This window comes from Pustulibacterium marinum (assembly GCF_900116665.1).
Lineage (GTDB): Bacteria > Bacteroidota > Bacteroidia > Flavobacteriales > Flavobacteriaceae > Pustulibacterium > Pustulibacterium marinum.
Genome location: NZ_FPBK01000011.1, coordinates 57,672 through 115,342 on the forward strand (window position 1 = coordinate 57,672; position 57,671 = coordinate 115,342).

Genomic DNA, 57,671 nt, shown 5'->3' on the forward strand with positions numbered 1-57,671 from the left:
ATAAGCTATCATCAGCGATTATCTTGTAAATTCTTGACCCAAGTTTTTTCAACACAATTAGGTCTAAGAGCTTTCAATACTTCTTTACAAAAAGTAAATAGTTCTTCTGTGATAAGAAATTTACTCATCAAGCAGATGAGTGAAAACTGGAATATAACTGAAGGATTAACAGCATTTGACACCACAATGCTCAATTTAACCGAAGCAAGCGGCGCCGCTGTTTTCATTGATGGAAAACTTACCTCAATAGGAAAAACACCAGATTCTGAAGAAATTCTCAAATTGAATAATTGGTTAACTGAACATAAAAAGGAAGACGATATTTATTTTACGAATAGTATATCTTCTATTTATGATCAAGGATATGCTTTTAAAGAAGTTGCTTCTGGAGTGTTACAAGTAGCTGTTTCCAAAGGGAATAACAAACTATTTTGGTTTAAACCAGAGATCAAAGAAACTGTTTCTTGGGGCGGTAATCCTAATAAACCCGCACAAATAAGTTCAGATGCTAGATTGTCTCCAAGAAAATCATTTGACAAATGGTCTGAAGAAGTTAGTGGTAAATCTGCACCTTGGCTAGATTATGAAGTAGCTGCAGCTAAAGCGTTGAAAGAGAGTATTTCAGAAATTATAATTCAGAAATACGACGAAGTTATGGAGCTTAATCAAAAATTGGAAAAGGCTTATAATGAGCTGGAATCTTTCAGTTATAGTGTATCCCATGACTTGCGTGCACCACTACGCGGAATTGATGGTTTTGCACAGATTATCAAGGAAGATTATTTTGAATCCTTAGATGATTTTGGTAGAAATGCTTTAGAAACGATTATAAAGTCTACCGAAAAAATGAACCTGCTTATAGATGATATTTTACATTTTTCAGGTCTTCATCAAAAGGAAATGCGTGTAGGAAATGTAGATATGAATTCTTTGGTGAATCAGGTCATAGATTTAAATCAAACTGCTATATTATTTCCGAATACAAAAATTGAAATTGATGAATTACCACATGCTACTGGTGATCAATCAATGATAATTCAACTTCTTAGTAATTTGATTAATAATGCTTTAAAGTATTCTCAAGAGAGTCCCAACGCAAAAATACAGATAGGATCATACGTTGAAAATGGTAAAAATGTATACTATATTTCAGACAATGGGATTGGAATAGACATGCAATATAAAGATGCTATTTTTGGAGTATTCAACAGACTTGTAGATGATTCACAATACAGTGGATCTGGTATTGGGTTAGCTATTGTAAAACGCGTGATAGAAAAGCATTTTGGTAATGTTTGGGTAGAAAGCAAACTGGGAGAAAGTACCACATTTAAATTCTACTTTAATTTACCTGAATAGTTTTTTATGAGTAATTATATTTTATGCGTAGAGGATAATGTGAATGATATTCAGTTAATCAAAAGAGTTTTTGATAGAGAATTGGCACATATACCTATACGATATTTAAAAAACGGGGAAGAGGCTCTGAAATTATTTGAAAATGAAGATTTTTTAGTACATTTACCAACACTCATCCTTTTAGATATTAAAATGCGAGGCATTAGTGGCTTGCAAGTATTAGAGAAAATCAAACAAAACGAAAAGCTATCCAAAATACCGGTAGTAATTTTAAGTTCATCTGTGCAACAAAGTGATTTAGATAAAGCATATGGTTTGCATGTGAATAGTTATGTAGAAAAGCCGAAAGATTATCAGCAATTAAAATCTACATTAAAATTATTGTCTGATTATTGGTTTAATGTCAATAAGAATTAGGTTGAAATTATGAAAAACGCCAAAATTAAAATTCTGTTAGTTGAGGACAACCACACAGATGTACAATTGACCAAGAGGCAAATTTTTAAGGTTGATGAAAATGTTATCGTAGAGGTATCTAAAGATTTGATTAGAACAGAAGAGCTATTATTGAGTTTTGAGCCCAATATTGTAATATCTGATTATAGACTTCCGACCTGCAGTGGTATGGATGTTTTAGATTTAGTAGAAAGAAAGGCCAAAGGAACTACATTTATATTTTTAACAGGTGCAATTCATGACGAAGAATTGGCAGCAAATACTATTTTAAGTGGAGCTTCCGGATATTTTTTGAAGAAGAATTTAGCCAAGTTTCATGTGAAGCTAACACCTTATATAAATGCTGTAAGAAACAACAGCCCAATTACACAAGATTCAAAAGAGAGAATAACAGAAAGTAGAAAAACAATTCAAAGTATAGAAGATTTCCTTAAAAATGTTGACAGCATTAATATGTCTCACATAGAAGGAATTCAAAAAATAAGAGAAGATATAGCCAAACTTAGAAAAGATTATGATAATATTTGACCAACTAAAGGATAAAACCACCGCATTACACCAAGAAGCAGAAAAATATAATGATGCTTCCAAAGTTTTAGATCATTCTATTTCGAAAGAAGATTACAAGCAATTACTTATTACCAATTATAGTTCTTATAAAGGCTTGGAAGAATATTTGGTGAAACACAAATTGCTACTTTCAGAAGAGCTACAACAATTTGCCAGTTATAAAAATTCTGATAGGCTTGAAGAAGATCTCAAGTATTTTGATGTAAATGTAGAAACAATTGAAAGACCAATTTTTGATTTTCAGAACCCTTCAAAATCTTCATTAATAGGTGTTTTGTACGTGATGGAAGGATCAATGATGGGCGGAATGATGATTAGTAAAAATTTATTAAAATGCGATTCGTTAACGGAACTTCCAACGCAATGTTTTTTTAATAGAGATGTACAAGATATTTTGAAGTATTGGAACGATTTTAAAAATGCAGTTGCAATCAATACCTATACAAGTGATGAAATAGATGAGGCTATTGCTGGAGCAAATAAAGCTTTTGCGTACTTCAAAGAGGTTCACTTATTTTATCACGTATCTGAAAAAAAATAGAAACTATGACATTTGTCATGTTTTACTAAAAACCATTGCCCTACATTTGAAGTATAATTAGAGAAGGAAACAAACTTCGATAGTTATTTTAGTTCAGGATTGGGTTTAAGTTGTAATATACTTACTAATTATTTGGTTTTGGTAAGAACAGCCGATACTTTTGAGTGTCGGCTGTTTTTTGTTTTTATAGACTTTTAGTTACAAATCTCTTTTCTTTAATAGTGCTAAAGAACCATATACAAAAATTAATGTCCAAACAATTACAATGAAATATTCGTACCAATGTGTTCCATAATCCTTTGTAAATGTTTCACCTACTTGATTGGCTACTGCTTTTACCGCACCAAATTTTGATACTGGTTCTTTCAATAAATTACTCATCGAGTTTAAAGGAAATAAGTCCATAATGTAATCTGTAGTATTACCTTCGGTAAAGACATATTTTTTCAATACTCCATAGGTGATTCCTTCTATGATTTGCCATAATATAAGAAAGCCTAACGCAAACGCAGATCGTTTGATTAAAACACCTAAAAACAAGCAAAATGAAAAGAATCCAACTAGTTTGATAAAGTAGGCGAACAAGTAATCTATATCTGTGGTGATAATAGAAAAGGTTTTAAAATCAGAATAAATTAAACCTAAAATTAAGGTTACCACAGCAATAAAAATGGTTGAGATTACCGAAAATACTACGACGGTTAAAAATTTAGAAAGCACAAATTCCTTCTTACTTAATCCATCTATTAAATTTTGTTTAATGGTTTTATTGCTATATTCATTGGACATCATGGAAACTATGACAACCGCTAAAAATATTTTGAGAAAAGCAGCAATAAAGGTGTTTAAATGCCAAATGTATGGAAAGTTAAAAATTCCCTGTTCTGCCAGATTAAAATGAATACTACCAATGTCAAATTTAATGGCGGCTATAAGCGTTATTAAACACAGTAGAACAAAATAGGCTCCAATAAGTATCTTGCTGGAACGACTGTTCCAAAGTTTTATAAATTCTATTTGTAAAAGACGTTTCATACGGTTTATTGTTGGTTGGCGGTTAGTTGTAAAAATTGCTCTTCAAGACTCTCTTTTCGTTTTACTAAGTGACTTAGAATGATACCTTTTTCAAACAAAAATTTATTCATTTCTGTTGCTGTAACATCTTCATTGAGTATAACTTTGATGTAGTCGTTTTGGTGTGAAACATTACCAAAAGCAGGATTTTCTTTTAACGTGGTTAAGAGTAATTCTTGATTTTCAGATTTTAATTCAAAAAAGCCAAAACTAGCAATCATTTCATCCACTCGACCTGAATACAGCTTTACACCTTTTCTCATAATTACTACGTGCGAACATACTTTTTCTACTTCATCTAATAGGTGAGAGGCTAATAAAATTGTAGTTCCAGTTTGTGCTATTTGTTTAATTAATTCTCTTATTTGATGAATTCCTTGCGGATCTAAACCATTTGTTGGTTCGTCTAAAATGAGAATTTCCGGATCATTCAGTAGGGCAGAGGCAATGGCTAATCGTTGCTTCATACCAAGAGAAAATGTTTTAAATTTATCATCTCTACGATCCCAAAGTTCTACCAAACGAAGTTTTTCTTCAACCTTGTTAGCCGGAACTCCCTTAATTTTACAAACTAAATTTAAGTTAGCAGCAGCTGTCATGTACGGATAAAAATTGGGTCTTTCTATAATAGCACCAACTTTTTTCAAAGCATTGTTTGTAGATTCTTCACCGTTGAACCACTGGAAATCGCCAGAAGTTTTATTGACTACGTTTAAGACAATACCAAGGGTTGTAGACTTTCCACTTCCGTTAGGGCCCAAAATACCGTAAACGTTTCCTTTTTCAATGGTAAATGATAAATTGTTTACCGCGGTAAGTCTTCCGAATTTTTTGGTAAGATTATTTATTGTTAGAATAGTATTCAAAATGTAGATATTTTTTTTGATTGGCTATATAAACTTGACGAGGAAAAGTACATTTTGTTACAGGATAATTTTAAATTTGAAGAAAACGTATTTTCATGGGAGATGATTTGATGTCTAAAAAGAAACCGAGCTTTCCAATTTCTAAAGAGCTCGATTTGTATTTGAGTGAATATAGTAGAAACATAAAAATTCCTATTTTTTATGAAGATTTGCTGCGGTTCTCAGGATCAATTGTGGTGTATGATGAAGATGATAACGATACGCTTTGGCTTCGGGTTTTTTATAATGAATTTGAACGCGAGGAAATTGACTATGCTTTGAAAAAAGTATATTCTATTCTTATTTCTGATGGTAATGATGATATTCTTCAGTATTTAAATGTAGACACTATAGATTTCTGTACTTTCGGAAATTCACAACCTTTTCGCGTGAAAGTTAGAAATATTTTGAATGATAATTTCACCTATTTCTATATCAAAAAAGCTGATGCATCTCGGATTTACGGGTTGGAATTAGAGCATATGCTTTCGCCTTATAATTTGAATTATTTGGTCTATAAAGACACTTTGATAGAAGAGCATATTGCAGGAATTCCAGGAGATATTTTTATCAAAGAGCATTTACCGTCACTCACAGAGTTTCAAAAATCTCAAATAGCAAAGGAGTTTGTAAAGTTCAATGAACGCTGTATGATTCGTCTTTTGGGTGATATGCGCAGTTATAATTATGTAATTGTGGCGACACCAGATTTTGATCATGTGGTTTATAAAATTAGACCTATTGACTTTGATCAACAATCTTATGAAGGCAGGTTGAAAATATACAGACCACAGTTTTTCAAAGAAAATAATGTAATGGTAGACCTTGTGAGGTCAAAACTTCAAAAAACATCTATTGGTCAATATAAAATAGAAGAACGCTCCATAGTTGCTAAGCGAATTTTGAATAAGTTGGAACAATTAAGAGCGCTACTAAATTGTATGGAATCAGATCACATCTCTAAACCGGAATATGTAGAAAGTTTGCGTGGGGAAATATTTAATTTCACCAATGATATAAAGTTTAAAAAAGCTGAGAACATGGGGGAAATAGTGAGATCGGCGCTAGATTTTATTCGTAGAAATTATGAAGATGTAAATATGAAAAGTCTATTTTAAATTTTGGGAAAGAAAATATCCAATCTTTTCAGGCTCTACATTTACGCCAACTACTTTTCTGTTAGCATCGATTAAAATACTGTAGGGAATACTGTAAAATTCATAGTAGGACACAATAGGACTATCAAATTCATTTCCAGATCGTAAATGATTCCAAGTTAAATTGTCTTTTGCTATGGCTTTTTTCCACGGTTCCATTTCGTCTTCCAAAGAAATACTTAACACATCAAATCCTTTACTGTGATATTTGTTATATACGCTTACAATATATGGATTTTGTTTGCGGCAGGGAACACACCAACTAGCCCAAAAATCTACCAATAAATAAGGAGCGGAAATTGTAGAAGAATTTATGGTTTCTTCTTGTAAATTGTACAAATCAAAATCTTTGAAGGTACTACCAATGCCAAATTTTTCAAGTTTTTCTAAAGATTGGTTGATAACGAATAAATCAGTTGAAGTTTGTTTGCTTGTATCTAATTGTTGTTTGAAGTCGGTAACTTCTTCGGCACTTAAAATCCAACTTTCAGAAGCAATTTTAGCCAATAATTTTCCACTCAAACTATGTGACGGATTTTCTGTAATGAATTTTGATAAAGAATCTTTCAGTCTGAAATTAAAATCAGCATCATTATAGTGATCTTCTAAAAATGATTCAAAATGATGTTGTTTTTGTTGACTTTCAGAACCTGTAACGCTAGTTAATTTTAGATGTTCCGGAGAATTGAAAGTGATGTGTATTTCAGAATTTTCTACATATAACCACGCTAATTTTGACTTGTCATCTAACGTGATCCAACTCTGAATAGGAAAAGGAACTTTCCCATTGAAGGTAAATTGATTGTTACTAACTAAAACACTGTCTTTGGAGTTTGGCGTGTTTAAAAACACATAACCGTTGTAGTTTCCGTTTTCAAATTCTCCCTGAATTTGGAAACCATCTGTTGACTTTTGCGAACAACTTGCGAGCAAAACCAAACTCCAAAAAAGTGTAAAATATTTCATGTTAGTTTTTCTCTTCCTTGTTGAAATATACTAAGTAATAGTACATTTGGCGTTCTTCGTCCCAACCTTTTTCAACAAATTTATCGGCACTTTCAGGATTAATGAAATCCATCTTAATCTGTACGTTGGTGTCTAGATTAATCACGTTTTTCATTTTCTTACGTGCGTCAGAAACAGCCTTGTTAGCAATAGGAAAGTTAGAAACGTCTTCAATGCTGTATTTTGGACCTTTTTCAACTTTGTAATGTTTGAATTCCGGAATTAAATCTGGATTTTCCATTACTTCATTCAAGAAATTGGTTTCTTCAAACTCGTCATTTTTAGCAAAGTGATTCACCGCACGGTTCATGAACATTACTTCTTCTTTCTTGTCTTCTGCAGGTAAAACCACGTCTTTTGCGAAGTCTTTACAGAATTTCAAATACTTTTTAGTGAAGAAGTTTTCATCGGTTAATGCATCAACATTCAAAAAGTTTTCCAGCCAATATTTAGTGTCGTAACGGTTACTGTCTACTGATAGAATTTTGTAACCGTCACTTTGATTCTTGTTCATAATCAAACATCCTTTGTCTAGTTTGTTGATGTTGATTCCTTGCTGAATAAGAATGTTGATATCGTTTCCTGCGTCTTCAAACTGAAGAAAATCGTGCTTTAACTCACTCTTAAAAATACCAATGGCATCTACTTTTTCATTGTCTAAAACCACATCTTGAAGGTACGCAACATACACTTCTCCTGGTTTTATATGTGGGTGGTTCGATTGCTCAAACAAGTGTGTAGCAATCTTTTTTGAGTTTTCGTGAATTGAATTTGGGTTTGTAAAAACCTCTGCAGCAATTTTGTACAATTCATTAAATTCTAAATCTACATCATCATCAAAGCGCAGGTAATTTTCTTCTTTATCGCGGAACGGTTTAAAGAAATATTCTTTTAACAAACCTAAAATTTCATCGTTTAGTTTGTATGGGTTTTCAGAAAAGAAAACGCCTTCACTTTTACTTTTGTTTCCCACTCTGTGAATGGATAAACTTTCAATGTGCGTTGGATATAAGTTGATCATTTTTTTTAGTTACAAAGTTACTGAGTTACTAAGATTCTTTGATTTTATTGATAAAACTAACAAGCATTCGCTCTAACTCTCTGGTTTTTTCATAGATTTCTATGAAAATTTCTTTTGGTATAAAATTTAAATTAAAAGCAATTTCAATTTGGGTTTGAAGTTCAAAGATAGAGCTTAATGCAATATTTAAATACTTTAAAAAGTCTCTTCTTCCATCACGTCCATAGCCTTCTGCAATGTTACTAGGAATTGATATAGCACTTCTTCTAATTTGTGATGTGAGATTGTATTGTTCTTCTTTTGGAAATGCTTCTGTTACTTTATAGATACTCGTAACCAAATTCATTCCTTTTTGCCAAATTAATAAATCTCGAAAAGTAGCCATATCTTAGAAACTTTGCTGCTTTGGTACTTAGAAACTAATTAGAAATTAATTCCAGTTTTCATCAAAATCCATGTCTCCGTAACCGGATAGGTCGTCATCATCATCGGTTCCAAAATCATCAAAACCTTCGTTGAAATCTACTTTTTCTGCTTCAAAATCTTTTTCAGGAGCATTTGCTGGCAATTCGCCATGCGAAAATAAAAGTATCGGATAGGTAATGCCTGGTTCTGGTTCGCTCATTTCTCCCAATTCTACAAAGAATGTCCACATGCTAAAAAAATCGTACACGTAGATCAATCGGTTATCATCTTCGGAAATCACATCTTCCAGGGTTGTTTCGTTCATCAATCTAACGTCAGTAGAACCGTCGCTCATATCAAATAACGAAATTTCATCACCTTGATTCCAATCTTCATCACTCACGTAAAAAGAAGCCATTTCGCTACCGTCAAACCCAAAAGCTTGTGTAAGTGCATTATGGAAATCTTCCATAGTTACATCTCCGTCTATAGCAACGTCTCTGATAACGTCTTCTTCGGCGTCTAAAATAATTCTGAATTTATATATCATGTACTAAAATTGGTTTTGAAAATATTAGTGTGCTACTGCTTTCTTGTTTTCTAAAAGTAAGTAAAATTGTATTCCAAAAATAATAGAAGCAACTACTAAATGGATGGTTTGTGAAGTAAAAGGGAAGTGGAAATAGAACATTACAATTCCGCTAACAACTTCTACCAAAAGCAGCGCAATTACCCAATTGATTTTTGAATACCCCAAAAGTAATTGTTTGTTTTTCCAAAACAAAAAGGCATTTATCAACAATACAATAATGGAGAACGATCTGTGAATGTAAAATTGCCAGCTAGGATCGCTTAACCAAAGTTGTTTTGCGTGTTCGCCATAAATATCTGCCTGAATATCTACAAACTGACGTACTTGTGTACCCAATACAATTTGTATTAATGTAAATACAATCGCCAATATATTTACCAGCGTAAAGGGTTTGAATTTCTTTTGATTTTTTGCTGTATCCGAATTTAAATACAATACATATAAAATCATTGCTACAATGACCAAAGCCATTACCATGTGAACGGTGATTTTTTGAGGTAGCAAGACTGAATAAACTACGGTGGCACCCAACCATGCCTGAAAGCCCATGGCAAAAACTACCAACCAGGATAGTATGGTAATCGCTTTTTTCTTTTTCCATAAGCTGAAAGAAGCAATAGCCATGATTAATGTAGCCAAACCTGCTAAAGCACCCACTAAACGATTGATAAACTCTGTCCAGGTATGGTACGGATTAAAAATAGCATAATCGTGTTTGGTATATTTTTCCCAATTTGTTGCTTCAAAATTGTTAGCAGAAGTAAAATCTTTAGCAGCTACTTTCAAAGTTTCTTCTAAAATAATTACTTGTCCTTTTTTGTATGCATGATCAGGTTTCCAGACTAATTGTTCTGCATTAGTAGGCGGAATATAATATCCGAAACATTTTGGCCAATCAGGGCAACCCATTCCACTACCGGTCATACGTACCACAGCACCGGCAACAATTACTAAATACACTAAAACCAGCGTAGTTTTAGCAATTGAATTGAAGTATTTTTTCATTTTAAGTGTTTATTTAACCGGATTTAATCCTAATTTTTCTCCTTTTTTGAGCATAAATTGATACGCAGCTTCGTATTCATTCGGAATTTCACCTTCCAGAATTGCTTCTTTTATGGCGTCTTTGATCATTCCAATTTCACGAGACGGCTGTAAGTTGAAGATTTCCATAATTTCTTCCCCACTAATTGGTGGTTGAAAATTACGAACATGATCTCTTTCTTCTACTTCAACAATTTTTTGTCTAACAATCTTAAAATTATGGTGGTATTTGGTAAATTTTCTTGGGTTTTTGGTTGTAATATCGGCTTCGCAAAGCGTCATTAAATCTTCTACAAAATCTCCGGCATCAAAAATGAGTCGGCGCACAGCAGAATCGGTGACCATTTCTTGCGCCAAAACAATTGGGCGAGAACTCATGGAAACCATTTTCTGAACATATTTCATTTTATCGTTCAGTGGCATGTGTAAACGTTTGAAAAGTTTATAGACCATTTTTCCACCAACAAATTCATGTCCGTGGAATGTCCATCCTACCTTTTTATCAAAACGTTTTGTGGGTGCTTTTCCTATATCGTGTAACAAAGCAGCCCAGCGCAACCAAAGGTTATCGGTATTTGGGGCAATGTTATCAACCACTTCTAAAGTATGCCAAAAGTTGTCTTTATGGCGTTGTCCTTCTTTTTCTTCAATGCCTTGCAGATTGGTTAATTCGGGCATAATTAGTTTTAGAAGTCCGGTTTTGTGCAATAATTTAAAACCAATAGAAGGTTTAGGAGATAGAATAATTTTATGCAATTCGTCTACAATTCGCTCTCCCGAAATAATTTTGATGCGTTCTTTATTGCGCGTAATGGCATTTAAAGATTCCTCTTCAATTTGAAAATTAAGTTGAGTAGCAAATCGAATGGCACGCATCATACGCAATGGATCATCAGAATACGTAATATCGGGATCCAAAGGAGTTCTGATAATTTTATTTTCAAGGTCTTGTATACCATTAAACGGATCTAATAAGGCGCCAAAATTCTCTTTATTTAAAGAAATAGCCAATGCGTTGATGGTGAAATCTCTTCGGTTTTGATCGTCTTGTAAAGTGCCATCTTCCACTAAAGGATTTCTAGAATCTTCTCGGTAACTTTCTTTACGGGCGCCTACAAATTCTAGCTCAATATCATCGGTTTTTACCATGGCGGTGCCATAGTTTTTAAACACTTGTACTTTAGCCTTGTTGGGTAAAAGTGATGCTACTTCTTGAGCCAGTTCAATACCACGCCCAACAGCCACCACATCAATATCTTTTGCAGTACCTCTTTCTAACAAAAAATCTCTTACAAAGCCACCAATTACATAACTGTCTACTTGCAAATTGTTAGCAGCAGTTGCTATGGTTTCAAAAATGGGATCTTGTATGGCTTGTTTTGTATCTTTTGTATTCACTTTTATGAGTGTTGTATTTGGGTTAGGGATTGAGGCATTTGTTCAAGCTCTTTTGTTTTATGAAATAAAATAAAAAGCGACTGCCGAAAGCCCGCCGCACGCTGAGTGCGGAACCTTCATTAAACTAAAACTATTTGCGAATTATTTTAAAAAGTCCGCTTCCACTTAATTTGATAATAGTAGAAGGTTGTTCGCAAATTTTTTCGCGGTGCAAATTTACTACATAGTCCACACCTGATAAAATTTCGTTACTGATTTCTTTGAACGATTTTGGAGTAGGAGCACCACTAATATTGGCCGATGTTGAAACAATTGGCCTGTTCAGCTTTCTAATAAGTTGCTGACAAAATTCGTCTTTGACAACCCGAACCGCCAAAGTGTTATCGGGAGCAATGAGGTTTTTAGCCACGCCATTTGGGTTGTCATAGATAATCGTAGTTGGTTTATCAGAATGATCTATAAGGTCGTATGCCGCATCTGGAATTTCACGGAAAATACGTTCTAGCATTATCACGTCTGATACTAAGCATATCAATGCTTTGCTTTCCTCTCGTTGTTTTAAGGCGTATATTTTTTGTACTGCTTCTTCGTTTCGTGCATCACAACCCAATCCCCAAACCGTATCGGTAGGGTAGAGTAGTGTACCACCTTCTTTGATTATTTGAATGCTTTTATGGAGTTCTTCTTTCATAATTTTATCAAATTCACAAAATTAGTACAATTTATTCTAATGCTATATTTTGATGACTTGGAATAATAAAAACAAACATTGTTTTTATTTGTTTCTTATATTGCCACGCAAATTTAAATTTTGTTTATGGCATTGAAGCAAGATCAAATCGTGTATGTACTTCATAAAAAGGGAATTCCTTCTCATTATAAAGGATTGCAACGTTGCTGTGAATTGAATGGTACGATTTTAAAATTCAGGGAGTTTTCTGTTTTTAACAGGATGTATAAAGGATTGATTCAGGGAAATATAAAAGAATTTGGTAAGCAGTTTATTAATTTATTTTTCATGTTGTCATTACTGTTTACAAAAAACAAGAAAGTTGTTTTAGGGATAGCTCCTTATGACTATAAACTTAATTTTTTATTATATTTTCTAAAAAACCATCAATTATATTATCATACATCATGGACTTTTTGGGATGGAAAATATTATCCAAAGAAAAAAAGAGTTACTCCAGACCTTTTAAATAAATGGAAGTTTTTTTTAGAAGAAAAATCAAAGCACATATTTGCTGTTTCAGCAAAATCTAAAGCACAGCTTATTAAATATTATGAAATTCCTTCAGATAAAGTTTCTTTGGTTTACCATACTGTTGATCCTATTTTTTATAAACAGTTAGATGTTGAAAGAGATGATCATGGTTTTATTTTTTTGGGTAGATTTGAAGAAGATAAAGGGTTAATGGAGGCCATTCATTTTTTTAAAGATCATCCTCTTTTTCGTTTTACCTTGGTGGGTAAAGGAAGTCTGGAAGAGGAAGTAAAACAAATTGCAGCGACATCGGATAACATATTTTATCAAGACTTTTTAGACTCAAAAGAAGAAATAGCTAAATTTTTACAATCGAATACTTTTTTAGTTTTGAATTCAAAAAGATCTAAAGAGTGGGAAGAACTTTTTGGTGTTGCCATTATAGAGGCAATGGCGAGTAAAACTATTCCCATTGCAACAAGTCACTCGGGTCCAAAAGAAGTAATTTCAAATGGTGTTGATGGTTTTTTATTGGATGAGGATGAGATTATCAGGTTTTTTGATAAACTGGAAGCACATACTTTAGATATCGAGAAATTACAGAAATCTTGCTATAAAAGGGCTCAGGATTTTACTATTGAATCTATTGCCACTAAATGGAATCCTATTTTTAAAGATTAATTTTTTGTTTTAGCTTAATAGAGTCTGTTAAGGGAAGTCCTTTGAAAAAAGCTACTACTAAGTAAAAACTCTTTTTAGGTTTTACAATAGCGGTAAGTAAATACCTCAAAAATAGAAAATAGCGTACAAATTGATAGATGAAAAATCCTTGATGTTTTTGAATCACATACATCATAGACGTTTTTAGCTCTAACTTTTTCTTTTTCTGGCTTTTTTGACTTTTGCCTTCGTAGTGAATATACGATGTTGTAGGGATGTAATAAGTTTTCTTTCCTAGCTTTTTTAAGCGATAACACAAATCACTTTCTTCATAAAACAAGAAAATATTTGTGTCAAATCCTCCAACTTCATGAAAATCCTCAGCTTTACAAAACATAAAACTTCCATTTACATAATTTACTTGGATAGGTTGATTATAAGAAGCTTTTCTCTTCGGATATTTTTTAGGAAACAAAGTTTCTAATCCAGTGTTTCCAAGAAGTATTTTCGAGGCAGATATAAAATGATCAAAACTATGAGATTGCCCTTTTTTCTGCATTACTATAGATGGGCCACACACAGCAGTATCTCTATGTTCTTGCATAAAATTGTAGCAATCAGTAATGCAATCGTTCTGCATTAAAGTGTCGTTATTTATAAAAGCATAGTAGTGAGCATTAGCAAATTGCACACCTAGCATATTACCACCTCCAAAACCTGTATTGATTTTACTTCTAAAGAGAAAAACATGCTTGCTATTCAAATCTTTAATATCTTTTGCTAACAATTCATAATCTTCCCTTTCAGAATTATTGTCGATCACAACAATCTGTAATGAAATTTTGCTACTGGTTTTTTCAAAAATACTTTGAATACATGCAGTGGTATAAGAAGATGTGTTGTAGTTAATAATAACTACTGCAACGTCGTAAATCATAAATTACAGATGCTTTTGTAGAAAGTTGGAAAGATGTTCTTGAAATAGTTCGGGCGTAAATACTTCATAAAATGATGCATACTGTTGAATAATTTCTTTTCTTTTTTTATGTTGAAACAACTCAGGTTTGAACTCATCTAAATGAATAGCCTTGTGTTGTTCTTCTTTTTGTAAATTCCACCCTTCTTTCTTCGTGAAAGGTGCAAATATAGCAAAAGTAGGCACTTCCAAAGCTTTTGCCATGTTTACAGCACCGCCTTCGTTTCCAATTAATGCTGAACAGTGAGAAACAATACCCAGAAAACCACGAAGTGAATCAGAGAAAACATTGAATTTAATCTTTGATTGGGAATGTGCGTTACATAAGTTGTAAATGGCCTTTGCTTGCTCTTCTTGTGGTGGAATGTAATTGAATAAAATGGTATAATTACCAGCGTTACAAATTTGATCGATTACTTTGGCCATGTAAGTCGCTGGATAGGTTTTAGGCTCGCTACTACCTAAAACACTAATCATAATAATTTTTTCAGTTTCAGAAATAGCGTTTTCTAGCAAAAATTTCCTTGCAGCAATCTTTTCTTCTTTGGAGAGGTATATTTTGGGTTTAGTAATCAGTTTTGTTGGGTTTAACTGAAAATCATCCAGTAATGTAATCCTATTTTTTATAGCTAAGGTCATATCAGGATCTGTAACTGTATGTGTATTATACGTTTTGGTATAGATCCAGGAGGTATAGGTCTTGTGATATGATATTTTTCTGGACGCTTTGGAGGCTAAAGTAATTAGATTACTTTCCAATTTTCCGTAAGCATCAATCACAACATCGTAATGCTCTTTTCTAATTGCTTTCAAAAATTGAAGAAACTGACTCCTGTTGTTTCTAAATTCTTTTTTAAAAACAATTACCTTATCAATATTTGGATGATGATCTGTAACAGCCAATGTATTGTCATTTGCTACAAAATGTATGGTAGCAGAAGGATATTTCTGTTTTAGATTATCACAAATGATGGTACTTGTAAGTACATCGCCAATCATTTTTTGCTGAATTACTAGAAATTTCATGCTATCATATATGATTACGAAAGTATAGGTTTTTTTAAGAAAATAAAACACTCTATTTTTGTTGAAATTTTTTAAGGAGATGAATACCGATCCAATTTCAGTAATTATTAGTACTTACAATGCAGAGGCATGGTTAGAGAAAGTTCTTTGGGGATATGAAGCTCAGACTTTTAAGAACTTTGAAATTGTAATTGCAGATGATGGGTCTGGTCCTGCAACCAAAGAGTTACTTTCTTCTATTAAAAAGCAAGTTTCTTATAAAATAGTGCATGTTTGGCAGGAAGATGAAGGTTTTCAGAAATCTAGAATTTTAAACAAAGCTATCGTAGCGTCTTCTTATAATTATATTTTAATGAGCGATGGTGACTGTATTCCTAGAAAAGATTTTCTTCAAGTTCATGCAGATTATAGAGAGAAAGGTTATTTTCTTTCGGGCGGATATTTTAAATTGCCAATGGATATTTCTCAAAAAATAACGAAAAAAGATATTTTAGAAGGGAAATGTTTTGATATTGATTGGTTAAAGAAGAACGGGTTAAAATCATCATTCAAAAACTCAAAATTAACCGCAGCAGGCTCAAAAGCATCTTTTTTAAATAAAGTGACGCCTACCAATGCAAGTTGGAACGGACACAATGCTTCGGGCTGGAAAGAAGATCTTTTGGCAGTGAACGGGCTTAACGAGAGAATGCAGTATGGAGGTCAGGATCGTGAATTGGGAGAGCGTTTGTTTAATTATGGAATTAAATCTAAACAAATACGTTACAGTGCCATTTGTGTTCACCTAGACCATGCAAGAGGCTATAAAACACCAGAATCAATCGCTTTCAACGTCGCAATAAGAAAAGAGGTGAAGGAAAACAAAATTTACTGGACTCCAGTAGGAATACAAAAAGATTAGTTTTTGTATTCTTTTCGTTGCCTATCAACTTCTAAATAGCGCTCTTTAATACCTTGAGCATTGATTTTAGAAATTAGATAACCATTATACCCATCTAAAATTCCTAGCCTGATAATGTATTTCTTTAAAAACCTAAACAATGGTTTTAGATAATAATGAAAAAAAGTTGGTTTTATTCCTTTTTTGAAAAGTTCTTGCCCTCTTAATTTACCGTAATATAAAATTCGTCTGGTGTAATCTTCTTCAGATTTAAAAAAATGATGCTCCAATTTATTTTTCAAGACAGTAGAAGAACCTTCATAAATAAGACCTTCATGAACAATTCTGTTTTTGTCATAATGAACATTAGTTTTTAAAAATAATCGTTGTTGTTTATCTGTTTGAAAACCAGAGTATTTTAATGGTTTTCCATTCATGATAAATTGTCTATAAAAATAATAAACCTCATGACCAGGTTTTTCAAGAACATTAAGAATTTCATTCTGAAGAGGAGCTGTAATAACTTCATCTGCATCTATAAATAGTACCCAATCAAAATTTGTTTTAGACAATGCATAAGATCTTTGCGTCATGTAGTTTTCAAAAGCATGTTGGTAAGCAGTAATGTTAGGTGCTTTTTGAAGAAATTCCCAAGTACCATCTGTACTGTAGGAGTCTATAACTACAATTTCATCTGCAAACGATAAACTATCAATACAATTTTTTATATTGTTAATTTCGTTAAGAGTTATGACTAGTGCAGATATTTTTTGTCTCATAAATATTTTGCTAAACTACAAAGATACAAAGTCCTTTTTTCAAAAAAATGAATTCTCAAGGCCTTTTTTATGTAACAATAATTATTTTTGCATTTGATAAATGATTTAAGTTTTGAAAATATTAATTACCGGGATTGCTGGTTTTATCGGTTCGCATGTGGCAGAAGCTTTTGCAGAACAAGGTCATGAAGTTTTTGGAGTTGATAATTTTAACGATTATTATGATGTTGGTCTAAAGCGAATGAATGCTGCAGATGTTGTAAGTAAAGGAGTTAAGATTATAGAAGCTAATTTGCATGAAGATCTTTCCGGGATTTTACCGGAATCTGTAGACTATATTTTTCATTTTGCGGCACAGCCAGGTATCTCTGCGAGTACATCATTTTCTGATTATCAAAAAAATAATGTTTGGGCAACACACCAATTATTAGAGTGGACAAAAAAGTGTAGCCCAAATGTGAAGTTATTTGTGAATATTTCAACTTCATCTGTTTATGGGAGAGTAGCCAATTTGAAAGAAACAGAACTCACGTTGCCAGTTTCTAACTATGGCGTTACAAAATTAGCTGGCGAACAATTAGCTTTAGCTGAGCAACGTAGCGGAACCATGAAAGCTTGCTCTCTTCGTTTATATTCTGTTTATGGGCCACGAGAAAGACCTGAAAAGCTTTACACAAAACTTATCAAATCAATTTATGAAGATCTTCCTTTTCCTTTATTTGAAGGAAGTGAAAAGCATTCTCGTAGTTTCACATTTGTAGGCGATATTGTTGCAGCAATGTTGGCTGTTATAGGTAAAGAAGAAATACTAGCTGGTGAAATTATAAACATTGGTTCTTCTGCAGAACATACCACAAAAGAGGGGATTGAGCTTATAGAAAAAATAATAGGCAAAAAAGCTATTTTAGAAACCAAACCTCCTCGACCTGGAGACCAATTAAGAACTACAGCAATCATAGACAAAGCTGAAGAGTTATTAGGTTACAGTCCTAATACTTCTTTTGAAGAAGGATTAAGAAAGCAAGTTGCGTGGTACACAGAAAAATTTATAGTGAACGCTTAAAAAGGCAGAGTTTAAGATTGTTGTTTTCTTAACCTTTTCACTTCTTTGTACCGCTCAGCTACACCTTTAGCATTTATTTTAGAGATGGTATAACCATTTTTACCATCTAATATGCCAAAGCGAATAATATATTTTTGAAAGAATTTAAAAGCCGGTTTTATCTTTTGAACAAAGAATCCCGGTTTTTTATTTTTTAGAAATAGCTCTTTACCTTTTAATTGTCCATAAAAAAGAATTCTTCGGGTGTAATCTTCTTTTGATTTGTAAAAATGATGATCTAATTTTTCTTTTAAAATTCCGGTAGTTCCGCTTGTAATTAATCGTTCGTGAACAAGTCTTTCAGGTTCAAAAAAGGTATTTTCTTTATTGAAAAGGCGTAATTGTTTATCGGTTTGAAAACCGCAGTACTTTAAAGGAACTCCATTCATAATGAACTTTCTAAAAATATAATACGCATCTTTTTGAGGCGACTTTAAAATTTCTAGAATTTCATTTTTAAGATTTGGAGGAATCACTTCATCAGCATCAATAAACAAAACCCAATTATGAGATGCCTTTTGTAATGCATAGTTTTTTTGACTTGTATAATTTTCAAAAGGATGTTGAGAGGATTGTACATGAGGTAAACTTTGCAGATATTCCCAAGTTCCATCTGTACTAAAAGAATCAATAATTACTATTTCATCTGCAAAAGAAATACTCTTGACGCAATCTTTTATGTAATTGATCTCGTTAAGCGTAATAACAACTGCAGATAGTTTTTGCATTGATTGGAATGGTTATTTTTCAACGGCAAATATAAAATAAATGTAATACCTTCTTGTTTTGTTTTTATAAAGAATGGTGAAATGCTACTCTAGAGATTTAGATATTTTAGAATCAAAAAAAGCCTTTTACTCATCTTAGAGAAAAAGGCTTTTTAATAAAATTATGTGTATAAATTTTAAACTGCTACGTCATATTCTCTTAACGCATTGTTCAAAGAAGTTTTAAGGTCTGTAGACGCTTTACGTTTTCCAATGATCAATGCACAAGGAACCTGAAATTCACCAGCAGCAAATTTCTTAGTATAACTTCCAGGAATTACTACAGATCGTTCAGGAACTCTTCCTTTCATTTCAATAGGTTCGTCGCCCGTAACATCAATAATTTTTGTAGAAGCAGTTAATACTACATTTGCTCCAAGAACGGCTTCTTTTTCTACTTTTACACCTTCAACTACAATACATCTAGATCCAATAAAAGCACCGTCTTCAATGATAACCGGTGCAGCTTGTAATGGTTCTAAAACGCCACCAATACCAACACCACCGCTCAAGTGAACATTTTTACCAATCTGTGCACAACTACCAACGGTAGCCCAGGTATCAACCATAGTACCTTCATCAACATATGCACCAATATTCACATAACTTGGCATCATGATAACTCCAGAAGAAATATAAGCTCCATGGCGTGCAACGGCGTTAGGAACTACTCGAATTCCTTTTTCTTTATAACCACTTTTTAATGGAATTTTGTCATGGTATTCAAAAATTCCAGCTTCCAATGTTTCCATTTTCTGAATAGGGAAATAAAGCACAACACCTTTCTTTACCCACTCATTTACTTGCCAACCATCTTCCGTAGGTTCGGCAACTCTTAAAGCTCCTGTATCTAGCAAATAGACAACTTCTCTAATAGCTTCAATTGTTTTTTCTTCAGTAAGCAAGGATCTGTCATCCCATGCTTTTTCTATAATTTGTTGTAAATCTTTCATTAAACTACTTTTATTTATTCTGGTATTTTAATTTCTGTGGTAAAGATAGAATCTTAAAAATGAATAGCCCTCCTAATTTTACAGGTATCACAATTTTAACCTATTTTTACAAAAAAAATAAATGGCTAGAATTTTAGCAATCGATTACGGAACCAAAAGAACAGGAATAGCAATAACAGATGAATTACAAATCATAGCTTCTGGTTTAACCACAGTGAATACGCCAGAGCTCATTTCTTTTCTGAAGGATTATTGTGCTACGGAAAATGTAGAAACCATAGTTATAGGAGAACCTAAACGAATGAATAATGAAGCTTCCCAAAGCGAAGTACATATTCAGAAATTCTTAGAAAAATTACAAATAGAACTTCCTCATATTCCTACCGAGCGTGTAGATGAAAGGTTTACATCAAAAATGGCATTTCAATCTATGATCGATGGAGGTTTAAAGAAAAAGCAGCGTGCCAACAAAGCTTTGATCGATGAAATTTCGGCAACAATTATTCTTCAAACGTATTTAGATGGCAAAAGATAACGTAGGTTTCAGTTTCTTTGTACTTTTGCAATTCTAAGATTAAATCAAATAAAGTAGTATGATTTTACCAATTGTAGCATACGGAGATCCGGTATTACGCAAAAAAGCGAAAGATATAACAGCAGAATATCCTAACCTTCAAGACTTAATTGCCAACATGTTTGAAACCATGTATGGCGCGTATGGAGTAGGTTTGGCGGCGCCACAAATTGGGTTGCCAATTCGTTTATTTGTTATAGATGCTTCTCCATTTGCTGAAGACGATGATTTAACTGAAGCCGAAAAGGAAACTTTAAAAGATTTTAAAAAGGTTTTTATCAATGCAAAAATTGTTGAAGAAACAGGAGACGAGTGGGGGTTTACAGAAGGTTGTTTGAGTATTCCAGATATTCGTGAGGATGTTTTCAGAAATGAAAAAATCAAAATTGAATATTACGATGAAAATTTTGAAAAGCATATGGAAGAGTACGATGGCTTGGCAGCACGTGTAATTCAACATGAATTTGATCATATTGAAGGAGTTTTGTTTACAGACAAACTTTCTTCTCTTAAAAAGCGTTTATTAAAAGGTAAACTAGGCAATATCAGCAAAGGAAAAGTAAAAGCAGAATATAGAATGCGTTTTCCAGATGCCAAAAAAGCACGTTAATTTTTTTTGATTACTTATTAAAAAGTAGATATTTGCGCCTCTAAAAAATAACATATGAGTTTAGATAAAATTGTAGCTATATCAGGTAAACCGGGATTATACGAATTACAAACACAAACCAGAACAGGTTTTGTTGCCAAATCTTTATTAGATGGCAAAAAAATTACTGTAGGAATGCGTAGTAATGTTAGTGTACTTTCAGAAATTGCTATCTATACATTGCAAGAAGAAATGCCTCTTCGTGAAGTTTTTGCTAAGATTCAAGAAAAAGAGAACGGTGGTGAAACTGCTGTGAAACATAAAGATTCTAAAGATAAGCTAGAAGAATATTTCTTTGAAGTTTTACCAGATTATGATGAAGATCGCGTTTATCCTAGCGATATTAAAAAAGTGGTTCAGTGGTATAATTTATTGGTAAAAAATGGTTTTAATGACTTTACTGATACTACTGAAACTAGTGAAGAAAATACCGAAGTAACAGCAGAAGAGACTAAAGAAGACTAATTTTTTAGTTTTACATATCATAAATAAAAAACCGACCAGAAATGGTCGGTTTTTTTGTGAAACCTAAAAATTAAATCTATGAATTATGTCAGAATTCTGACGAACCACATGCATTAAATCAACGTCATATCATTCTCTTCTTTTGGAGATCTACTATCCCAAATAATTTCGGCTAGTTGAATCAACACTTTTATATTTTCTTTTATAGTTAAGTTTTGTTTTTCAGACTCTAATGATTGATTTACAGAATATTCTGCAATAATATTGGACATTTCTCTTTTGCCAAACTTTTGTTTTAAACGTAAATAAATTTCATAATCAAAGAACTTTTTACACGTGAATTTACGTTTGAATATACATGAAACCAATTCACGTTTCATAATGGAGGTAGCACTCTTTACGTTGTTAAGTTTAACTCCAAGTGTTTTATAGCTCATAAGATTTATAATACTTGATAAACGTTCTTTTTGTACAGAGTTTTGGTAAAAAGAACTCACAATGTTTACATCAGAATTCTCAATTTCTGTAATCAATTCCTTGAAGTTGGAAAAATCCATCAACATTTCAGGATATGTAAAACCAACAAAATTAAGATCTTCAAATTCCGCCATGTACAACATTCCTAGTCGTATAGCTTCTGTTTTACCTACACTGGTTTTATAGTTACAAATGGTGATGTGATTTTCTCTTCCTTTTCGTAACTGATAAAGAATATTGAGTGTATCGTCGGTGCTTCCGTCATTTATAAAACAAAGATGAAAACCAGAGTGGGTATCAATAAAATCAATAAAATTCTCATTAATCAAAATATCTTCTACATTGTGACAAGGAACTACCAAGCCTACACAAGATTTTTCTATGATGGTTGGAATTTTACTTCTTTTAACATTTTCCTTCGGACATCCTAGTATTTTTATTACCGCAGCACTTAATTCATCAATATTGATAGGTTTTCTTAAATACTCATAAACACCCAATTTCAAAGAATCAATAATTAATTTTTCACTGGTATTACCGGATAAAACTAAAATAGGAATTTGATCTCCTTTTTGTTCTCGTATATATCGGATAATATCTAAACCACTAATAGTAGGCATGTTCATATCCACAATAACCAAATCTGGTAGAAAGGTTTCATACACTTTAATAGCTTCTACAGAGGAAACTAACGTTTTTATTTCGAAACCTAAGTTTGTAAGTTGTCTTTTGAGTGGATATAAAACTAATTGCTGGTCATCAATGGCTAAGATTTTCATAACACCTGTGATTTTTAGTTATTAAATCAATTTCATAGTACGAATGTACTCCGAATGCTTAAGAAAGAATCTTTAATTAGGTGTAACTGGCAATAACTGTAGTTGAATGTGAAATAAATATCGATAAGTGGAAAATACCGATTATCACGGAAAGTAGCGTAAATTCTAGTTTGATCTCAAAATATAAGACCAAACTAGAATTAAATTTTTATATGTTTTTGAACAAAACTGTAGAGTTGTGACCACCAAAACCAAAGGCATTGCTCATAGCAATGTTAATATCCTTTTCGTAGGCAGTATTGGTAACAATCTGCATTCCTTCAGGAATTCTATCATCTAGTTCGTCCACGTTGATGGTTGGAGGAACTATGTTATGGTTTATTGCTTTAATAGCAAGAATGGCTTCCACAGCTCCTGCAGCTCCCATTAAATGTCCAGTAATGGATTTTGTAGCACTAATATGAAGGTTTTTAGAGGCTCCAAACGTTTTATAAACGGCATTTAGTTCAGCAATATCACCAGCGTTCGTGGAAGTTGCATGCATATTCATATAGTCAACTTCTTCTGGAGAAATTCCAGCTTCTTCCAAAGCTAATGTCATGCATTTAGAAGCGCCCAATCCTTCAGGGTGTGGAGATGTCATATGGTATGCATCTGCCGTCATTGCAGTTCCTACAACTTCAGCATAAATTTTTGCTCCACGTGCAACGGCATGTTCATATTCTTCTAATAATAATGCTCCGGCACCTTCACCCATCACAAAACCATCGCGTTGCTTGTCGAATGGTCTACTTGCTTTGGTAGGATCATCATTACGAGTAGACATTGCTTTTAAAGCAGCGAATCCGCCAATAGAACCTTGTGTAATTCCTGCTTCAGATCCTCCGGTAATAAATGCTTTTGCTTTTCCAAGTTTAATGTAATTTACGGCATCCATTATGGCAGTGTTAGAAGTAGCACATGCAGAAACTGGAGTATAATTAATGCCACGTAAACCAAATTTCATAGAAACCATTCCACTAGCCATATTCACAAGCATTTTTGGAATGAAAAATGGGTTGAAACGTGGATTGTAATCTTTTGTAAAATAATTTTCTAACTCATCTTCAAAAGTACTCATACCTCCTTGTCCGCTTCCCCAGATAACGCCTATATCAAAAGGATCTATGGTAGAAAGGTCTAATCCTGAATCTTCTAAACATTGTGAAGCGGCGTATAAAGCATACTGTGTATACACATCACTTCTTTTAATTTCGTTTCTATCTAAATACTTGCCAGGTTCAAAGTCTTTGACTTCACAAGCAATTTGCGTTCTAAATTTTTCAGGATTAAAATGAGTGATTTTTCCGGCTCCACTTTTTCCGGCAACACTATTCTGCCAAAATTCTTCTGTGGTATTTCCAATGGGGGTAAGGGCACCAAGGCCTGTGACTACAACTCTTTTCATTCTTGGATGAGTTTTGTAAACTATTTTGGTTTGTTATTTAGCTATTAGCTGCAAAAGTAATCTTTTCTACTTCTTCTGACAGAGGATTAACATTTCAGTTATGAAATTTTACAGTTGAGGCGCTTTATTTTTCCATTAATGTAGCTCTTAAAGATGTTTGCATCATAAATCAATCAAATTATGAAACAGTTCATCTTTTTTACAGCATTGTTATTTTCAGTATGTGCACATGCACAAACTACTATTTCCGGTAAAGTCACAGACCATAAAGGAATTCCTATTCCGGGAGCTAATGTTTTTTTAGTTGGAACTTATGATGGCACTTCAACAGATATAGATGGGAACTTTTCATTTTCCACTTCGGAAGAAGGATCACAAACATTGTCTATTTCGTTCATGGCTTTTGAAACTTACGAATTAAAGGAAGACGTAAGACAAATGAATCAACTTGAAGTAAAACTGAAGGAAGCTATCAATACATTAACAGGAGTTACTTTGACTGCCGGAACTTTTGAAGCGGGAGATAATGCAAAGGTTACTGCTTTGAATACTTTAGACATTGTAACTACAGCTGGAGCGGTTGGCGACGTAGTTGGAGCATTACAAACCCTACCCGGAACTTCAACTGTGGCGGAGGATGGCCGACTTTTTGTTCGTGGAGGAGAAGCTGATGAAACTCAAATTTTTATAGATGGAATTCGTGTGTTTACACCGTATAATACATCGCCAAATAATTCTCCAACTCGTGGACGCTATTCACCATTTTTATTTAGCGGAACTAGTTTCTCTACGGGTGGTTATTCCGCAGAATATGGTGAAGCTTTGTCCAGTGTTTTATTGCTTAACACCATTAATGAACCGGAAGAAGAAGCCACAGATATTTCAATAATGTCCATTGGCGCTGGTTTAGGAAATACACAAATTTGGGGTGAAAATTCGTTGAGTGTGAATCTTTCATACATGAATTTGGCGCCGTATTTAGAATTGTTCCCAGATAGAAACGAGTGGGAAAAACCATTTCAAGTTGCATCTGGTGAAGCAGTTTACAGGCATAAGCTGGATAACGGACTTTTCAAATTTTATTCAGCTTTTGATTATACCAATTTTGCTGTTAACCAAAGAAATATCAATTATGAAGATAGAGTGAAATATGATATTACTAATAAAAATTGGTATTCAAATTTCTCATACAAAGGTGCTTTGAAAAATGATTGGATTTTGTCTACAGGTGCTAGTTTATCACTCTCAAAAAATGACATGATGATTATTGATGATGCTATAGATCAAACAGAAACGGCGTATCATTTAAAAATGAATTTGAAGAAAAAGTTCAATAGTCATATCAAACTAAATACTGGAATCGAATATTTTTCATCTAATTATGAGCAAGATTTTCAAGATGAAAACAATTTTCAGTTTACGAGCGAAGTACAGAAAGAACTACCGGTTATTTTTGCCGAAACCGATATTTTCTTCACCAATAAACTAGCATTAAAAGCTGGATTGAGAACTTCCTATGATGGTGTTTCAGATAAAATTTTGGTATCTCCAAGAACTTCGTTGGCTTACAAAACCGGTAAAAATGATCAAGTTTCTTTTGCATACGGAAATTTCTATCAAACTGCGGCAAATAGTTATTTGCAATATGCAGAAAACTTAAAACCACAGCAGGCACAACATTATATTTTAAACTATCAATATACATTCGATGGGAGAATTTTTAGAGCGGAAACCTATTATAAAAAGTATGATGATTTAGTGAAGTTTGATGGATTATATCCAGAATATGGAAGTGATTTTAGTAACAATGGTGCTGGTTATGCTACGGGGCTTGATGTTTTTTGGAGAGACGAAAAAACCTTTAAAAATGTAGATTACTGGGTGAGTTACTCATATTTAGATACCAAAAGGGATTTCAGGAATTACGAAGCGGAAGTGATGCCAAATTTTGCTGCGAACCATAATTTTTCTTTGGTTACCAAATATTGGATTAACGATTTAAAAAGTCAATTTGGATTTACGTATTCGTTTACTTCCGGTAGACCTTATGATGATAGAAATACAACTGAATTTATGAATGCCAAAACAAAATCATATAACAATATTGGATTGAATTGGGCATACTTGGTGAGTCAACAACAAATATTATTTGTGTCGGTAACCAATCCATTAGGGTTTAAAAATATTAGCGGATATCAATATGCTGACGCTCCAAATTCTAATGGATTTTATGACAGGCAAGCCGTTCGTCCAAATGCAGATTCTTTTGTTTTTGTTGGATTCTTCTGGACCATCAGTTCAAATAAGAACCGTAATCAATTGGATAATTTATAAAATTTCACCCACATGTTTTTTAATATTGGAAGCTATTTTTCTGGTAGGAAGATCATTTGGGTCATCACCAAACGGATCTTCAATCTCTTCAGCAATTAATTCTAAACTTGCCAATACATAAAATATAAATACAACCACCGGAATTACGTAATAACCCAAACTAAAAACATATCCAAAGGGCAATGTCATCACATAGAAGAATATAAATTTCTTAATGAAAGAACTGTAAGAGAAGGGGATAGGCGTGTTTTTAATACGTTCGCAGGCGCCACAAATATCAGTAAAACTTTGTAGTTCTGCATTGAGTACAATGAGTTGGTCACCCGTTATTTTTTGTTGTTTGTACAATTCGTTTGTTTTCTGAAAAAGACTTCTTGCCACTTGATTGGGCCTATGATGATCATGATTTATTGGAATAGTATATTCTTCATCTAACTGATGACTGGTGGTTTCATCATTCAAATGTTTTTGTAAGATTGAGGCGTAAACAGGAATAGCAACTCTAAAAAATTTTCGATCCTGTTCTTCCTGCAACATTCCAGAAATTTTAATAGCCAAATTTCTGCTGTTGTTTACCAAAGCTCCCCAGTGTTTTCGGCCTTCCCACCAACGATCATAGGCAGTGTTGGTTCTAAATACAAGTAGCAAAGAAATTACAAAGCTTAGAATACTGTGCATAATGGTAATATTCTTCACATGACTATTTTCACTAAGCTTCCAATATTCGATTTCTAAAAAAGCCACCAGTAGTGAATAAATGGCAATTACGGCCATTAATGGTAAAAGTTTTCGAAATGTATCAGCTTTGTGAAACCTAAAAATAAATGCGAGCCAATCTTTTGGGTTGTATGAAATCATTGAAGAAAAATTAGTCTACTAAAGAACGTGAATATTCGGTAGCTATCCAAGTTTTACAATTCAGTATTGAAAACTTACAACTCGGTAGTTCTCTTTTTCATATAAGATGATGCCGTGGTAAGTTTACAGTGTCATTAAAAAATAGAACAGTTATGAAATTACTTTTTACTTTATGTTTTGCCTTTGTATCCGTTATCGGATTTTCTCAATCTTATGAAAAAGGAATGGAAAAAGCCTTCGCACTTTGGCAAGAAGGAAAAGCTACAGAAGCATCAAATATGTTTGAACGCATTAGCGCAGTGGAAACAGAAAATTGGATTCCGCTATATTACGTAGCTTATGTAAATATTATTGATGCTTTTTCTGAAAAAGATAAAACGCGGTTACAATTAAAATTAGACAAGGCAAAAACGAGTTTGGAAAAAGCAAAACAATTGTCACCAGATAACGTAGAGATACTGATTATGGAAGCAATGCATAACACCGCTTGGATAGCTTTTGATGGAGCTACCTATGGTATGAAATACGGAGCTGTAAACACAGCCATTTATCAAAAAGCAACAGCAATGGCTCCAGAAAATCCTAGAGTAGCTTTGTCCTCAGCAGAATGGAATATGGGAATGGCTCAATATTTTGGAAAGGATACAGCTCCCTATTGTAAAGATATTGAGAAGGCATTGGAACTTTTTACTACCTTTAAAAACGAAACTCCTTTTTACCCAAGTTGGGGAGAAGGCAGAGCAAAAGAAGTATTAGCATCTTGTAAATAAATCATGAATTTAAAGAAAATCATAAAAACATTCTTCATTGGACTAGCTATTGGCTTGGTTGTAACAGTAATTGTTATACTTATTCAGTTGGCCAATGGTTCAGACATAGAATTTAACAGAGAACTCTATAAATCTATAGGATACGGACTCATTTTTTCTGAAGTACTATTATTCGTCAATGGTTATTATTATGATTTTCTCAATAGAAAGTTTTCTAACAGTACTATAAAGCCGGTTTTTAGAATTTTAATTGGAGTATTTGGCGGAATTACGCTAACCATGATTGCGGTGTTCCTTATTCGAATGGGAATTATCATGGGGATAGAAGGCTACAGTTGGAGTACTTTTATCAATAGTGAATCTACTTCAGATTATATATTGAGTTTAATTGTAACTGCTTTTGTGACTATTATTTATCATGCGATTTATTTTTATAAGGAGCTTCAAAAAACGAAATTAAAAGAGCAAAAAATAATAGCGACCACGGCATCGGCGCAGTTTGATGCTTTGAAGAATCAATTAGATCCACATTTTTTGTTCAATAGTTTGAATGTATTAACCAGTTTAATAGAAGAAAATCCGTATGCTGCGCAGAAGTTTACTACTTCATTATCTAAAGTATATAGATATGTGTTAGAACAGAAAAATAAAGAATTGGTACCGGTAGATGAAGAGCTCAAATTTGCCAGAACTTTTGTAAATCTTTTAAAAATGCGTTTCGAAGACAGTATTGTTTTTGATATTCCGGATCAAGCTAGCAATCCGGAAGCAAAAGTAGTTCCGCTTTCATTACAGTTATTACTCGAGAATGCTGTAAAACATAACATGGTTACGCCACAAAAACCACTGCATGTGAAAATTTTTGAGAAAGATGGAAATCTTGTGGTAAGTAACAACTTGCAACCCAAAGCAGTTGTAAAAAAGAGTAGTGGAGTTGGTCTTAGAAATATTCAGCAACGCTACGCAATTTTAACGAAAAGAGCAGTGGTTATAGGAAAGTCTGAAACAGAATTTCAGGTTGAAGTTCCAATGCTTACCAAACAAATTTCAAACGTCATGAAAACATCAGAAATAACAGAAAATAATGCGTACGTAAAGGCGCGTAAAAGAGTAGAAGACTTGAAGGATTTCTACACAAGCTTGGCCGCTTATTGTATAGTAATTCCATTTTTAGTATTTATAAATCTAACAAGATCTAACGGATTTCACTGGTTTTGGTTTCCGGCAGCAGGTTGGGGAATGGGCTTAGCTTTTCAAGCTTTTAAAGTCTATGGTCCCGGCGGAAATTGGGAAGAAAGAAAAATTAGAGAATACATGGAACAAGACAAAAAATCATCTAACTGGAAATAAATTATATTATGGAAAATTATAACGAACAAGAAGCATATTACCAAGCTAAAAAGAAGGTAGAAGAGTTAAAAGGATTTTATTGGAATGTATTTACCTATATTATGGTCATTCCGTTTTTAATCTTTATCAATTACATGACCTATTGGGATTTTAAATGGTTTTGGTTCCCAATGTTTGGTTGGGGTATAGGATTAACATTTCATGCACTTTCCGTTTTTTACAAAGGAAAATATTTTGGTAAAGAATGGGAAAGAAGAAAAATGGAAGAATTTATGAACGAAGAAAAAAATAATAGCCGTCAATATGAATAATCTAGATAACAATTACGAAGCAAACGAGGCATACGCAAGAGCAAAAACACGTGTTCAAAAAATCAAAGGGTTTTACTCCCATTTAGCAGCTTATGTGATAGTGAATATTTTTATCATTACCGTAATTTGCATTAATAGAAGAGGGCTTGAATCTTTGTTGGAATTTAATACTTGGTCTACAGCTTTTTTCTGGGGAATTGGAGTGGCTTTTCACGCATTTGGAGTATTTGGTAAGCACATGTTGTTCAATAAAGATTGGGAAGACCGAAAGATGAAAGAATTCCTAGACGAAGAAAATAAACAAAACTGGAAGTAAATTAACCACTACAAAAACTCATCAATGAATACAATTATCATCGAAGATGAAAAGCCAGCTGCAAGACGCCTCTCTAGAATGTTAGCAGAGCTGAATGTTGAAGTTTCGCAAATGTTGCATTCTGTGGAAGAATCCATAGCATGGTTTCAGGAGAATGAACATCCTGATTTGATTTTTTTAGATATTCAATTGTCAGACGGACTTTCGTTTGAAATTTTTGATGCAATAGACATTAAAAGTGCTGTAATTTTCACCACAGCCTATGATGAATATGCGCTACAAGCTTTTAAACTGAATAGTATAGATTATTTGTTAAAACCAATTGATGATGAGGAATTGGAAGTGGCTGTAAAAAAATACAAAGAGCGTATTCCGAAGAAAGAAAAACTCTCCGTTGACTTTGATGAAATCAAAAAATTATTGGTCAATCCTATCGAAAGAAATTACAAAAAGCGTTTTACGGTAAAAATTGGTCAGCATTTAAAAATGATTCCTGTTGAAGAAATTGAATGTTTTTATTCAGAAAATAAAGGAACCTACGCAGCAACCACAGACGGCAGAAATTATTTACTAGAAACTACTTTGGAAGATTTGCAAAATGAATTACAACCCGAAATTTTCTTTCGTGTGAGCAGAAAATTCTACATTAATATCAATGCGATTAAAGATATTATAACCTATACAAATTCACGTTTACAACTAAAGTTGCATCATTTTCATGAATTTGAAATTATTGTAAGTAGGGAACGTGTGAAAGAATTCAAAGATTGGTTAAACTAGCGAATTCGGTTATCATCAAATGCGGAAGGCAATAATTTTGGGATGAATTTTATGAGAAGCGGGAGTAAAACACTTCCGCCTGGTAAAATAAAAATAGCAAGTGAAGGGATAGATTTGCAAATGTCTAGCAATTGTTCTTTCACTTTTTGTTTCTCCCCTTTATTCAAATCTCGTGCAGTACTTTGAGAAAGTAATATCACCAATTCTTTACTTTGCGAAAGTTCTAGCAACAAGCGCTTACTATTTCTGGTAATCAAATTCATGACCATTTGAGAAGAGTTATCATAAAAATTCTTCACCGGGTTTGGATCACTTAAATACGGCAATTCCTCTTTATGTGCATCGAAAAAATCATATACTTTCAAAATTGCCTCGTTCACAGTTTCATTGGCAACGTCTAAATCTACTGCAAGCTTTTTTATATAATCAATTTCAGCTAATTCTAAATTTTTATCGTCCCAAACCGTCATACACGTAATGTCTAGCAAATACTGTTTTTCAAGTTCGGTTTTTAAGAATTGAATATGCTCTTGGTATGTTTTTTCTATAGATTGTTCCTCTTCATGATAACGTAAAGAAGCCTCAAATAATTTTAATAACTGCTTATCATATTTACTCTTTTCCTCTTTGGTTTTGATAGATGCAATGACCACGGTTTCTACAACCGTTTCTAGATTTTTAGTGTATGCAATGCTGTTTTGTTTTTCATCTTTTAGGAAATTCTGAAAGGCCAAAACGTCAATAAAAAGAAGTGTATTGGTAAGTATGTTACTAAAGTTTTTGGTAATGATATTAGAATCAAACTGAATTCTATTAGCAATGATTTTTTCTAACTGAGAAGCACTTTTTTTACCACTGAAAAGATCTTTAAAAATATTGAATTTCTCTTCTTTATAATTTTCATAGAACGTAATACAAAGTTCTACGAATTTTTTCTCATCGCCATTTGGGAATTTATCAAAAAAACTATTTACCAAGGCAGATAGCAAGTTGATTTTTGTAATTTCTTCAGAAGTAAGTTTTAAATTTTCAAATCTGTTGTAAACGCAATGAACGCTCGTGCCATAAATAAATCCGCAAGATTTTAAAGCATGGTAATGAGTAAGCAAGCTGTTTTCCTTTTCTGGAAATTCAGTTTTATTGATACTGAAAAATTTTGAGATCCATCCGGAAGACGAAGGGTTCATATGGTTGGGTTTTGAAGTATCAAAAATACTCAAAAAGTGCTCACTTGCGAAATAGAGTTATGAAAAAAAGCTTCCCTAATTAGAGAAGCTCTTTTGTTAAAAAAATATGGAGATGTTGATTATTTTTATTCAATAATTCCACCACAGCTTACACGAGCACCAGCGTCTCCAGAAGGTTGTGACGTAAAATCGTCTTCGCCTTGGTGTACAATAATTCCTTTACCAACAATGTTTTTGGTGTCGTCTTCACATTCAATGCACCATTCATCTGTTTCAAATTCAACGGTAGCGTTACCATCTTCATCAGCTTCAAAATTTCCAATATCACCTTTGTGGTATCCTTCATCATCGCCCCATTTACCATGCTTTTCATTTGTTGGGTTCCAGTGTCCACCAGCAGATTTTCCATCGGCTGCAGAACAGTCTGCTTTTTCGTGCAAGTGAATAGCGTGCATTCCTGGCTCTAATCCAGATAATTTTGCAGTCATTTTTACTTCGTCATCTTCTTGAACGAACATTACTTCACCTTTTGCAGTACTTTCACTTTTTGGTTCCATCATTACAGAAAGTTCCATGGCCATTGGCTCATCTTCCATTTCAGTAGCTGGCATTATAGTAGTTTCTTCTTCGGTCATTTTTTCTTTTTTTGGCTTATCATCACAACTTGTAAACGCCATTGTGCCTAATAGTCCTAAAAGTAATAGTTTTGAATTTTTCATAGTTTTCTTTTTTTGAATAGCTTGAAATTACTTCGTTCTACTTTGCAGTACAATGATTTATGAAATATTTAAACTAAACTGTTAAGCTAAGTGTAAAGCAAAAAAAATCACTTCCATAAAGAAGTGATTTTTCAAATGTTTTATTTTGGAAATATTTATTCAAAATCTGAACCGAAGTAAACTTTACCTTCAAAATGAGCTTCAGACCAAGTTTTGCTTACACCGTCTGCTCCTTTGTGAAGATCAAAACAAGCCTTGCTTAATGCTTCAACAGCTGCTGTAGCTCCAAAATCTGTAACATCAAGATCACCCATAACAGTGAAAGTGTTATCTGAGAAATTAGTTTCTACTGGAACTTCTTTTGTTGTTCCATTCATTTTAACACTAATTGTTTTTTGATCTCCTGTTAAATGCAAAGTACCTGTAAGCATAGAGGTGTTCTCCATAGTTCCGAAGAAAATGTCAATTAATTTAGGGTCTCTTTCTTCGTTTCCAGAAAATAGACTACTCACTTTAATGTCTACCACAGCACCATCTAAAGCAGCTTCTGGCGAAGTAGCATCTTCATGAATACCACCAATGTTTACTTTTTTGAAAACTCCTTTTACAGGCGTTTTATCTGTAGTTTTATAACCAGTCCAACCTAAGGTTACAGAATCAATTTCCACTTCTTGAGTAGTACTTTCTTCCATTTTAGGTTCGCTTTTCTCATCTTTTTTGGTGTTTGTATCACAACTAAAAGTAAAGAATGACAATGCGATTGCGGACAAAGCTAAATATGCTTTTTTCATAATATTTTAGATTTATTTGTATGATTAATTCATTCACGAAATTACCCACAATAGTTAGTTTAACCATAGACTTTAGGAAATATTAACTATTGCTTCCATTTGAATTCATGAATTAAACTTCAATAGGGGCATCTGCAAACCTTTTCAATAATTTACGAACCTCTTTAGTGTTTTGAACAAAATATTTTGCAACAGTTTTTTGCAAACCAACTTTTACAGTAACGGCAGTATCAGGAAGATCACGGAACATATATTCATCTGTCCAATCATCTCCAATGGCAAATACAAAATCATAATCCTTGCGAGTAAGCATTCTGCTTGCGGCACGACCTTTATTCACATTTCCACTCTTGATTTCGATAACCTTATTTCCTTCGAGAACACTTAAATGGTGATTAGCAATTAAACTATTCAATACCGTTTTTAATTCTACCGCTCTTTGAGAAGCTAACTCTGGATCTACTTTTCTAAAATGCCATGCTAATGAGAAATTCTTTTCCTCTATAAAAGTACCCGGAGTTCTATCTACAAATGTTTCAAGTATAGGGCGTAGTTTCGGCATCCATTCTTTACGTACATTTTCTAGAATTCTCCAATCTTCTTCTGGTTCTTTGAGCCAAACTCCATGTTCGGTTATCATAGTGTAGTCTTTGTCACCATACCACTTGGTAAAAGTTTCTTTATCTCTACCACTTATCAAAATAACATCGGTATCTGGTTGTGCGTACAAAGCATCAAGAAGATTGTAAAGTTCTTCGTCTGGTTTTGCTTCTTGCGGATTTGTATTGAATCCTACTAATGTTCCATCATAATCTAAAAATACCAAACGTCTTTTAGCGGAACTATATTTTTCTATGATTTCGTCTCCAAGAGCCGGAGTTAATTTCTTTGAAACAATTGTATTTCTAACAGTTTTAGAAGTATTCAAAGCTGTAAAAAATTCTTCGGCCCATTTCTCTACAGAATAGCGTTTCAAACGTGCTTGCATAGAAGTAATACGTTCTTTTTGCTCTTCTTTTGGCATTTCCAATGCCTGTTTCAACTTATCTGCAATCGCTTCAAAATTATTTGGGTTGATCAATAAAGCTTCGTTCATTTCTTTGGAAGCCCCAGCCATTTCACTAAGAACTAAAACACCATCTTGTTTTACTCGTGTAGCTACATATTCCTTCGCTACAAGATTCATTCCGTCTCTAATTGGCGTAATCATAGCAACATCACAAGATGTATACAGATCTATCAAGTTATCAAAAGGTAATGAACGGTAGAAATACCAAACTGGTGTCCAACTCACAGTTGAGAACTTTCCATTGATTCTACCCACAAGTTCATCAGTTTCTCTTTTCAATAATTGATATTGAGGAACATTGGAACGTGAAGGCACTGCCAACATGATTAAACGTACTTTTTGTTGATATTCAGGGTATTTTTCTAAGAAATATTCAAATGCTTTAATTCTATTAGGAATTCCTTTTGTGTAATCCAATCTATCTATAGAAAGTATCATTTTTGCATCATCGGAAGAGTACAGGTGCTCGTCTAGTCTTTTTTGAATATCAGACTTTTCATCACCATTCATGTTCTCATGTGCCAATGCTGCATTGTAGAATTTATCATAATCGATTCCCATAGGGAATGAATCTACTTTGATAATTCTATCATCATAAGAAATCTCATTGAAGTTGGTTTCTAAATGAATTAAACGGCGAACACAACTTAAAAAATGTCTTTCGTAATCATAGGTATGGAAACCTATAAGATCGGCTCCAAGCATTCCTTCTAGCACTTCTTCACGCCAAGGGAAGGTTCTGAAAACTTCATAAGAAGGAAAAGGAATATGTAAAAAGAAACCAATGTTAGTATCTGGTTTTTTCTGTTTGATATAATTTGGAAGTAATAGTAATTGATAATCATGAACCCAAATGGTGTCACCATCTTCTACATGATCTAAAACAACATCTGCGAATTTTTGATTCACACGTTTATAACTTTCCCAGTTTTCTTGCTCAAATGTGGTGTATTCCATAAAATAATGGAAAAGAGGCCAAAGCGTTTTGTTACTGAAACCATAATAAAAATGGTCCACATCATCTTCGGACAACGGAACCATAGCACATTTGTTCTTTTCTATTTCTTTCTGGACTTTATCCCTGGTAGTATCAGTAATTTCTTCTTCGGTAAGACCAGACCAACCAATCCATAAACTATCGCCATCTTCGTGAACAGACTTCATTCCTGTTGCCAAGCCTCCAACACTTTGGCTTACAGATATTTCATCTTCTTCTATTTTAATTTGCAGCGGTAATCGATTAGAAATAATAATTGTTTTACTCATAAAAGGAAAAGGTTTTGTGAATTTTTTCGTTAATTTAAGGATTCTTAGGTAGTTTAATGTTATAAAAAATATAATTAATGAATAATTTACACTACGGAATTATTGGAAACTGCAAAAGTGCAGCCCTCATTTCCAAAGAAGGATCCATAGATTGGTGTTGTTTGCCGGAGTTTGATTCTTCCTCTGTTTTTGCCAAATTATTAGACACATCGATAGGTGGTAGTTTCGAAATTTTAGTAGATGATTCGTATACTATTACTCAATCTTACTATAAGTTTACTAACATTCTTATTACCAAATTTTCGAGTGAAGAAGGTGTTTTTGAAGTACATGATTTTATGCCAAGGTTTCACGAGGCATCAACCAGTTCATATTACGCTCCACCAGATATTATTAGGTATGTAAGCTATATTTCCGGAAAACCAAAATTTAGCGTAAAGTATGATGCAAAGTTGCGCTATGCAAAAGGTAAGACCGAAACCATGATTAAACCTGGTTTTATAGCAAGCATCAATCAAGAAGAGAAGTATGATTCTATTTACTTGTACACAAGTGTACACCACGATAGTGTTTTAAGTTCTGAAAAAATAGAATTGACTCAGGATGAATTTTTCATGGTAAGTTACAATGAAAAGATTCTAGATCAAACTACAGAAAAAGCATTTTTCAAACTTGAAAAAACCAAAGTTTATTGGCTTACTTGGGTAGAAAATACTCCAAAGTACAAGAAGTATAATGATCAAATTATAAGAAGTGCACTTACCTTAAAACTATTGAGCTACGATAAAACGGGAGCCATTTTGGCTGCGGCAACCACTTCTTTACCAGAAACTATAGGAGAGGTTCGTAACTGGGATTATCGTTTTTGTTGGATTCGTGATGCTTCTATGACTATCAAAGTAGTTTCAGATCTTGGTCACGAAGACATGGCACGCCGTTTCATGCAGTATGTAATTGATTTGGTTCCTGATAAGGATGAGAAATTACAGATTATGTACGGTATCAATAAAGAAAAGACCTTAACAGAAGAAACTTTAGATCACTTAAGTGGTTATGAAAACTCTGCTCCGGTTCGTATTGGTAATGCCGCTTATATGCAACGTCAAAATGATATTTACGGAATTTTGATGGATGCAATTCACCAGCAGATTTATAAGTTTGAAACCACTGTTGAAAACTGCGAAGAACTTTGGGGAATCACCAAAGGAATTGTACTTCAGGTAAAAGAACATTGGAAAGAAGCAGATAAAGGAATTTGGGAATTTCGTACAGAAGAACGTCATTTTACATTTTCAAAAATGCTCTGTTGGGTAGCTATTGACAGAGCTATCAAAACTGCTAAAATATTGAATAAACCACGTTATATAGAACGTTGGGTTCCTTTAGAACAAGAAATTAAGAATGATATATTTACAAATGCTTGGTCCGATGAAAAACAAGCGTTTGTTCAGTCATATGGTTCTCAAGATCTTGATACTTCTGTATTGCTAATGGAAACCTATGGAATCATAGAAGCGCGTGATGAGAGGTATGTGAAAACGGTTCAAGCCATTGAAAAGGAATTGTGTAATGATGGTTTGTTATATCGTTACAAAAATCAAGATGATTTTGGACTTCCGTCTTCCTCCTTTACCATTTGTTCTTTCTGGTTCATCAATAGTTTGAATAAAATTGGAGAGCATACCAAAGCAAGAGAAATGTTTGATAGATTGTTATCATACAGTAATCACTTAGGATTGTTTAGTGAGGATATTGACTTTAAAACAAAACGACTTTTAGGTAATTTCCCGCAAGCGTATTCACATTTAGCTTTGATAGAAACGGCGGCTAATTTAGCCAATACGTTCACAGATGAACATAAAGTGAAAACTGCCATTCATTAAATTGAAAAGCAAATAATAATTATATAAACCGCTCACAACGAGCGGTTTTTTTGTGTCTAAATTTTGCTGTTTAAATTTTATTACTATATTTGTAGTTGTAAAACTATAATTGTGGATATAAAACAACTTAACAAGTCAGAACTTCAGATAATGAAATATTTGTGGAAGCTTGAAAAAGGTTTCATGAAAGATATCGTAAGTGAATTTCCAGAACCCAAGCCTGCCTATACAACTATTTCCACACTTTTGAGTAGAATGTGCAAAAAGGGATATGTAGATTTTGAAAAGTTGGGAAGGGATAAGTTATACTATCCGGTTTTGGAAAAAGAATCTTACTTCTCTGGACAAGTAAAAAGCATGATTTCTAATTTCTTTGATAACTCGGCTTCTCAATTTGCTTCATTTTTTACGAAAGATAAAAATATGAGTATAGAAGAATTGGAGGAAATTGAAAAATTAGTACAAAAATCCATTCAGCAAAAAAAAGCCGATGAATAGTCTATACGCCATTCAAATTACGATAGCATCAGGATTTTTATATCTGATCTATTTCTTTTTATTGCGAAAAGAAAAGAGCTTTCATTTCAATAGATTTTATTTGTTGGGTTCCGTGATGTTGAGTTTGGTTTTGCCTTTTATTTCTATTCAACTAGAAAATGATTTGGTTCAATTACCTAGAATTATCACCGAGGTTCAAACGAGTTTACAACAATTTTCAGGTTTAGAGGAGAATCTTCAAAAGCAAACCGTGGCGGTTTTTCAGCAAGAACATGGAGTAGATTGGTTGGTGTACATTTACATTGGAATTACTTCAATTTTCTTGATCCGTTTTTTTTGGCAACTGTTTTCAATTTTTAAGCTCATGTTAGAGTCAGAAAAGAGAGCTGGTTTCAGAAGTATTTCAAACCCAAAACATCAATATCCATTTAGTTTTTTCCATTATATTTTGCTTCCGAAGGATTTCAAGATAGAAGAAAATCAATTAGTCATAGCACACGAAAAAGTTCATGTTCGTCAAAAGCATTCGGTAGATGTTGTGTTTTTAGAGTTGATGACTGCTTTGTGTTGGTTCAATCCGTTTATATGGCTCATAAAGCGAGCTGCCAAGCAGAATCATGAATTTTTAGCGGACAAGGGAGCTTCCAACGAAAATACAGAAAACTATTTATTACAATTACTGAAAGTCATCAAACAGCAACATAAAGTATCCATTTCAAGTGGATTTTATTTCAATCAATCAAAAAATCGAATTATGATGTTACAACAACAAAAATCTTCATTTGTAAAAGTGTTTTCCAAAATTTCAATGGTACTAGGGTTGGTAAGTGTATTCTTTCTGGTAAGTGCATTTTCAACCATCGAAAATTTAAAAGAAGAATTGCTTGCTATGCCGGTTGTACAGGAAAATGAATTGCTGAATTCTGGAGTTCGAAGTTTAGTAGAACAATTAGCACCCATTCAAAAAGATGTAAAAATTATTAAGTCGGAAGGATTTTCAAACAGTGCTATTATTTTGAATGAAAAGCCAACAGTACGTACAAAACCTTTTGTGGTATTAGTGGATGCGGGGCACGGTGGAAAAGATCCCGGACATAACAATGAAAAAGTAGTGAATTTACAAATGGCCAAAAGATTGCAACAATTGAGCAATGAGCATGTAAAAATTTTGTTGGTTCGTGAAGGGGATTCTTATGTTGATTTGTACGACCGCGTAGCACTTGCAGATGAAGTGAAACCAGATCTTTTTCTCAGTTTACATTGTAATGCTCATGCACATTCAGAGAGACAAGGTATTGAGGTTTATTATTCTAACATGAATTTAAAAAATGAGGTTTCAAGAGATTATGGGACTACTTTATTAACCAATTTAATAGACAATACCATTATAGAAGACGGAAGGCTTAGAACTGCCAATTTTATTGTTTTGAGAAATAATTCCTGTCCAGCAATTATGTTAGAAATGGGCTTTTTAACTAATTCGAAGGATAAAGAAATGCTAACGAATGAAACATCTCAACAACACTATGCTGAAGTAGTTTTTAAAAGCTTGGAAAGTATGTAATTAAGAAACTTTCTGAGTTTGTAATAACAATTCGTTAGAAATTCTAGCAATGTTGAACAAGACGATAGAGCTTTCTTTGCTGGATGTTTTTTTGAAGGTTTCTAATTCACATAACAAAAGTCTTGATTTTTCGGTAATCCTCTCAAAAGCAGCTTCGTTAAAATTATGATGTTGCTGAATGGCTTCTAAAATTTCGGAAATACGTTCGCAAAATTGAATTTTATCAGCCGAAAGTTCTTGGTTGAAATGATGCGTTCCAAAGGCAGAAATATAAGAAAGCAGGGAATGATTCAAATATGTGAAATCATACGCGGCATCTAAGGATTTTTGCTTGCGTTTGGGCTCAAAACTCATGCCTCGCCAAGCTTGTGTAAGATCGTTATCGGCATTGTTAGCGGTACGTTGGTAATGCAAATACGTATTGTAATCTATATCATTTTTGTAAATGCTATCAAAAAAGCGTTTGTTACGTACCACAGCGGTTTGTAGCAAAGCTGGCAGTTGTTTGTAGCTCCAATCGGGCCAAAGAAATCGAATGGAAATATAGGTTAAAGCCGCACCAATCAAGGTGTCTATCAATCTTGGTTGCATCAATAACACGCCCGAATTTCCTAAAATATCAAAAATCTCTAATACAAAAGTGGTGATGAAAACCACTGCCACGGTATAGAATGTTCGCACATATTTAAAGAAAATGTAGGCTGAAAGGAGTAGAATTACAATTTGTCCGGTAACGGATGAAATCATATGTGCTACCGAAATTCCTAAAATAACCCCAACAATGGTTCCTATAATTCTATGAATGATACGTTGTTTGGTAGCAGAATAGGTTTGTTGTAACACCAAAAGTGATGTGAGTAGAATCCAGTCTCCTTTTTCAAAATTGAAGTAATACTTCAACGCATAACCAGCAACCAAACAAACGGTTAAGCGAATGGCGTGACGAAAACGTAAATGCTTAGGATGCAGTAATTTTTTAAGAGAAACTCCTGCTTTTTTCGCTTTGAATTCAGATTTAGAAGGAACAGTATCTAAATGTTTGGCATCTAGATTACTCAAAATTTCTTCCAGCTTAGAAATGTTGGTAAATAGCAATGAAAGCGCCGGAGTTTGCGCACTTTCTTTATGTAATTTAAAAAGTTCTGTCAAGGCTTTTTTGGTCCAGATAAGACTTGTAGGATGTTCGTATTCCGTTTCGGTTAAAATGCTATCTGCATAGGTTTGAATGGCAATGCCAATCTCTTTCATTAGTTGACCTAAACCGGTAATGAGTTCCTGATTTTCTGAATTTTCACTAAGAATGTCATATTCTTCATGGCTTGAAGTAGCGCGTCGTTGAATTTCTTGCAACAAATACCAACGATTAAAATATTCAGCTAAATGAGGTAAAGAGGCTTCGGAAGATTCAGCTCCGTAGCTGTATAAATCGTTTTTAATTTGATTGATTTTCTGAGAAACTTCAATATTTTTTTGCGCTAATTGATTTCGAATTTCTTTTTGTTCTTTGGTATCACTCGGGAACAATGTTGCTTTCAGCGTTACATATTCCGAAATTCTTGTAAAACCAAAAGACATTTGTTCTTCCAGCAATCGCCATGGATTGGTATAAGCAATAGCTAACGATAAAATAGCATAAATCAAACCACCTATAGGCATTACAATGGGTTGAAAATACCAAGGATTTCCCAATCCTGCACCTAACATAACATAGATTGAAATTAATAAAGATCCGTAGGTAATTCCTTGAAATCTAGCATTAATACCGCCTAAAATAGTGAACGAAAAAGTGAACACCGCTAAACCAATTCCAAACCCTAACGGATGCGGTCTTAATAATTCTACGCCAGCAGCTACCAATACAAAGATGAGGTAGGTGAGGAGAATGGCTTTGAGTTTGCCTCTTGGGTGTACATCGGTTTCAGAAAGCGCCATGGCTACCACTCCCAACGCTAAGGTGGCTCCGATGCCGTTGTAGCCTAAAGCAACGCACGGAATTAATAATAATGCAATACTGATTAATACTTTTAAAGCCCAAAGGTTGTTGGGTTTTGTCCAGAATTTTTGAATCCAAATGGTACGGATTTCTCGTTGTATGTTTGCTAAATTTGCGTTCAATGGAGGTGGTTTTAACAATACAAAGTTAACAAGGATTTTGAGGAAAAGACTAACAAATGTTTTATTTCAAAAAAAATACTAGGTCAATAAAAAGCCGCTCATTGAGCGGCTTTTTCCTATTACTAACTATCTAATCAACCACCTTAAAAACAATACTTGTTTTCTTCGGTAACTTTTTCTGCAATCATGTTTCGCAATGCAATTACGTTGGGCATATTGGTGTATTTGGTAAAACGTTTTAAGCCCATAAGCATCATACGTTGTTCATCGCCTTCAGAGAAAGAAATAATAGCTTCTTTTCCTTTATTATTGATTTTCTCTACCGCATTGAACAAATTCAATTGCGCCATGGCTATTTGATATTTACTTGCTTCTTCACCGTTGCGTTTGGCATTCTTTTCAGCTCTTAAAATTGCCGATTCAGCCATGTATACTTCAATCAAAATATCGGAAGCGGCCATTAATAATTGTTGATGTTGTTCCAATTCGGTTCCGTATTTCTGAGCTGCTGATCCTGCGACCATTAAAAATACTTTTTTTAACTTGCCTAGAATTTCTTTTTCTTCGGAAAGTACTTCGGAATAATCAGGAATATCAAAAGACGGAATACTCATAAGTTCATCTTTCACTGCCATCGCCGGACCTAACAAATCTACATGACCTTTCATGGCTTTTTTGATGAGCATTCCCACGGAAAGCATTCTGTTAATTTCGTTAGTTCCTTCATAAATTCTGGCAATTCTGGCATCTCTCCACGCAGCTTCCATTGGAGTATCTGCTGAAAAGCCCATTCCACCAAAAATCTGAATTCCTTCATCAGTACAATTTTGACAATCTTCAGACGCTGCTACTTTCAAAATAGAACATTCAATTGCAAATTCTTCAACACCTTTCAACTCTGCTTCTTGGTGACTATTTCCAGCATCGATTCTAGCTTGAATTCTATCTTCAATAGCTTTTGCAGCGCGGTAAGAAGCCGATTCGTCTACGAAAGCTTTGGTAGCTATTTCTGCAATTTTACCTTTGATAGCGCCAAATTTTGCGATTGGAGTTTTGAATTGAATACGTTCATTCGCATATTTTACCGATTCGGTAATTACACGACGTTGCGCATCTAAACAAGCCGCAGCCAATTTAATTCGACCCACATTTAGCGCATTCATGGCGATTTTAAAACCATTTCCTCTTTCCGAAAGCATATTCTCAACCGGAACTTTCGTGTCACTGAAAAATACTTGGCGGGTAGAAGAGGAGTGAATACCTAGTTTGTGTTCTTCTTCACCTAGCGTAATTCCGTTTGGATTTTCAGCATCGTATTCAACGATAAATCCAGTGATGTTTTTATCATCTTCAATTCTTGCAAAAACGATCATCAAATTACAGAAACCAGCATTTGAAATCCACATTTTTTGTCCGTTGATGTGATAGTGTTTTCCATCTTCGGAAAGCGTTGCTTTTGTTTTTCCTGAATTGGCATCAGATCCTGCTCCGGGCTCCGTTAAGCAATATGCGCCAAACCATTCTCCGGTAGCTAATTTTGGGATGTATTTTTCTTTTTGAGTTGCTGTTCCGTATAGTAAAATTGGTAAAGTTCCAATTCCGGTGTGCGCTCCAAAAGCAGTGGCTAAAGATCCTGTGGCTCCCGAAATATAGTCGCAAACCAACATGGTAGTTACAAAGCCCATTCCGAGCCCGCCATATTCTTCAGGAACGGCGATTCCTAATAGGCCAAGCTCACCAAGTTTTTTCATGATTTCTTCCGTAAAGGCATAATCCTTTTTCTCAAATCTTGGTTTATTAGGCCAAACTTCTTTATCGATAAACTCTTTTACAGAGTCGCGCATCATTTGTTGTTCCTCCGAAAAATCTTCAGGAGTAAATACGTTTTCACAAGCGGTATCTTTTACAATAAACTGACCGCCACGGGTGATATCTTGTTGTACAGTTTCCATAACCTTTTTTTTATTTTGAATTGATATTTTATAAAAGTTCAAAGATTCCCGCAGCGCCTTGTCCGGTACCTACACACATGGTCACCATACCGTATTTATTGCCGCGTTTTTTCATTTCGTCAAATAATTGAACCGATAGTTTAGCTCCAGTACAGCCCAGCGGATGTCCTAAAGCAATAGCTCCTCCGTTCACGTTTACGATATCGGGATTTAAACCTAACTCACGGATAACAGCTAAAGATTGCGAAGCAAAAGCTTCGTTCAGTTCAATTAAATCGATTTGATCTTGTTGCATTCCAGCCTGTTTTAAAGCCTTTGGAATTGCTTTCACCGGACCGATTCCCATAATTCTTGGTTCTACACCAGCTGCTGCGTATGACACCAATCTTGCAATAGGTTCTACGTTTAATTCTTTGACCATTTCTTCACTCATGATCATTACAAAGGCAGCGCCATCACTCATTTGTGATGAATTTCCAGCCGTTACAGATCCATCTGCCGCAAAAACAGGACGAAGTTTGTTCAATACTTCGATGGAAGTATCGGCTCTCGGTCCTTCATCTTTAGCAACGGTATAGGTTTTAGAAGCTTTTTTTCCGTTAGCATCAATGTAAACTTGCTCAATATCAATAGGAACAATTTGATCTTTGAAACGGTCTTTAGCTTGTGCTTTTAGCGCTTTTTGATGTGAATGGTAAGCAAACTCATCTTGATCTTTTCTAGATACATTGAATTGTTTGGCAACAGCTTCGGCCGTAAGTCCCATTCCCCAATAATAATCTTCGTGACCTTCTTTGGCAATGCCATAATCTGGAGTTGGTTTGTAACCACCCATGGGAATATAACTCATACTTTCGGCGCCACCAGCAATAATGCAATCGGCCATTCCGGTCTGGATCTTAGCAGTTGCAATTCCAATTGTTTCTAATCCAGATGCGCAATAACGATTCACCGTTACACCAGGAACATCTTCTATCTTAAGTCCCATTAAAGATATGAGTCGGCCCATATTGAGACCTTGTTCGGCTTCCGGCATGGCATTCCCAACAATAACATCATCAATTCTCGTTTTGTCAAAATCGGGTAACTCATTCATCATGTATTGAATGGTTTCTGCCGCCAATTCATCCGGACGTTTGAAACGGAACAATCCTTTTGGAGCTTTTCCAACGGCAGTTCTATATGCTTTTACTATATATGCGGTTTTCATGTTTTTATTTTAGTATTGAGTATTGAGAATCTAGTATTGAGATTAAAGTTTCTTTTGAAACGCATAGTTCATTTTTTGAATTTCAATACACAGATCAACAACAGGTTTTACATGTTTTTTTGAAATTAAGTTCAATTCTATTGCTAAAATTAACTGAGTTTGCAGTTCGTAAGCAGAACCATTGGCTATGCCTAGAAAATGTTTAAACTCATTATTCGTATTTCTTCCAGCTCCTTCTGCTATATTCGAAGAAATGGATACAGCGCTTCTTTTTAATTGTGATGTAAGACCAAATTTTTCATCTATAGGTAATTGGGCAGTCAACAAGTAGACTTCTTTTACCAACTCAATTGATTTTTTCCAGATTTTTAAGTCTTCAACTTTGTGCATCTCACATCTATTATCTCAATTCTAGTATCTAGTTTCTTAGCGGTTTTCCGGTTTTTAGCATGTGTTGTATGCGCTCTAGTGTTTTTCTTTCGGTACATAATGAAAGGAAAGCTTCACGTTCTAGGTCTAACAAATAGTCTTCTGAAACTAATGAAGGTTCAGACAAATCTCCACCAGCCATTACGTAGGCTAATTTGTTTGCTATTTTCTGATCGTGTTCCGAAATGTATTTTCCGGCTTTCATAGAATCGGTTCCTACTAAAAACATTCCTAAAGCTTGTTTTCCTAAAACCTTCACATCCTTGCGCTTGATGGGTTGTGTATAACCAGCATCAGCGAGTATTCTGGCGTGTTTTTTAGCTTCCGCCAACTGTCTGTCTTTATTCACAACAACTACGTCTTTTCCTTTTTGAAGAATTCCAAGATCGAAAGCTTCATGTGCAGACGTAGAAACTTTTGCCATACCAATGGTTAGAAAATATTCCTGAAGTACATTTAGCTCTACATCATTTTTTCTGAAGGTATCCGAAGCTCTCAACGTCATTTCTTTAGAACCTCCACCACCGGGAATTACACCAACTCCAAACTCTACCAAACCAATGTAGGTTTCTGCTGCCGCAACAATTTTATCGGCATGTAATGATAATTCACAACCTCCACCTAACGTCATTCCATGGGGAGCAGAAATTACCGGAATTGAAGAGTAGCGCATGCGCATCATGGTGTTTTGAAACATTTTGATAGCCATGTTCAACTCGTCATAATCTTGTTCTATCGCCATCATGAAAATCATGGCAATATTGGCACCAACCGAGAAATTTGCTCCTTGGTTTCCAACAACCAAACCTTCAAAATCTTTTTCAGCAAGATCAACCGCTTTGTTGAGTCCGGCAATAACATCACCGCCCAACGTATTCATTTTCGATTGGAATTCACAATTTAGAATTCCATCTCCTAAATCTTCAATAACAACACCGCTGTTCTTCCAAACTTCATTCGATTTTCTGATGTTGTCTAAAATGATAAATCCTTCCTGACCAGGTTTTTTGACTTGTTTTTCCTGAGGAATATCATAATAAAAAGTAGCTCCTTCTTTAACGGTATAGAATGAAGAATTTCCGTTGGAAATCATTTTGGTAACCCATTCAGCAGGTGCAAGACCTTCGGCTTTCATGAGTTCAATTCCTTTTTCAACTCCGATGGCATCCCAAATTTCGAACGGACCATTTTCCCAGCCAAAACCAGCTTTCATGGCATCGTCAATTCGGTATAATTCATCTGAGATTTCAGGAATTCTATTTTGTACATAGGCAAAAAGCGAGGCAAAGTTTTTTCTGTAAAATTCTCCAGCTTTGTCTTTTCCGCTTACCAAAACTTTAAATCTATCGATAGGTTTATCTATCGTTTTCGTAAGTTCTAGTGTAGCGAATTTTGCTTTTTGTTGCGGTTTGTATTCCAAAGAATTGAGGTCGAGTGCTAAAATTTCGCTTTTTCCATCTTCACTCTTTACTTTTTTAAAGAACCCTTGTCCGGTTTTGCTTCCTAACCATTTATTTTCCATCATGGTATTGATGAAATCAGGAAGTTTGAACAATTCGTGTGCTTCGTCATTCGGGCAGTTTTCATATAAACCATTGGCTACGTGCACCAAAGTATCTAAACCAACCACATCTACAGTTCTAAAGGTTGCCGACTTTGGACGACCAATTACGGGGCCAGTTAATTTATCAACTTCCTCTACCGTTAACCCTAATTCTTTCACTTGATGAAACAAGCTTTGGATACCAAAAATACCAATTCGGTTACCAATAAAAGCAGGGGTGTCTTTTGCTAAAACAGAGGTTTTTCCTAAGAATTTTTCGCCATAGCTCATCAAGAAATCAATCACTTCCGGTTTGCAATTTGGTCCCGGAACTACCTCAAACAACTTTAAATAACGTGGCGGATTGAAAAAATGCGTTACCGCAAAATGTTGTTGAAAATCTTCAGACCTTCCTTTGTTCATAAAATGAATAGGAATTCCGGAGGTGTTGGAAGTAATTAACGTTCCAGGTTTTCTATATTTTTCAATCTGTTCAAAAACCGATTGTTTGATGTCCAACCGTTCTACTACAACTTCGATAATCCAATCAACCTCTGCAATCTTTTGAATATCATCTTCTAAATTTCCAGTAGTAATTCGTTCTGCAAATTTTTGATGATGAATAGGAGAGGGTTTTGATTTGATGGATTTCATCAAGTTTTCCGTAGCAATTCGGTTTCTAACCAAAGGATGTTCTAAGGTGAGGCCTTTGGCTTTTTCTTTATCCGAAAGTTCTTTAGGCACAATGTCTAGCAAGAGCACTTGAGCGCCAATATTGGCAAAGTGACAGGCGATTCCGCTACCCATAATACCGGAACCAATGACTGCAACTTTGTTAATTCTTCTTTTCATTAGTATTGAATTTGTTTTTTGATTACGATTCTGAATATATTTTTCTCTCTGTAATAAGTGTGTTAATGGTTTCGGTAACTTCAAAAAAGTGTCGTAACTTTTCTTCGGAAACCTCGTTGCGAATAGCTTCATTGAATTGTAAAACAACGGTTTTAGAAACTTCTCTTTTCTCTTTTCCAAAGTCGGTAAGACAAATGAGAACACTACGGCCGTCTTGCGGGTTACGTTTTCGTTCTATCAACCCTTTTTCTTCCATAGTTTTTAAAATTCTGGAAAGGCTGGTAGCTTCCATTCCCATTTTGGGACCTAGTGCCGTAGACGGTGTACCTTTTTCTTTATCGATACTTAATAACGTAAGTCCGGTAGCCATGGTGGTTCCAAATTTACCGGCTTCTTCGTTGTACATTCTTGCAACAGCTTGCCAAGTTGCGCGCAACGCATAATCTATGGATTCTTCTCTTTTCATTTTTGAAAGCTAGATATCCAAATATAGTAAAATTTATTATGCACGCATAATAAAATGAATGTTAAATTTTAAAGATAATTTAAAATTTAAATAGTTCTTTGAGTATAACCATAAAAAAACTCCTCTTAAATTGAGGAGTTCTTCTTTTTGTTAATTTGATTTGTTATAAATTTTATCGTAGAGATCTTTATACTTTTCCTTAATAATACGTCTTTTCAATTTTAAAGTAGGAGTTAAATGGCCTTCATCTATGCTCCAAATGTCTGGAGTAAGTTCAAACGCCTTTACCTTTTCCCATTTTCCAAAACGTTCATTGAAGCAAATAACTTCTTCATTGATTCGTTCTATTACCTTTTCATTCTTTGAAATTTCCGAAGGTGTATTTCCAATGGAGTAATTATGTCTTTTTGCCCATTCCTGAACAAATTCAAAATTTGGTTGAATAAACGCAGCCGGCATTTTTTCGCCTTCACCAATCACCATTATTTGTTCTATAAAACGAGATTGTTTCATTTCGTTTTCAATAATTTGAGGAGCTACATATTTTCCACCAGAGGTTTTGAACATTTCTTTCTTTCGATCGGTAATTTTTAGAAAACCTTGATGATCTATTTCCCCGATATCTCCTGTATGAAAATATCCATCGGTGATTACTTCTTTGGTTTTTACTTCATCTTTGTAATATCCCATCATAATATTGGGACCTTTACATAGAATTTCACCGTCTTCTGCGATTTTTACTTTGACACCCGGAATCATTTTACCTACAGTGCCAATTTTCCAACCTTTTTTACGTTGATCGTTCACCGCAATAACGGGAGAAGTCTCTGTGAGTCCGTAACCCTCCATCACTGGTAAGCCTGCTGCACCAAACAAGCGCGCTAATCTTGGTTGTAGCGCAGCACTTCCGGAAACTAAAATATCAATATTTCCTCCGAAAGCGGCTTGCCATTTAGAGAAAATGAGTTTTCTGGCGATTTTTAATTGTAATTCGTACCAAAATCCATTAGCCCCGTAAGGTTCAAATTTAGCTCCAAGATTTACGGACCACATGAAGAGTGCTTTTTTGATACCTGTTAACGAAATTCCGGTACTGTAAATTTTATCATATACTTTTTCCAACAATCTAGGTACCACCGTCATTACATTGGGTTGTACTTCTTTCATGTTTTCACTCATTTTGTCGATTGATTCGGCAAAATAAATAGAGATACCGTTGTATTGATAAATGTATGTAACCATGCGCTCAAACACGTGGCAAATAGGTAAAAAGCTTAAAGCTCTTGAGTTTCCTTGGTTTAAAGGTACTCTTGATTGACTACCCAAAACATCTGATACAATGTTTTTATGACTTAACATTACACCTTTCGGCGTTCCTGTGGTACCAGAAGTGTAGATAATGGTTGCTAAATCGTCTTCAGAAATAGCAGCTTTTCTTTGTTCCACTGCTTCTTGATGAGCTGTATTTTCCCCAATAGTTAAAAGCGTTTCCCAATGTAGTTCGCCTTCAATCTCATCTAAAGTATAAATAACCTCTACTTTAGTGTTGGTTACAATGCTTTTTAATTTTTGCAAAACTTCAACATCAGAAACAATACAAATTTTGGCTTCAGAATGATTTAGAATATATTCATATTCTTGTTCTGAAATAGTAGGATATATAGGAATATTCTGTGCGCCAACTTGTAAAATTCCTATATCTAAAATATGCCATTCGGTACGGTTTGTAGAGGTAATAATCGCAATTTTGTCATTGGGTTGAATGCCTTTTGCAATAAGCGCTCTACTGATTTGATTTGCCTTTGCGATATATTCTGAACTACTGGTAGCAATCCAATTTCCATTTCGTTTTACGGCGAAAGCATTGTCAATATTGTAATGTTCCTTTTGATAATAAGGAATATCGAAAATTCTTGAAATCGATGTCATTTTTCGGGTTTGAAAAGTATTGCAAATTATGAAATAATAATTCTATTACAAATAGGTTTTGTTAAAAATAGGTGTTAAAAATAAAGAATTATGCAAATTAAAGTAAATAAAAGTTTAAAATTTCATCAATATTTTAATTATGGACAGAAATGAATAGTGCTTCAAAAATTTCCTTTTATATTTATTCTTGCAAAAATAGTGATGTTTCAAACGTTTTTTTCAATGTAAACATTTATTATATTATGACAAATGTCAGTTAGCACTTATAGCTTTCAGGGTACATTTGTAATACAAAACGAGCAACTAACTAACATTATAACGTAAATTTTATGGATCTACTAAACACAAGTTATCTGGCATTATTTCTTATAATTTGTCTTGGTTTTATACTGGGTAATATCAAAATTAAAGGAATTTCTTTAGACATTTCTGCTATCATTTTTGTGGCTTTGATATTTGGTCATTTTAATATTGCATTACCCAATATTCTTGAGAAAATAGGACTCATTCTTTTCATTTACACAATTGGCTTGCAAGCTGGTCCCGGTTTTTTTGATTCTTTTAGAAGTCAGGGCAAAAACTTGGTGATTATGGCTTTTGTAGTAGTGTTATCGGCAGCTTTATTAACGTTATGCGCTATTTTATTTTTAGGTATAGAAAAACCTATTGCTATTGGTCTGTTATCTGGAGCTTTAACAAGTACGCCTGGTTTAGCAGCTGCCATAGATGTAACTCATAGTACTTTGGCATCTATTGGTTATGGTATTGCGTATCCTTTTGGTGTGATAGGAGTAATCTTGTTTGTACGTTTATATCCTAAAATTTTTAGGGTAGATATTGCAAAGGAAGAAAAAGCGTATAGCGATAAAACTTCGATGAATTTTGAACCTTTATCCACTAGGAATTTCAAAGTTGAGCATGAAGGCGCTATTGATAAAACAATTGGTGAATTGCGTGTAAGATCTATGACAAAAGGAGTGATTTCTCGTGTGATGCACGAAGGAGAAGCATTTACACCTACGCAAAAAACGGTTTTACGAAAGGGAGATTTTATAAAAGCAGTTGGTACTCAGGAAGCTTTACGTAGAATAGAATTATTGATAGGACACCCTGCAAAAGTGGATGTTCCACTTGGAAAGAACTATGTAGTTCAATCGTACCTGATCACAAAGCCAGAGCTGGTTAACAAATATCTGGGTGAATTAAATCTAAGAAGTAGTTATGATGCTACAGTTACTAGATTGAGACGTAGTGGAATTGAATTAGCTCCGAGTCCAAATTTGAAACTTCAAATGGGTGATAAATTAATGATAGCTTGTTCTAAAGATCATATAGAACAAATCTCAAAATTATTGGGTGATAATAATTCAAAATTATCAGATACTAACTTTTTTCCGATTGCAACTGGTATTGTTTTGGGAATATTATTGGGGAAAGTTTCATTATCTTTTGGTTCCTCTTTCGAATTTAGTTTAGGACTTACAGGCGGTATATTAATCATATCTATGATGTTGGGACGTCTCGGTAAAACAGGGCCAATATTATGGACAATGAGTGGAAGCGCCAATCAACTCTTAAGACAATTAGGTTTAATGTTGTTTTTAGCATCGGTAGGTACAAAAGCCGGCGCCACCCTGGTAGATACTTTTCATGAATATGGAATTCAGTTATTTTTAGTTGGCGGTGTAATTACACTGGTTCCAATGATTCTTGCTGCTCTAGTTGCACGAATGTTTTTAAAGGTAAATGTACTTTCAATGTTGGGGACCATCACAGGAGCAATGACGAGTACTCCAGGGCTTGCAGCAACCGATTCTATGACCGAATGTGGGGCGCCGTCTGTAGCTTATGCAACAGTATATCCAATAGCTATGGTAGTTTTAATTATTTGTACTCAACTTTTAGGATTAATAGGAGTTCTTTTCTAATAGTCATCAATTTTACAAACAAAGAAACCAGACTAGAGATGTTTTTACAACGCTTTAGTTTGGTTTTTTATTTAAGATAATCTCAGTACTTTTAAATAAAATAGATGATTATGAAAAAATACATTGTACTTCTTTTCCTTGTGATAGCTTGTTCAGAAACTAAAAAGGAAACTTCAAAAATAGTACAGAATACTGATGAAATTGGCTTTAATATAGAAGAACAGAAAGATTCTATTATAACTATCAAAAAACAGGAACCTTCATTAGCAGAGGTAGCAGATACAACTTTTGTTAGACTGGCAAATTATAGTGATGATTTCTTTTATGATATGCGATATGCTACCGACAATAATTTCTTAAAATCACAAGTATATGATTGTGCGGAATGTTATACGCGTGCTAAAACTGCACAACAGTTGATAAAAGCGAATGAAGAATTTATGAAAGATGGATATCACATCAAATTTTACGATTGCTACAGACCGCTAGATGTTCAAAAGAAAATGTGGAAGATTGTTCCAAATGCAATGTACGTAGCCAATCCTGCTAAGGGCTCTATTCATAACAAAGGAGGTGCTGTGGATATTACGTTGGTAGATAGTTCAGGTAACGAATTACCTATGGGAACTGGATTTGATTTCTTCGGACAGAAAGCTCACCACACTTATAATGATTTGCCAGAGGAGATATTAAGTAACAGAAAATACCTTAAATCTACCATGGAAAAATATGGTTTTCAAGCTATAGAAAGTGAGTGGTGGCATTACAATCTTGCCGCGATGACCGGAGCCAAAGTTGCTAATTTTAATTGGGAATGTAATTAATCAATGATGGCTTCATAAATGAGTTCTTGAATATCGGTTCTTATATTTTCCGTAATCAACTTATGATTTTCTTGAGTAGGATATACTCTGTTTGAAAGAAATACATAAATCAGTTCATTATCAGGATCTGCCCAGGTATAAGTTCCTGTAAAGCCGCTGTGGCCAAAACTACTTAAAGGAACACAACCACAGGTATTTGAAGAGCTTCCATCTGGTTCTGGCTTATCAAAACCAACACCACGTCTTATGTCTTCGGTACAATAATAACACGTGTTGAACATATCCATGGTTTCTGGCGTAAAGTAGCGTTTGCCACCATAAAATCCTTTCTGAAGATACATCTGCATGATCTTGGCAATATCATTTGAATTACTAAAAATTCCTGCATGTCCGCCAACGCCATCTAACATAGCCGCACCCATGTCGTGTACAAATCCATGAACAGTTTGATGACGATAATAAGTATCTGTTTCCGTAGGAGCAATTTCTACTTTGGTAAACTTAGTCAATGGATTGTAAAGCGTATGATTTGCACCTAGAGACTGGTACAAATCTCTTTGAACCAAAGTATCCAATCTTGTTTTATAGTGTTTTTCCAAATATCTTTTCAAAATAAAATACCCTAGATCACTGTATTTATATTTCCTTTTAGATAGTAATTTACTATCATAAATTTGTTGATAGATAGAATCTTTGTAGTCCGTTCTCATGTACAGGCTATCACTTACTTGAACTTCAAAACCAACTTCTGGTCTAGTTCTGTAATACGTAGTATCTGGCATGTGTTTTTTGTCTAAAGTATAAACATAAAACGGAATCCAGGCTTCCAAACGTCCGGTATGTGTAAGTAAGTCTAGTAAACTAATATTGCCTTTATTGGTGTTTTCTAATTCTGGAAGAAGCTTTTTAAGTTTTGTATTTAAATTGATTTTTTCTTCCTCAACAGTTTTCATCATTTCGGGAAGCGTAGCAAGTATTTTGGTTAGCGATGCAACGTCGTACAAGTCGGTATTCATCACTTGTACTTTTTTATCATAGGTGTGATAACCGAAACTCTTGTTATAAACCACTTTACCTTTTCTAGCTACCAAAATTTGCATTCCCGGAGCCATTTTGCGATCAATTACCTTTTTAGTGATTAAATCAATCTTAGCCAGTTTTTCAGAACTTAATCCTACGCTTTCTGGTATTCCATATTGTAGTCTAGATAAAGGATTGGTTCCAATACATGTGTTTACAGGAAAATCTTCATTGGCCGTAACTGGTAATCTTCCTTCGGCAGGAATGGCTCCAAAAATGATTTCGGCAGATTTTTCCTGAGCAATTTCACTATTTTGATAACTAACAACAACAGAATTAAAATTGGTAGTTGTAGTTAAATCTAGTAGGGCATAGGGCTTCACAAAAATATCTAGAATTACATCTTTTTCTCTTGAGAGTTCATAGAGCCAAACCAATTCTTGTTCAGTAAATTGATAATCTTTCCAAGGTGAATCGTTAGATCTGTGAAAGCCTATGATTACCGTATTGTAATCTTTCAATTTACCTTTCATTTTATCCAAACGAGCAGTATTTATAGTGTCTACTTGTGCATAAAGTTGTAGACTGTTCACAAACTTTTCTCCTGAATCATCACCTAGGCCAACGTATGCTATTTTACGCTTGTCTAAATCTCGTAAAGGCAAAAGATCTCCTTTATTTTTCACTATGGTAATGGCTTTCTCCATTACTTTTTCATACAATAAATCATCGTTGATGCTATTAAGATCTTCAATCAAATGATCTGTTTCTATTGGTTTATAGTGATTAAGACCAACAAGATATTTAGCCTTCAATATTTTTTTTACTGAATGAGCTAATCGTTCTTCTGTAATCACTTCATTTTCGTACGCTACTTGTAATTTTTCAGAAGCCTTTGGAATATCTTTAGATATCAGAAGTACATCATTACCAGCAAGAAAAGCTGCAAGATCTACATCTCCAGGTTCACTAAAATTAGAAGCACCTTTCATACTTAGGGCGTCTGTGAAAACAAGACCGTTGAATCCCATTTTTTTCTGTAAAAGATCGGTAACTACTTTTTCTGATAGGGAAGTAGGGTAACCGGCTCTTGATTCTAGTGCAGGAACGTTTAAGTGTGCAATCATTACACTCGCCAAACCTTGGTCTATGATTTCTTTGTACGGATACAATTCAACATCTTCAATTCTGTCCAAGCCAAAGCTTAAGGAAGGCAGCGTTTTATGTGAATCTTGATCTGTATCTCCATGACCGGGAAAATGCTTGGCATTTGCAAGAACACCTGCACTCTGCATTCCGTTCATGAAAGCAATCGCTTTTTGAGTTACATTGTATTTGTCTTCTCCAAAAGATCTATTTCCTATGATGGGATTTTTTGGATTGGTATTGATATCTACATCTGGAGCAAAATTAATATGAACGCCCAATCTTTTTGCATGTAAGCCAATTCGGTAGCCAACTTCTTCAACGAGCTTGTTGTTTTCTAAAGCGCCCAACGTCATATTCCATGGAAAAGCGTAGGTAGAATCTAGTCGCATCGCTAATCCCCATTCGGCATCCATACTTACAATTAGAGGAATTTTTGAATCAGCTTGAAGGTTGTTACACATATTGGCTTGGCGAACGGGTCCACCTTTGGAAAAGATAACGCCACCAATGTGATTTTCTTCAATTAATTTTTTGATTCGATCTTCTTCTGCTTGGCCATTTCTTGAAAAAACATCTACAATAAATAGTTGCCCTATTTTTTCTTGAAGGGTCATTTGATTATAGACACTATCAACCCATTTTTCCTGAGCCTCGGGTTTGTTGGCTAATAATGGATCTATGTGTTGAGAAAATATGGATAGGCTTGAAAGTATTGTAATTACTAAAAGTATGTTTCGCATGTTCAATAAATAATCTAGTTATCTGCATGAAAAAATCTTGCCAGATTCTTTCTCCTCTAATTTTGAAAGATACATTGTTGTAACTAAAATAAAAAGCCAAAATTGTGTGAACTATCAACAATTTTGGCTTAAAATGAAATATTTTGTGTAAAACTTAATTTAGAAATCTTGAATGCCAACTTTCTGAGGCTGGAACTTCCCAAAAGTTCTCATATTCGTATTTATTGGTAACCAAATTATTAAACACAATGGTGTTTTTGGAAACCGATTTGTTCTTCGCCATTTTTTTAAAGTCGGTCAAAGCTTTGTAAGCAATAAATTCACCTTGTTTAAAAGATACATTCATTTTGTCTAAAAGATCAATCTCATAATCTTTCTCCAATTGTTGTACAAAAGCTACAGAAGCATCAATGGAACAACCTGTTGCAGCTTGCGTATCTTGATTGATAGCGATAATTAAAAATCTTTTATATTTCAGTTCAAAAGAAGCTTCCAAATGTGCACCGTGAGCAGTCCATTTGGTAAGAAATTCTTTTGTTTTTTGTTCTATTTCTGAAGTTTCTTCGTCAGTTAAACTTCGATTAGCCTGATAAACCCAAATTCGGGAATTTTCTGGTAATGATTCAAAATCTACGTACATATATTATAAATCTTCTGCATTTGCAATTAACTCAGCCACATCAAGTACAGTGACATCGTTTTCTTTTTCTTTTGCCTTTACACCATCTGTAAGCATGGTGTTGCAAAATGGACAACCAGCAGCAATAATTTCTGGTTTTTCTTCTAAAGCTTGTTCGGTTCTACGAATGTTAACGTCTTCATTCCCTTTTTCTGGTTCTTTAAACATTTGAGCCCCACCAGCACCACAGCACAAACCGTTTTGCTTGCACTTTCTCATTTCTACCAGTTCGGCTTCTAACTTTCTGATAAGGTCTCGCGGCGCTTCATAAACATCATTGGCACGACCAAGGTAGCAAGGATCGTGGAAAGTAATTTTCTTTCCTTTAAATTTTCCGCCTTCAATGGTGAGTTTACCTTCGTTTAAAAGTGACTTTAAAAATTGAGTGTGATGCATCACTTCATAATTACCACCAAGAGAGGGATATTCATTTTTTAATGTATTGAAACAGTGTGGGCAAGCGGTAACAATTTTTTTTATTTCATAGGCATTCATAACTTCTATGTTGGTCATGGCTTGCATTTGAAATAAAAATTCGTTTCCTGAACGTTTTGCAGGATCTCCAGTACAGCTTTCTTCAGTTCCAAGAACGGCAAAATTCACTTCAGCTTTGTTCAAAATTTTAACAAAAGCCTTTGTGATTTTCTTTGCTCTATCATCAAAACTACCGGCACAACCTACCCAAAACAATACGTCCGGTTGTTTACCGGATGCCATCATTTCGGCCATTGTAGGTACTTTTAAAGTTTCAGTACTCATAAATGAATGTATTAGTTGAGTAAAAGCTTGTTATTCAAGAATAACAAGCTTATTACTTTGTATTAATCATCATGTTCACCATCGTCAAACACTTCGATGGTCACTTCTTTTTCAA

Annotated in this window: 54 protein-coding genes (2 of these 54 cut by a window edge); 22 read left to right on the plus strand and 32 right to left on the minus strand. The window is 34.1% G+C overall.

All coding sequences use genetic code 11. From position 1 onward, the window contains the following. The 4 genes in view from BM383_RS13700 to BM383_RS13715 are tightly spaced (at most 9 nt apart) and all read left to right on the plus strand, a layout consistent with a single transcriptional unit that may run on beyond the window. Window positions 1-1,359: the 3' portion of an ATP-binding protein gene (locus BM383_RS13700; RefSeq protein WP_093025713.1), read on the plus strand. It extends 861 nt beyond the left edge of the window; only the last 1,359 of its 2,220 coding nucleotides appear in the window; the start codon falls outside the window, past its left edge; its stop codon occupies window positions 1,357-1,359. Between the two features lie 6 nt (window positions 1,360-1,365). Continuing rightward, window positions 1,366-1,776 carry a response regulator gene (locus BM383_RS13705; RefSeq protein WP_093025714.1) on the plus strand — a complete coding sequence of 137 codons (411 nt, stop codon included), beginning with the start codon at window positions 1,366-1,368 and terminating at the stop codon, window positions 1,774-1,776. A 9-nt stretch (window positions 1,777-1,785) separates the two neighbouring features. After that, window positions 1,786-2,343: a response regulator gene (locus BM383_RS13710; RefSeq protein ID WP_093025715.1), complete on the plus strand. Its 558-nt coding sequence runs from the start codon at window positions 1,786-1,788 to the stop codon at window positions 2,341-2,343. Next, window positions 2,330-2,926: a biliverdin-producing heme oxygenase gene (locus BM383_RS13715; RefSeq protein WP_093025716.1), complete on the plus strand. Its 597-nt coding sequence runs from the start codon at window positions 2,330-2,332 to the stop codon at window positions 2,924-2,926. The genes BM383_RS13710 and BM383_RS13715 overlap by 14 nt, the downstream gene beginning before the upstream one ends. Before the next feature lie 198 nt (window positions 2,927-3,124). On the opposite strand, the gene BM383_RS13720 is transcribed toward BM383_RS13715, so the two are convergent. Both BM383_RS13720 and BM383_RS13725 read right to left on the minus strand, forming a co-directional pair. Next, window positions 3,125-3,961 carry an ABC transporter permease gene (locus BM383_RS13720; protein WP_093025717.1) on the minus strand — a complete coding sequence of 279 codons (837 nt, stop codon included), beginning with the start codon at window positions 3,959-3,961 and terminating at the stop codon, window positions 3,125-3,127. Between the two features lie 5 nt (window positions 3,962-3,966). Beyond that, window positions 3,967-4,866 carry an ABC transporter ATP-binding protein gene (locus tag BM383_RS13725; protein ID WP_093025718.1) on the minus strand — a complete coding sequence of 300 codons (900 nt, stop codon included), beginning with the start codon at window positions 4,864-4,866 and terminating at the stop codon, window positions 3,967-3,969. A gap of 95 nt (window positions 4,867-4,961) precedes the next feature. Between BM383_RS13725 and BM383_RS13730 the strand changes: the two genes are divergently transcribed. Beyond that, window positions 4,962-6,023: a hypothetical protein gene (locus BM383_RS13730; RefSeq protein WP_093025719.1), complete on the plus strand. Its 1,062-nt coding sequence runs from the start codon at window positions 4,962-4,964 to the stop codon at window positions 6,021-6,023. Here BM383_RS13730 and BM383_RS13735 read toward each other — a convergent pair. The 7 genes from BM383_RS13735 to BM383_RS13765 form a co-directional block, all read right to left on the minus strand. Continuing rightward, a complete protein-coding gene (locus BM383_RS13735) occupies window positions 6,015-7,028 on the minus strand; it encodes a TlpA disulfide reductase family protein (protein ID WP_093025720.1) in 1,014 nt (337 codons plus the stop codon). The genes BM383_RS13730 and BM383_RS13735 overlap by 9 nt on opposite strands. 1 nt (window position 7,029) lies before the next feature. Continuing rightward, window positions 7,030-8,088: a nucleoid-associated protein gene (locus BM383_RS13740; protein ID WP_093025721.1), complete on the minus strand. Its 1,059-nt coding sequence runs from the start codon at window positions 8,086-8,088 to the stop codon at window positions 7,030-7,032. Window positions 8,089-8,116: 28 nt separating this feature from the next. After that, window positions 8,117-8,473 (minus strand): four helix bundle protein, encoded by a 357-nt coding sequence (locus BM383_RS13745; RefSeq protein ID WP_093025722.1) that lies wholly within the window; start codon window positions 8,471-8,473, stop codon window positions 8,117-8,119. 45 nt (window positions 8,474-8,518) lie between these two features. Then, on the minus strand, window positions 8,519-9,043 hold the full coding sequence (locus BM383_RS13750; RefSeq protein ID WP_093025723.1) for an IS1096 element passenger TnpR family protein: 525 nt from the start codon (window positions 9,041-9,043) through the stop codon (window positions 8,519-8,521). A gap of 24 nt (window positions 9,044-9,067) precedes the next feature. Beyond that, window positions 9,068-10,090 (minus strand): COX15/CtaA family protein, encoded by a 1,023-nt coding sequence (locus BM383_RS13755; protein ID WP_093025724.1) that lies wholly within the window; start codon window positions 10,088-10,090, stop codon window positions 9,068-9,070. 9 nt (window positions 10,091-10,099) lie between these two features. Continuing rightward, window positions 10,100-11,527, minus strand: a complete 1,428-nt coding sequence (locus BM383_RS13760; RefSeq protein WP_093025725.1) for a CCA tRNA nucleotidyltransferase — start codon at window positions 11,525-11,527, stop codon at window positions 10,100-10,102. 130 nt (window positions 11,528-11,657) lie between these two features. After that, entirely contained in the window at window positions 11,658-12,218 is a 561-nt protein-coding gene (locus BM383_RS13765) for an L-threonylcarbamoyladenylate synthase (RefSeq protein WP_093025726.1), read from the minus strand. Window positions 12,219-12,431: 213 nt separating this feature from the next. Here BM383_RS13765 and BM383_RS13770 point away from each other — a divergent pair, with 213 nt between their 5' ends. Continuing rightward, entirely contained in the window at window positions 12,432-13,412 is a 981-nt protein-coding gene (locus BM383_RS13770; RefSeq protein ID WP_177229131.1) for a glycosyltransferase family 4 protein, read from the plus strand. On the opposite strand, the gene BM383_RS13775 is transcribed toward BM383_RS13770, so the two are convergent. Both BM383_RS13775 and BM383_RS13780 read right to left on the minus strand, forming a co-directional pair. After that, the gene (locus BM383_RS13775) at window positions 13,402-14,328 is read right to left on the minus strand and encodes a glycosyltransferase family 2 protein (protein WP_093025728.1); all 927 of its coding nucleotides are present in this window, start codon (window positions 14,326-14,328) and stop codon (window positions 13,402-13,404) included. The two genes, BM383_RS13770 and BM383_RS13775, sit on opposite strands and share 11 nt — an antisense overlap. Before the next feature lie 3 nt (window positions 14,329-14,331). Continuing rightward, complete coding sequence (locus BM383_RS13780) at window positions 14,332-15,393, minus strand: glycosyltransferase family 9 protein (protein WP_093025729.1); 1,062 nt, start codon at window positions 15,391-15,393, stop codon at window positions 14,332-14,334. Window positions 15,394-15,472: 79 nt separating this feature from the next. Here BM383_RS13780 and BM383_RS13785 point away from each other — a divergent pair, with 79 nt between their 5' ends. After that, window positions 15,473-16,294, plus strand: coding sequence for a glycosyltransferase family 2 protein (locus BM383_RS13785; protein ID WP_093025730.1), 822 nt, complete (start codon window positions 15,473-15,475; stop codon window positions 16,292-16,294). Here the strand turns inward: BM383_RS13785 and BM383_RS13790 are convergent. Further along, entirely contained in the window at window positions 16,291-17,052 is a 762-nt protein-coding gene (locus BM383_RS13790; protein ID WP_093025731.1) for a glycosyltransferase family 2 protein, read from the minus strand. The genes BM383_RS13785 and BM383_RS13790 overlap by 4 nt on opposite strands. 112 nt (window positions 17,053-17,164) lie before the next feature. Between BM383_RS13790 and BM383_RS13795 the strand changes: the two genes are divergently transcribed. Beyond that, entirely contained in the window at window positions 17,165-18,115 is a 951-nt protein-coding gene (locus BM383_RS13795; protein ID WP_093025732.1) for an NAD-dependent epimerase/dehydratase family protein, read from the plus strand. Window positions 18,116-18,126: 11 nt separating this feature from the next. Here the strand turns inward: BM383_RS13795 and BM383_RS13800 are convergent, their stop codons facing one another. Continuing rightward, the gene (locus tag BM383_RS13800) at window positions 18,127-18,882 is read right to left on the minus strand and encodes a glycosyltransferase family 2 protein (protein ID WP_093025733.1); all 756 of its coding nucleotides are present in this window, start codon (window positions 18,880-18,882) and stop codon (window positions 18,127-18,129) included. A 176-nt stretch (window positions 18,883-19,058) separates the two neighbouring features. Then, window positions 19,059-19,874: a 2,3,4,5-tetrahydropyridine-2,6-dicarboxylate N-succinyltransferase gene (locus BM383_RS13805; RefSeq protein WP_093025734.1), complete on the minus strand. Its 816-nt coding sequence runs from the start codon at window positions 19,872-19,874 to the stop codon at window positions 19,059-19,061. Window positions 19,875-19,995: 121 nt separating this feature from the next. Here BM383_RS13805 and ruvX point away from each other — a divergent pair, with 121 nt between their 5' ends. The 3 genes from ruvX to BM383_RS13820 are packed head-to-tail and all read left to right on the plus strand — an operon-like array spanning window position 19,996 to window position 21,562. Further along, complete coding sequence (ruvX, locus tag BM383_RS13810; RefSeq protein ID WP_093025735.1) at window positions 19,996-20,409, plus strand: Holliday junction resolvase RuvX; 414 nt, start codon at window positions 19,996-19,998, stop codon at window positions 20,407-20,409. Between the two features lie 58 nt (window positions 20,410-20,467). Further along, window positions 20,468-21,058, plus strand: coding sequence for a peptide deformylase (def, locus tag BM383_RS13815; protein WP_093025736.1), 591 nt, complete (start codon window positions 20,468-20,470; stop codon window positions 21,056-21,058). A 54-nt stretch (window positions 21,059-21,112) separates the two neighbouring features. Continuing rightward, complete coding sequence (locus BM383_RS13820; protein ID WP_093025737.1) at window positions 21,113-21,562, plus strand: DUF5606 family protein; 450 nt, start codon at window positions 21,113-21,115, stop codon at window positions 21,560-21,562. A gap of 113 nt (window positions 21,563-21,675) precedes the next feature. Here the strand turns inward: BM383_RS13820 and BM383_RS13825 are convergent, their stop codons facing one another. Further along, window positions 21,676-22,818: a response regulator gene (locus BM383_RS13825; RefSeq protein WP_093025738.1), complete on the minus strand. Its 1,143-nt coding sequence runs from the start codon at window positions 22,816-22,818 to the stop codon at window positions 21,676-21,678. 208 nt (window positions 22,819-23,026) lie between these two features. Further along, on the minus strand, window positions 23,027-24,265 hold the full coding sequence (gene fabF, locus BM383_RS13830; protein ID WP_093025739.1) for a beta-ketoacyl-ACP synthase II: 1,239 nt from the start codon (window positions 24,263-24,265) through the stop codon (window positions 23,027-23,029). Between the two features lie 180 nt (window positions 24,266-24,445). Between fabF and BM383_RS13835 the strand changes: the two genes are divergently transcribed. Next, complete coding sequence (locus BM383_RS13835; protein ID WP_093025740.1) at window positions 24,446-26,599, plus strand: TonB-dependent receptor; 2,154 nt, start codon at window positions 24,446-24,448, stop codon at window positions 26,597-26,599. Here the strand turns inward: BM383_RS13835 and BM383_RS13840 are convergent. Further along, window positions 26,594-27,457, minus strand: a complete 864-nt coding sequence (locus BM383_RS13840) for a bestrophin family protein (RefSeq protein ID WP_093025741.1) — start codon at window positions 27,455-27,457, stop codon at window positions 26,594-26,596. The two genes, BM383_RS13835 and BM383_RS13840, sit on opposite strands and share 6 nt — an antisense overlap. Window positions 27,458-27,609: 152 nt before the next feature. Here BM383_RS13840 and BM383_RS13845 point away from each other — a divergent pair, with 152 nt between their 5' ends. The 5 genes from BM383_RS13845 to BM383_RS13865 are packed head-to-tail and all read left to right on the plus strand — an operon-like array spanning window position 27,610 to window position 30,984. Then, a complete protein-coding gene (locus BM383_RS13845; RefSeq protein ID WP_093025742.1) occupies window positions 27,610-28,227 on the plus strand; it encodes a tetratricopeptide repeat protein in 618 nt (205 codons plus the stop codon). A gap of 3 nt (window positions 28,228-28,230) precedes the next feature. Beyond that, window positions 28,231-29,577, plus strand: coding sequence for a 2TM domain-containing protein (locus tag BM383_RS13850; protein WP_093025743.1), 1,347 nt, complete (start codon window positions 28,231-28,233; stop codon window positions 29,575-29,577). Between the two features lie 8 nt (window positions 29,578-29,585). Continuing rightward, entirely contained in the window at window positions 29,586-29,888 is a 303-nt protein-coding gene (locus tag BM383_RS13855) for a 2TM domain-containing protein (RefSeq protein ID WP_093025744.1), read from the plus strand. Beyond that, window positions 29,881-30,204: a 2TM domain-containing protein gene (locus BM383_RS13860; protein ID WP_093025745.1), complete on the plus strand. Its 324-nt coding sequence runs from the start codon at window positions 29,881-29,883 to the stop codon at window positions 30,202-30,204. The genes BM383_RS13855 and BM383_RS13860 overlap by 8 nt, the downstream gene beginning before the upstream one ends. A 24-nt stretch (window positions 30,205-30,228) precedes the next feature. Continuing rightward, window positions 30,229-30,984: a LytR/AlgR family response regulator transcription factor gene (locus tag BM383_RS13865; RefSeq protein WP_093025746.1), complete on the plus strand. Its 756-nt coding sequence runs from the start codon at window positions 30,229-30,231 to the stop codon at window positions 30,982-30,984. Here the strand turns inward: BM383_RS13865 and BM383_RS13870 are convergent. From BM383_RS13870 to BM383_RS13885, 4 genes are all read right to left on the minus strand, one after another. Next, window positions 30,981-32,204 carry an LETM1-related biofilm-associated protein gene (locus BM383_RS13870; protein ID WP_218157944.1) on the minus strand — a complete coding sequence of 408 codons (1,224 nt, stop codon included), beginning with the start codon at window positions 32,202-32,204 and terminating at the stop codon, window positions 30,981-30,983. The two genes, BM383_RS13865 and BM383_RS13870, sit on opposite strands and share 4 nt — an antisense overlap. A gap of 92 nt (window positions 32,205-32,296) precedes the next feature. Beyond that, on the minus strand, window positions 32,297-32,890 hold the full coding sequence (locus BM383_RS13875) for a superoxide dismutase family protein (RefSeq protein WP_093025748.1): 594 nt from the start codon (window positions 32,888-32,890) through the stop codon (window positions 32,297-32,299). Window positions 32,891-33,045: 155 nt separating this feature from the next. Continuing rightward, the gene (locus BM383_RS13880) at window positions 33,046-33,681 is read right to left on the minus strand and encodes a YceI family protein (protein WP_093025749.1); all 636 of its coding nucleotides are present in this window, start codon (window positions 33,679-33,681) and stop codon (window positions 33,046-33,048) included. A 112-nt stretch (window positions 33,682-33,793) separates the two neighbouring features. Continuing rightward, window positions 33,794-36,016: a bifunctional alpha,alpha-trehalose-phosphate synthase (UDP-forming)/trehalose-phosphatase gene (locus BM383_RS13885; RefSeq protein WP_093025750.1), complete on the minus strand. Its 2,223-nt coding sequence runs from the start codon at window positions 36,014-36,016 to the stop codon at window positions 33,794-33,796. 77 nt (window positions 36,017-36,093) lie between these two features. On the opposite strand from BM383_RS13885, the gene BM383_RS13890 reads away from it, so the two are divergent. The 3 genes from BM383_RS13890 (at window position 36,094) to BM383_RS13900 (ending at window position 39,961) form a co-directional block, all read left to right on the plus strand. Further along, complete coding sequence (locus BM383_RS13890) at window positions 36,094-37,899, plus strand: glycoside hydrolase family 15 protein (protein ID WP_093025751.1); 1,806 nt, start codon at window positions 36,094-36,096, stop codon at window positions 37,897-37,899. A 111-nt stretch (window positions 37,900-38,010) separates the two neighbouring features. Further along, window positions 38,011-38,397 (plus strand): BlaI/MecI/CopY family transcriptional regulator, encoded by a 387-nt coding sequence (locus BM383_RS13895; RefSeq protein ID WP_317040084.1) that lies wholly within the window; start codon window positions 38,011-38,013, stop codon window positions 38,395-38,397. Continuing rightward, on the plus strand, window positions 38,390-39,961 hold the full coding sequence (locus tag BM383_RS13900) for an N-acetylmuramoyl-L-alanine amidase (protein ID WP_093025752.1): 1,572 nt from the start codon (window positions 38,390-38,392) through the stop codon (window positions 39,959-39,961). The genes BM383_RS13895 and BM383_RS13900 overlap by 8 nt, the downstream gene beginning before the upstream one ends. Here the strand turns inward: BM383_RS13900 and BM383_RS13905 are convergent, their stop codons facing one another. From BM383_RS13905 to BM383_RS13935, 7 genes are all read right to left on the minus strand, one after another. Next, on the minus strand, window positions 39,962-42,076 hold the full coding sequence (locus tag BM383_RS13905; protein WP_143106424.1) for an FUSC family membrane protein: 2,115 nt from the start codon (window positions 42,074-42,076) through the stop codon (window positions 39,962-39,964). It lies immediately after the preceding gene. Between the two features lie 143 nt (window positions 42,077-42,219). Then, window positions 42,220-44,028 (minus strand): acyl-CoA dehydrogenase family protein, encoded by a 1,809-nt coding sequence (locus BM383_RS13910; RefSeq protein WP_093025754.1) that lies wholly within the window; start codon window positions 44,026-44,028, stop codon window positions 42,220-42,222. Window positions 44,029-44,056: 28 nt separating this feature from the next. After that, complete coding sequence (locus BM383_RS13915; RefSeq protein ID WP_093025755.1) at window positions 44,057-45,238, minus strand: acetyl-CoA C-acyltransferase; 1,182 nt, start codon at window positions 45,236-45,238, stop codon at window positions 44,057-44,059. 42 nt (window positions 45,239-45,280) lie between these two features. Continuing rightward, window positions 45,281-45,628: a four helix bundle protein gene (locus BM383_RS13920; RefSeq protein ID WP_093025756.1), complete on the minus strand. Its 348-nt coding sequence runs from the start codon at window positions 45,626-45,628 to the stop codon at window positions 45,281-45,283. A 28-nt stretch (window positions 45,629-45,656) separates the two neighbouring features. Beyond that, window positions 45,657-48,062, minus strand: a complete 2,406-nt coding sequence (locus tag BM383_RS13925; protein ID WP_093025757.1) for a 3-hydroxyacyl-CoA dehydrogenase/enoyl-CoA hydratase family protein — start codon at window positions 48,060-48,062, stop codon at window positions 45,657-45,659. A 22-nt stretch (window positions 48,063-48,084) separates the two neighbouring features. Continuing rightward, window positions 48,085-48,528 carry a MarR family winged helix-turn-helix transcriptional regulator gene (locus BM383_RS13930; RefSeq protein WP_093025758.1) on the minus strand — a complete coding sequence of 148 codons (444 nt, stop codon included), beginning with the start codon at window positions 48,526-48,528 and terminating at the stop codon, window positions 48,085-48,087. Between the two features lie 150 nt (window positions 48,529-48,678). After that, entirely contained in the window at window positions 48,679-50,457 is a 1,779-nt protein-coding gene (locus BM383_RS13935; protein WP_093025759.1) for an AMP-dependent synthetase/ligase, read from the minus strand. 329 nt (window positions 50,458-50,786) lie between these two features. Here BM383_RS13935 and BM383_RS13940 point away from each other — a divergent pair, with 329 nt between their 5' ends. Then, the gene (locus BM383_RS13940; protein ID WP_093025760.1) at window positions 50,787-52,385 is read left to right on the plus strand and encodes an aspartate:alanine exchanger family transporter; all 1,599 of its coding nucleotides are present in this window, start codon (window positions 50,787-50,789) and stop codon (window positions 52,383-52,385) included. Window positions 52,386-52,495: 110 nt separating this feature from the next. After that, window positions 52,496-53,209 carry a M15 family metallopeptidase gene (locus tag BM383_RS13945; protein ID WP_093025795.1) on the plus strand — a complete coding sequence of 238 codons (714 nt, stop codon included), beginning with the start codon at window positions 52,496-52,498 and terminating at the stop codon, window positions 53,207-53,209. On the opposite strand, the gene BM383_RS13950 is transcribed toward BM383_RS13945, so the two are convergent. The 4 genes from BM383_RS13950 to BM383_RS13965 all read right to left on the minus strand — a co-directional run. After that, window positions 53,206-56,118, minus strand: a complete 2,913-nt coding sequence (locus tag BM383_RS13950; RefSeq protein WP_093025761.1) for a serine hydrolase domain-containing protein — start codon at window positions 56,116-56,118, stop codon at window positions 53,206-53,208. The two genes, BM383_RS13945 and BM383_RS13950, sit on opposite strands and share 4 nt — an antisense overlap. Before the next feature lie 154 nt (window positions 56,119-56,272). Then, window positions 56,273-56,758: an ABC transporter ATPase gene (locus tag BM383_RS13955; protein WP_093025762.1), complete on the minus strand. Its 486-nt coding sequence runs from the start codon at window positions 56,756-56,758 to the stop codon at window positions 56,273-56,275. 3 nt (window positions 56,759-56,761) lie between these two features. After that, window positions 56,762-57,556: a (Fe-S)-binding protein gene (locus BM383_RS13960; protein ID WP_093025763.1), complete on the minus strand. Its 795-nt coding sequence runs from the start codon at window positions 57,554-57,556 to the stop codon at window positions 56,762-56,764. A gap of 62 nt (window positions 57,557-57,618) precedes the next feature. Continuing rightward, a protein-coding gene (locus tag BM383_RS13965) for an LNS2 domain-containing protein (protein WP_093025764.1) crosses the window boundary here: on the minus strand, window positions 57,619-57,671 show its 3' end. 397 nt of this gene lie beyond the right edge of the window; the window shows 53 of its 450 coding nt (coding positions 398-450); its start codon lies beyond the right edge, outside the window; the stop codon is at window positions 57,619-57,621.

Coding starts and splice junctions, on each gene's coding strand:
- BM383_RS13930 (WP_093025758.1), bottom strand. CDS start 48,528: ATGAAAAGAGAAGAATCCATAGATTATGCGTTGCGCGCAACTTGGCAA.
- BM383_RS13925 (WP_093025757.1), bottom strand. CDS start 48,062: ATGAAAAGAAGAATTAACAAAGTTGCAGTCATTGGTTCCGGTATTATG.
- BM383_RS13775 (WP_093025728.1), bottom strand. CDS start 14,328: ATGATTTACGACGTTGCAGTAGTTATTATTAACTACAACACATCTTCT.
- BM383_RS13800 (WP_093025733.1), bottom strand. CDS start 18,882: ATGCAAAAACTATCTGCAGTTGTTATTACGCTTAACGAGATCAATTAC.
- BM383_RS13875 (WP_093025748.1), bottom strand. CDS start 32,890: ATGAAAAATTCAAAACTATTACTTTTAGGACTATTAGGCACAATGGCG.
- BM383_RS13920 (WP_093025756.1), bottom strand. CDS start 45,628: ATGCACAAAGTTGAAGACTTAAAAATCTGGAAAAAATCAATTGAGTTG.
- BM383_RS13865 (WP_093025746.1), top strand. CDS start 30,229: ATGAATACAATTATCATCGAAGATGAAAAGCCAGCTGCAAGACGCCTC.
- BM383_RS13855 (WP_093025744.1), top strand. CDS start 29,586: ATGGAAAATTATAACGAACAAGAAGCATATTACCAAGCTAAAAAGAAG.
- BM383_RS13845 (WP_093025742.1), top strand. CDS start 27,610: ATGAAATTACTTTTTACTTTATGTTTTGCCTTTGTATCCGTTATCGGA.
- BM383_RS13885 (WP_093025750.1), bottom strand. CDS start 36,016: ATGAGTAAAACAATTATTATTTCTAATCGATTACCGCTGCAAATTAAA.
- BM383_RS13820 (WP_093025737.1), top strand. CDS start 21,113: ATGAGTTTAGATAAAATTGTAGCTATATCAGGTAAACCGGGATTATAC.
- BM383_RS13705 (WP_093025714.1), top strand. CDS start 1,366: ATGAGTAATTATATTTTATGCGTAGAGGATAATGTGAATGATATTCAG.
- BM383_RS13940 (WP_093025760.1), top strand. CDS start 50,787: ATGGATCTACTAAACACAAGTTATCTGGCATTATTTCTTATAATTTGT.
- BM383_RS13785 (WP_093025730.1), top strand. CDS start 15,473: ATGAATACCGATCCAATTTCAGTAATTATTAGTACTTACAATGCAGAG.
- BM383_RS13950 (WP_093025761.1), bottom strand. CDS start 56,118: ATGCGAAACATACTTTTAGTAATTACAATACTTTCAAGCCTATCCATA.
- BM383_RS13745 (WP_093025722.1), bottom strand. CDS start 8,473: ATGGCTACTTTTCGAGATTTATTAATTTGGCAAAAAGGAATGAATTTG.
- BM383_RS13880 (WP_093025749.1), bottom strand. CDS start 33,681: ATGAAAAAAGCATATTTAGCTTTGTCCGCAATCGCATTGTCATTCTTT.
- BM383_RS13720 (WP_093025717.1), bottom strand. CDS start 3,961: ATGAAACGTCTTTTACAAATAGAATTTATAAAACTTTGGAACAGTCGT.
- BM383_RS13960 (WP_093025763.1), bottom strand. CDS start 57,556: ATGAGTACTGAAACTTTAAAAGTACCTACAATGGCCGAAATGATGGCA.
- BM383_RS13750 (WP_093025723.1), bottom strand. CDS start 9,043: ATGATATATAAATTCAGAATTATTTTAGACGCCGAAGAAGACGTTATC.
- BM383_RS13780 (WP_093025729.1), bottom strand. CDS start 15,393: ATGAAATTTCTAGTAATTCAGCAAAAAATGATTGGCGATGTACTTACA.
- BM383_RS13850 (WP_093025743.1), top strand. CDS start 28,231: ATGAATTTAAAGAAAATCATAAAAACATTCTTCATTGGACTAGCTATT.
- BM383_RS13935 (WP_093025759.1), bottom strand. CDS start 50,457: ATGACATCGATTTCAAGAATTTTCGATATTCCTTATTATCAAAAGGAA.
- BM383_RS13915 (WP_093025755.1), bottom strand. CDS start 45,238: ATGAAAACCGCATATATAGTAAAAGCATATAGAACTGCCGTTGGAAAA.
- ruvX (WP_093025735.1), top strand. CDS start 19,996: ATGGCTAGAATTTTAGCAATCGATTACGGAACCAAAAGAACAGGAATA.
- BM383_RS13805 (WP_093025734.1), bottom strand. CDS start 19,874: ATGAAAGATTTACAACAAATTATAGAAAAAGCATGGGATGACAGATCC.
- BM383_RS13710 (WP_093025715.1), top strand. CDS start 1,786: ATGAAAAACGCCAAAATTAAAATTCTGTTAGTTGAGGACAACCACACA.
- BM383_RS13755 (WP_093025724.1), bottom strand. CDS start 10,090: ATGAAAAAATACTTCAATTCAATTGCTAAAACTACGCTGGTTTTAGTG.
- BM383_RS13730 (WP_093025719.1), top strand. CDS start 4,962: ATGGGAGATGATTTGATGTCTAAAAAGAAACCGAGCTTTCCAATTTCT.
- BM383_RS13890 (WP_093025751.1), top strand. CDS start 36,094: ATGAATAATTTACACTACGGAATTATTGGAAACTGCAAAAGTGCAGCC.
- BM383_RS13910 (WP_093025754.1), bottom strand. CDS start 44,028: ATGGAAACTGTACAACAAGATATCACCCGTGGCGGTCAGTTTATTGTA.
- BM383_RS13765 (WP_093025726.1), bottom strand. CDS start 12,218: ATGAAAGAAGAACTCCATAAAAGCATTCAAATAATCAAAGAAGGTGGT.
- fabF (WP_093025739.1), bottom strand. CDS start 24,265: ATGAAAAGAGTTGTAGTCACAGGCCTTGGTGCCCTTACCCCCATTGGA.
- BM383_RS13900 (WP_093025752.1), top strand. CDS start 38,390: ATGAATAGTCTATACGCCATTCAAATTACGATAGCATCAGGATTTTTA.
- BM383_RS13945 (WP_093025795.1), top strand. CDS start 52,496: ATGAAAAAATACATTGTACTTCTTTTCCTTGTGATAGCTTGTTCAGAA.
- BM383_RS13835 (WP_093025740.1), top strand. CDS start 24,446: ATGAAACAGTTCATCTTTTTTACAGCATTGTTATTTTCAGTATGTGCA.
- BM383_RS13955 (WP_093025762.1), bottom strand. CDS start 56,758: ATGTACGTAGATTTTGAATCATTACCAGAAAATTCCCGAATTTGGGTT.
- BM383_RS13860 (WP_093025745.1), top strand. CDS start 29,881: ATGAATAATCTAGATAACAATTACGAAGCAAACGAGGCATACGCAAGA.
- BM383_RS13735 (WP_093025720.1), bottom strand. CDS start 7,028: ATGAAATATTTTACACTTTTTTGGAGTTTGGTTTTGCTCGCAAGTTGT.
- BM383_RS13825 (WP_093025738.1), bottom strand. CDS start 22,818: ATGAAAATCTTAGCCATTGATGACCAGCAATTAGTTTTATATCCACTC.
- BM383_RS13740 (WP_093025721.1), bottom strand. CDS start 8,088: ATGATCAACTTATATCCAACGCACATTGAAAGTTTATCCATTCACAGA.
- BM383_RS13715 (WP_093025716.1), top strand. CDS start 2,330: ATGATAATATTTGACCAACTAAAGGATAAAACCACCGCATTACACCAA.
- BM383_RS13840 (WP_093025741.1), bottom strand. CDS start 27,457: ATGATTTCATACAACCCAAAAGATTGGCTCGCATTTATTTTTAGGTTT.
- BM383_RS13790 (WP_093025731.1), bottom strand. CDS start 17,052: ATGAGACAAAAAATATCTGCACTAGTCATAACTCTTAACGAAATTAAC.
- def (WP_093025736.1), top strand. CDS start 20,468: ATGATTTTACCAATTGTAGCATACGGAGATCCGGTATTACGCAAAAAA.